Annotated in this window: 49 protein-coding genes and 2 pseudogenes (1 of these 51 running past the window's edge); 31 read left to right on the top strand and 20 right to left on the bottom strand. The window is 50.4% G+C overall.

The window, feature by feature from the left end; all coding sequences use genetic code 11:
• The 14 genes from sdhA to ACTHTU_RS10050 all read left to right on the top strand — a co-directional run.
• Positions 1-560, top strand: the end of a protein-coding gene (gene sdhA / locus ACTHTU_RS10115; protein ID WP_070632078.1) for a succinate dehydrogenase flavoprotein subunit. It extends 1,204 nt beyond the left edge of the window; the window shows 560 of its 1,764 coding nt (coding positions 1,205-1,764); the start codon falls outside the window, past its left edge; it ends in the stop codon at positions 558-560.
• Positions 561-679: 119 nt separating this feature from the next.
• Positions 680-1,387 carry a succinate dehydrogenase iron-sulfur subunit gene (locus ACTHTU_RS10110; RefSeq protein ID WP_002241462.1) on the top strand — a complete coding sequence of 236 codons (708 nt, stop codon included), beginning with the start codon at positions 680-682 and terminating at the stop codon, positions 1,385-1,387.
• Between the two features lie 3 nt (positions 1,388-1,390).
• The gene (locus ACTHTU_RS10105) at positions 1,391-1,639 is read left to right on the top strand and encodes an FAD assembly factor SdhE (protein ID WP_003678830.1); all 249 of its coding nucleotides are present in this window, start codon (positions 1,391-1,393) and stop codon (positions 1,637-1,639) included.
• 125 nt (positions 1,640-1,764) lie between these two features.
• On the top strand, positions 1,765-3,048 hold the full coding sequence (gene gltA / locus ACTHTU_RS10100) for a citrate synthase (protein ID WP_440362465.1): 1,284 nt from the start codon (positions 1,765-1,767) through the stop codon (positions 3,046-3,048).
• A 209-nt stretch (positions 3,049-3,257) separates the two neighbouring features.
• Positions 3,258-6,086 (top strand): 2-oxoglutarate dehydrogenase E1 component, encoded by a 2,829-nt coding sequence (locus ACTHTU_RS10095; protein ID WP_440362464.1) that lies wholly within the window; start codon positions 3,258-3,260, stop codon positions 6,084-6,086.
• A gap of 99 nt (positions 6,087-6,185) precedes the next feature.
• Entirely contained in the window at positions 6,186-7,367 is a 1,182-nt protein-coding gene (gene odhB, locus ACTHTU_RS10090; RefSeq protein WP_002217383.1) for a 2-oxoglutarate dehydrogenase complex dihydrolipoyllysine-residue succinyltransferase, read from the top strand.
• A gap of 259 nt (positions 7,368-7,626) precedes the next feature.
• Entirely contained in the window at positions 7,627-9,060 is a 1,434-nt protein-coding gene (gene lpdA, locus ACTHTU_RS10085; RefSeq protein ID WP_002225317.1) for a dihydrolipoyl dehydrogenase, read from the top strand.
• 124 nt (positions 9,061-9,184) lie between these two features.
• The gene (locus ACTHTU_RS10080; RefSeq protein ID WP_002225316.1) at positions 9,185-9,472 is read left to right on the top strand and encodes a hypothetical protein; all 288 of its coding nucleotides are present in this window, start codon (positions 9,185-9,187) and stop codon (positions 9,470-9,472) included.
• A 71-nt stretch (positions 9,473-9,543) separates the two neighbouring features.
• Positions 9,544-10,710, top strand: coding sequence for an ADP-forming succinate--CoA ligase subunit beta (gene sucC, locus ACTHTU_RS10075; RefSeq protein ID WP_440362463.1), 1,167 nt, complete (start codon positions 9,544-9,546; stop codon positions 10,708-10,710).
• A gap of 10 nt (positions 10,711-10,720) precedes the next feature.
• Positions 10,721-11,611, top strand: coding sequence for a succinate--CoA ligase subunit alpha (sucD, locus tag ACTHTU_RS10070; protein ID WP_002244992.1), 891 nt, complete (start codon positions 10,721-10,723; stop codon positions 11,609-11,611).
• A gap of 183 nt (positions 11,612-11,794) precedes the next feature.
• The gene (locus ACTHTU_RS10065) at positions 11,795-12,163 is read left to right on the top strand and encodes a DUF883 family protein (RefSeq protein WP_070608049.1); all 369 of its coding nucleotides are present in this window, start codon (positions 11,795-11,797) and stop codon (positions 12,161-12,163) included.
• A 110-nt stretch (positions 12,164-12,273) separates the two neighbouring features.
• Positions 12,274-12,681 carry a phage holin family protein gene (locus ACTHTU_RS10060; protein WP_049330957.1) on the top strand — a complete coding sequence of 136 codons (408 nt, stop codon included), beginning with the start codon at positions 12,274-12,276 and terminating at the stop codon, positions 12,679-12,681.
• Positions 12,662-12,928 (top strand): hypothetical protein, encoded by a 267-nt coding sequence (locus ACTHTU_RS10055; RefSeq protein ID WP_070608048.1) that lies wholly within the window; start codon positions 12,662-12,664, stop codon positions 12,926-12,928. Before ACTHTU_RS10060 ends, ACTHTU_RS10055 begins: the two co-directional genes overlap by 20 nt.
• Before the next feature lie 225 nt (positions 12,929-13,153).
• Positions 13,154-13,984: a phosphatidylserine decarboxylase gene (locus ACTHTU_RS10050; RefSeq protein WP_440362478.1), complete on the top strand. Its 831-nt coding sequence runs from the start codon at positions 13,154-13,156 to the stop codon at positions 13,982-13,984.
• Between the two features lie 84 nt (positions 13,985-14,068).
• Here the strand turns inward: ACTHTU_RS10050 and znuD are convergent, their stop codons facing one another.
• The 3 genes from znuD to ACTHTU_RS10035 all read right to left on the bottom strand — a co-directional run bounded on the left by znuD (position 14,069) and on the right by ACTHTU_RS10035 (position 18,561).
• Positions 14,069-16,357 carry a TonB-dependent zinc receptor ZnuD gene (znuD, locus tag ACTHTU_RS10045; protein WP_440362462.1) on the bottom strand — a complete coding sequence of 763 codons (2,289 nt, stop codon included), beginning with the start codon at positions 16,355-16,357 and terminating at the stop codon, positions 14,069-14,071.
• Between the two features lie 211 nt (positions 16,358-16,568).
• Positions 16,569-17,051, bottom strand: coding sequence for a cupin domain-containing protein (locus ACTHTU_RS10040; RefSeq protein WP_440362461.1), 483 nt, complete (start codon positions 17,049-17,051; stop codon positions 16,569-16,571).
• A 100-nt stretch (positions 17,052-17,151) separates the two neighbouring features.
• Positions 17,152-18,561 (bottom strand): leucyl aminopeptidase, encoded by a 1,410-nt coding sequence (locus tag ACTHTU_RS10035; RefSeq protein ID WP_440362460.1) that lies wholly within the window; start codon positions 18,559-18,561, stop codon positions 17,152-17,154.
• A gap of 158 nt (positions 18,562-18,719) precedes the next feature.
• Here ACTHTU_RS10035 and lptF point away from each other — a divergent pair, with 158 nt between their 5' ends.
• The 4 genes from lptF to hflX all read left to right on the top strand — a co-directional run bounded on the left by lptF (position 18,720) and on the right by hflX (position 23,446).
• Entirely contained in the window at positions 18,720-19,835 is a 1,116-nt protein-coding gene (gene lptF, locus ACTHTU_RS10030; protein ID WP_004519285.1) for an LPS export ABC transporter permease LptF, read from the top strand.
• Positions 19,832-20,902: an LPS export ABC transporter permease LptG gene (lptG, locus tag ACTHTU_RS10025; RefSeq protein WP_440362459.1), complete on the top strand. Its 1,071-nt coding sequence runs from the start codon at positions 19,832-19,834 to the stop codon at positions 20,900-20,902. Before lptF ends, lptG begins: the two co-directional genes overlap by 4 nt.
• Before the next feature lie 118 nt (positions 20,903-21,020).
• Complete coding sequence (locus ACTHTU_RS10020; protein ID WP_440362458.1) at positions 21,021-22,241, top strand: glycosyltransferase; 1,221 nt, start codon at positions 21,021-21,023, stop codon at positions 22,239-22,241.
• 44 nt (positions 22,242-22,285) lie between these two features.
• Positions 22,286-23,446, top strand: a complete 1,161-nt coding sequence (gene hflX / locus ACTHTU_RS10015) for a GTPase HflX (protein ID WP_440362457.1) — start codon at positions 22,286-22,288, stop codon at positions 23,444-23,446.
• A 68-nt stretch (positions 23,447-23,514) separates the two neighbouring features.
• On the opposite strand, the gene ACTHTU_RS10010 is transcribed toward hflX, so the two are convergent.
• Entirely contained in the window at positions 23,515-23,640 is a 126-nt protein-coding gene (locus ACTHTU_RS10010; protein ID WP_003678791.1) for a hypothetical protein, read from the bottom strand.
• 360 nt (positions 23,641-24,000) lie between these two features.
• Here ACTHTU_RS10010 and ACTHTU_RS10005 point away from each other — a divergent pair, with 360 nt between their 5' ends.
• On the top strand, positions 24,001-26,487 hold the full coding sequence (locus ACTHTU_RS10005; RefSeq protein ID WP_440362477.1) for a heavy metal translocating P-type ATPase: 2,487 nt from the start codon (positions 24,001-24,003) through the stop codon (positions 26,485-26,487).
• A gap of 37 nt (positions 26,488-26,524) precedes the next feature.
• Positions 26,525-26,965 (top strand): DNA polymerase III subunit chi, encoded by a 441-nt coding sequence (locus ACTHTU_RS10000; RefSeq protein WP_440362456.1) that lies wholly within the window; start codon positions 26,525-26,527, stop codon positions 26,963-26,965.
• A 78-nt stretch (positions 26,966-27,043) separates the two neighbouring features.
• On the opposite strand, the gene ACTHTU_RS09995 is transcribed toward ACTHTU_RS10000, so the two are convergent.
• Both ACTHTU_RS09995 and rph read right to left on the bottom strand, forming a co-directional pair.
• A complete protein-coding gene (locus ACTHTU_RS09995) occupies positions 27,044-28,264 on the bottom strand; it encodes an aspartate kinase (RefSeq protein ID WP_070583623.1) in 1,221 nt (406 codons plus the stop codon).
• Between the two features lie 171 nt (positions 28,265-28,435).
• The gene (gene rph, locus ACTHTU_RS09990; protein WP_003686003.1) at positions 28,436-29,164 is read right to left on the bottom strand and encodes a ribonuclease PH; all 729 of its coding nucleotides are present in this window, start codon (positions 29,162-29,164) and stop codon (positions 28,436-28,438) included.
• A gap of 137 nt (positions 29,165-29,301) precedes the next feature.
• Here rph and ACTHTU_RS09985 point away from each other — a divergent pair, with 137 nt between their 5' ends.
• Positions 29,302-30,189, top strand: a complete 888-nt coding sequence (locus ACTHTU_RS09985; RefSeq protein WP_440362455.1) for a YicC/YloC family endoribonuclease — start codon at positions 29,302-29,304, stop codon at positions 30,187-30,189.
• A 205-nt stretch (positions 30,190-30,394) separates the two neighbouring features.
• Positions 30,395-31,345, top strand: a complete 951-nt coding sequence (locus ACTHTU_RS09980) for a bile acid:sodium symporter family protein (RefSeq protein WP_107858252.1) — start codon at positions 30,395-30,397, stop codon at positions 31,343-31,345.
• 68 nt (positions 31,346-31,413) lie between these two features.
• Here ACTHTU_RS09980 and ACTHTU_RS09975 read toward each other — a convergent pair whose 3' ends face one another.
• Positions 31,414-31,959, bottom strand: coding sequence for a TIGR00645 family protein (locus tag ACTHTU_RS09975; RefSeq protein ID WP_440362454.1), 546 nt, complete (start codon positions 31,957-31,959; stop codon positions 31,414-31,416).
• A gap of 196 nt (positions 31,960-32,155) precedes the next feature.
• On the opposite strand from ACTHTU_RS09975, the pseudogene ACTHTU_RS09970 reads away from it, so the two are divergent.
• Together ACTHTU_RS09970 and ACTHTU_RS09965 are read left to right on the top strand one after the other, a co-directional pair.
• Positions 32,156-32,722: pseudogene (locus ACTHTU_RS09970) on the top strand (sulfite exporter TauE/SafE family protein); the annotation flags it as partial.
• Positions 32,709-32,879, top strand: a pseudogene (locus ACTHTU_RS09965) (IS3 family transposase); the annotation flags it as partial. The pseudogenes ACTHTU_RS09970 and ACTHTU_RS09965, both read left to right, overlap by 14 nt.
• A 24-nt stretch (positions 32,880-32,903) precedes the next feature.
• Here the strand turns inward: ACTHTU_RS09965 and copM are convergent.
• From copM to ACTHTU_RS09940, 5 genes are all read right to left on the bottom strand, one after another.
• Entirely contained in the window at positions 32,904-33,287 is a 384-nt protein-coding gene (gene copM, locus ACTHTU_RS09960) for a CopM family metallochaperone (RefSeq protein ID WP_440362453.1), read from the bottom strand.
• A 241-nt stretch (positions 33,288-33,528) separates the two neighbouring features.
• Positions 33,529-35,124, bottom strand: a complete 1,596-nt coding sequence (locus ACTHTU_RS09955; protein WP_440362452.1) for a peptide chain release factor 3 — start codon at positions 35,122-35,124, stop codon at positions 33,529-33,531.
• Between the two features lie 213 nt (positions 35,125-35,337).
• Positions 35,338-36,480 (bottom strand): NADH-dependent flavin oxidoreductase, encoded by a 1,143-nt coding sequence (locus ACTHTU_RS09950; protein ID WP_440362451.1) that lies wholly within the window; start codon positions 36,478-36,480, stop codon positions 35,338-35,340.
• Between the two features lie 118 nt (positions 36,481-36,598).
• The gene (locus tag ACTHTU_RS09945) at positions 36,599-37,663 is read right to left on the bottom strand and encodes a 2,3-butanediol dehydrogenase (RefSeq protein ID WP_003745670.1); all 1,065 of its coding nucleotides are present in this window, start codon (positions 37,661-37,663) and stop codon (positions 36,599-36,601) included.
• Between the two features lie 234 nt (positions 37,664-37,897).
• Positions 37,898-38,956 carry a histone deacetylase family protein gene (locus ACTHTU_RS09940; RefSeq protein ID WP_440362450.1) on the bottom strand — a complete coding sequence of 353 codons (1,059 nt, stop codon included), beginning with the start codon at positions 38,954-38,956 and terminating at the stop codon, positions 37,898-37,900.
• Positions 38,957-39,133: 177 nt separating this feature from the next.
• Between ACTHTU_RS09940 and yajC the strand changes: the two genes are divergently transcribed.
• The 4 genes from yajC (at position 39,134) to ACTHTU_RS09920 (ending at position 43,474) form a co-directional block, all read left to right on the top strand.
• Positions 39,134-39,400, top strand: a complete 267-nt coding sequence (gene yajC / locus ACTHTU_RS09935; protein WP_003678762.1) for a preprotein translocase subunit YajC — start codon at positions 39,134-39,136, stop codon at positions 39,398-39,400.
• Positions 39,401-39,475: 75 nt separating this feature from the next.
• Complete coding sequence (secD, locus tag ACTHTU_RS09930) at positions 39,476-41,329, top strand: protein translocase subunit SecD (RefSeq protein ID WP_440362449.1); 1,854 nt, start codon at positions 39,476-39,478, stop codon at positions 41,327-41,329.
• A 3-nt stretch (positions 41,330-41,332) separates the two neighbouring features.
• Positions 41,333-42,268, top strand: coding sequence for a protein translocase subunit SecF (secF, locus tag ACTHTU_RS09925; RefSeq protein WP_003686183.1), 936 nt, complete (start codon positions 41,333-41,335; stop codon positions 42,266-42,268).
• A 324-nt stretch (positions 42,269-42,592) separates the two neighbouring features.
• Entirely contained in the window at positions 42,593-43,474 is an 882-nt protein-coding gene (locus ACTHTU_RS09920; protein ID WP_440362448.1) for a carbohydrate kinase family protein, read from the top strand.
• An 80-nt stretch (positions 43,475-43,554) separates the two neighbouring features.
• Here the strand turns inward: ACTHTU_RS09920 and ACTHTU_RS09915 are convergent, their stop codons facing one another.
• From ACTHTU_RS09915 to rimP, 5 genes are all read right to left on the bottom strand, one after another.
• Positions 43,555-44,112 carry a nitroreductase family protein gene (locus ACTHTU_RS09915; protein WP_440362447.1) on the bottom strand — a complete coding sequence of 186 codons (558 nt, stop codon included), beginning with the start codon at positions 44,110-44,112 and terminating at the stop codon, positions 43,555-43,557.
• Between the two features lie 110 nt (positions 44,113-44,222).
• Positions 44,223-46,961 (bottom strand): calcium-binding protein, encoded by a 2,739-nt coding sequence (locus ACTHTU_RS09910; protein WP_440362446.1) that lies wholly within the window; start codon positions 46,959-46,961, stop codon positions 44,223-44,225.
• 350 nt (positions 46,962-47,311) lie between these two features.
• Complete coding sequence (infB, locus tag ACTHTU_RS09905; RefSeq protein WP_440362445.1) at positions 47,312-50,206, bottom strand: translation initiation factor IF-2; 2,895 nt, start codon at positions 50,204-50,206, stop codon at positions 47,312-47,314.
• An 11-nt stretch (positions 50,207-50,217) separates the two neighbouring features.
• On the bottom strand, positions 50,218-51,723 hold the full coding sequence (gene nusA / locus ACTHTU_RS09900) for a transcription termination factor NusA (RefSeq protein WP_049330906.1): 1,506 nt from the start codon (positions 51,721-51,723) through the stop codon (positions 50,218-50,220).
• A gap of 27 nt (positions 51,724-51,750) precedes the next feature.
• Positions 51,751-52,182, bottom strand: coding sequence for a ribosome maturation factor RimP (rimP, locus tag ACTHTU_RS09895; protein ID WP_003685973.1), 432 nt, complete (start codon positions 52,180-52,182; stop codon positions 51,751-51,753).
• A 343-nt stretch (positions 52,183-52,525) separates the two neighbouring features.
• Between rimP and serC the strand changes: the two genes are divergently transcribed.
• Positions 52,526-53,632 carry a phosphoserine transaminase gene (serC, locus tag ACTHTU_RS09890; RefSeq protein ID WP_440362444.1) on the top strand — a complete coding sequence of 369 codons (1,107 nt, stop codon included), beginning with the start codon at positions 52,526-52,528 and terminating at the stop codon, positions 53,630-53,632.
• A gap of 62 nt (positions 53,633-53,694) precedes the next feature.
• On the opposite strand, the gene ACTHTU_RS09885 is transcribed toward serC, so the two are convergent.
• From ACTHTU_RS09885 to rnhA, 3 genes are all read right to left on the bottom strand, one after another.
• Entirely contained in the window at positions 53,695-54,888 is a 1,194-nt protein-coding gene (locus ACTHTU_RS09885) for an LD-carboxypeptidase (RefSeq protein ID WP_440362443.1), read from the bottom strand.
• A 73-nt stretch (positions 54,889-54,961) separates the two neighbouring features.
• Positions 54,962-55,360: an HIT family protein gene (locus ACTHTU_RS09880; RefSeq protein ID WP_440362442.1), complete on the bottom strand. Its 399-nt coding sequence runs from the start codon at positions 55,358-55,360 to the stop codon at positions 54,962-54,964.
• 321 nt (positions 55,361-55,681) lie between these two features.
• Positions 55,682-56,119 (bottom strand): ribonuclease HI, encoded by a 438-nt coding sequence (gene rnhA, locus ACTHTU_RS09875; RefSeq protein WP_049350717.1) that lies wholly within the window; start codon positions 56,117-56,119, stop codon positions 55,682-55,684.
• Between the two features lie 119 nt (positions 56,120-56,238).
• Here rnhA and ACTHTU_RS09870 point away from each other — a divergent pair, with 119 nt between their 5' ends.
• Positions 56,239-56,628: a PH domain-containing protein gene (locus ACTHTU_RS09870; RefSeq protein ID WP_440362441.1), complete on the top strand. Its 390-nt coding sequence runs from the start codon at positions 56,239-56,241 to the stop codon at positions 56,626-56,628.
• Between the two features lie 12 nt (positions 56,629-56,640).
• Positions 56,641-57,510, top strand: coding sequence for an SAM-dependent methyltransferase TehB (gene tehB, locus ACTHTU_RS09865; protein WP_440362440.1), 870 nt, complete (start codon positions 56,641-56,643; stop codon positions 57,508-57,510).
• Positions 57,511-57,671: the final 161 nt, after the last annotated feature.

Genomic DNA, 57,671 nt, shown 5'->3' with positions numbered 1-57,671 from the left:
ACTCCCTGTTGGACTTGGTGGTATTCGGTAAAGCTGCCGGCGACAGCATGATTAAATTCATCAAAGAGCAAAGCGACTGGAAACCTCTGCCTGCTAATGCCGGTGAGTTGACTCGCCAACGTATCGAGCGTTTGGACAACCAAACCGGTGGTGAAAACGTTGATGCATTGCGTCGCGAACTGCAACGCTCTGTACAACTGCACGCCGGTGTGTTCCGTACTGATGAGATTCTGAGCAAAGGCGTTCGAGAAATCATGGCGATTGCTGAGCGCGTGAAACGTACTGAAATCAAAGACAAGAGCAAAGTGTGGAATACCGCGCGTATCGAAGCTTTGGAACTGGATAATCTGATTGAAGTAGCGAAAGCGACTTTGGTGTCTGCCGAAGCGCGTAAAGAATCGCGCGGCGCACACGCTTCAGACGACCATCCTGAGCGCGATGACGAAAACTGGATGAAACATACCCTGTATCATTCAGATACCAATACTTTGTCTTACAAACCGGTACATACCAAGCCTTTGAGCGTGGAATACATCAAACCGGCTAAACGCGTTTATTGATGAGTTTTCAGACGGCCTTTATCTTAAAGGCCGTCTGAAACCTAACCATACCCACATTGAACTGCTTGAATTCATAATACAAAATCATTGGGCAGTTTATGAGAAAAGGAACACTTCTCATGGAAAAAATGAGTTTTGAAATTTACCGTTACAACCCGGACGTTGATGCCAAGCCTTATATGCAACGTTACGAGTTGGAATTGGAACCAACGGACGTTAAACTTTTGGATGCTTTAGTGCGCCTGAAAGCGCAAGACGATACATTGTCTTTCCGCCGTTCTTGCCGCGAAGGTATTTGCGGTTCTGACGGTATGAACATCAACGGCAAAAACGGCTTGGCATGTCTGACCGATCTGCGTGGTTTGAAACAGCCGGTTAAAATCCGCCCTCTGCCAGGTCTGCCTGTTATCCGCGACCTGATTGTGGATATGACCCAATTCTTCAAACAATATCACTCCATCAAACCTTACGTTGTCAACGATAACCCTATCGATGCGGACAAAGAGCGTCTGCAAACTCAGGAAGAGCGTAAAGAGTTGGACGGTTTGTACGAATGTATTTTGTGTGCTTGCTGCTCGACTGCCTGCCCGTCATTCTGGTGGAACCCTGATAAATTCGTTGGTCCGTCTGGTTTGCTGAATGCTTACCGTTTCATTGCGGATAGCCGTGATACCATTACTAACGAGCGTTTGGATAATCTGAACGATCCATACCGTTTGTTCCGTTGCCACACCATTATGAACTGCGTAGACGTATGTCCTAAACACTTGAATCCGACCCGAGCCATCGGTAAGATTAAAGAGATTATGTTGAAACGAGCCGTTTAAGAAATGATGGTTTTTGACGATATTGCCAAACGGAAAATCCGTTTTCAAACCCGCCGGGGATTGTTGGAATTAGACTTAATCTTCGGCAGGTTTATGGAAAAAGAATTCGAGCACCTGAGTGATCAGGAGTTGTCCGAATTTTCCGAAATCCTCGAATTTCAAGACCAAGAGTTGCTTGCCTTGATTAACGGACATTCGGCGACGGACAAGAAACACCTGATTCCCATGCTTGAAAAAATCAGACAGGCATGACGTGTTATAGAGCTTGTTTGCGATGCCAATCCGAACAAGCTCTTTCCATACTGAGGCCGTCTGAAAAAAAAGGACCGTGCCGCTTGGGCGGCAACGAAAGCCCCAACTTACAAAGGAGTTTAAGAATGTTTAAATCAGTCAAGCTCACCACCCCAAATCAAGAGACCTTGGAACTGCCAGTATTGGAAGCAAGTATTGGCCATGATGTGGTTGATATCCGTACTTTGACTAAAAATACAGGTCTGTTTTCCTTCGACCCAGGATTCGTGTCAACTGCAAGTTGCGAATCCAAAATCACTTATATTGATGGCGATGAAGGTCTGTTGTATTACCGTGGTTATCCTATCGAGCAGCTGGCCGAAAAATCCGATTATTTGGAAGTTTGCTATCTGTTGATTTACGGCGAATTGCCTACCCCTGAACAGAAAAAAGAATTTGATGCCACAGTCGGTCGCCATACTATGCTGCATGAGCAGCTGACTTGGTTCTTCCGCGGTTTCCGTCGCGATGCGCATCCGATGGCGATGATGGTTGGCGTGGTTGGCGCTTTGTCTGCTTTCTACCAAGACAGCTTGGATATTGCCAATCCTGAGCACCGCAAAATTGCGATTTACCGCTTAATCTCTAAAATCCCGACAATTGCGGCAATGTGTTACCGTTATTCCAACGGTCTGCCGTTCAATTATCCAAAAAATAACCTTTCCTATGCTGAAAACTTCTTGCACATGATGTTCGCAACGCCATGTGAAGAATACAAACCTAATCCAGTATTGGCTCGCGCGCTCGACCGCATCTTTATTTTGCATGCCGACCACGAGCAAAACGCCTCTACTTCGACTGTACGTTTGGCCGGTTCTTCCGGCGCGAACCCGTTTGCCTGTATCGCAGCCGGTATCGCTTGCCTGTGGGGTGCTTCACACGGCGGCGCAAACGAAGCTGTCTTGAAAATGTTGGACGAAATTGGCGATGTATCTAATGTTGCCGAATACATGGAAGGTGTGAAACAACGCAAATACCGTCTGATGGGCTTCGGTCACCGCGTATACCGCAATATGGACCCACGAGCCAACATCATGCGCGAAACCTGTTATGAAGTCTTGAAAGAATTGGGCTTGGAAGACAGTCCTAAATTCAAGCTGGCAATGGAATTGGAACAAATTGCACTGAAAGATCCATTCTTTGTTGAGCGCAAGCTGTATCCAAACGTCGATTTCTACTCCGGTATCGTCTTGTCCGCATTGGGCATTCCAACTGAAATGTTTACCGTTATCTTCGCATTGTCGCGCAGTGTAGGTTGGATTTCTCATTGGCATGAAATGATTAGCGATCCGGCACTGAAAATCGGTCGCCCACGTCAACTGTATACCGGTGCAGAACGTCGCGATTACGTTCCGGTAGATAAACGCTAATAGACAATACATTAATATATTGTTGAAAAGTCGTTTGAAAAAATCGAATTGCCGTTTTCAATGAGGTTGGTCGTAATTAATTAAGTTGATAGCAGGTAATTTGATTTGAAATAGGGTAGAATAAAGTGTCATTTCAGACGGCCTGAATTCCGTTCGGAGAACACGGGATTCTACCCTTTGTTTATATTTTAAAGAAAAGAGCTCACGCCATGATGGACGAAAAACTCAATTTCTCTTATCTGTTTGGTTCTAATGCGCCATACATCGAGGAGTTGTATGAAAAGTTTCTGGATAATCCGGAATCTGTCGATGAAAAATGGAAACAGTACTTTACCGATTTGAGTAAACAGCCGGGCGCAGTCGCTGTCGATGTTGCCCATACACCGATTCGTGAATCATTTGCCACTTTGGCTAAAAAGAAAATTGCCGCAGCCGTCGCAGGCGGTGTGGATGAGGCAATGATGAAAAAGCAAGTCAGCGTTTTGCGACTGATTTCTGCCTATCGTATCCAAGGCGTGGGTGCAGCCCAACTTGATCCGCTCAAACGTATCCCTCCTCAAAATATCGAAGCTCTCGATCCTAAATTCCACGGTCTGTCAGATGCCGATATGGCGCTTCAGTTCAATATGGGCGAGGGCGATTTTTCCGGTCAGAGCAAACTGCCTCTGTCCCAAATCATCAGTAACCTCAAACAAACCTACTGCGGCCATATCGCGGTAGAGTACATCTACATTCCAAATACCGAAGAGCGTCGTTGGGTGCGCAATTATTTTGAAAGCGTATTGTCCACACCGCATTACAATGCCGATCAAAAACGCCGCATTTTGAAAGAAATGACTGCCGCCGAAACTCTGGAACGCTACCTGCATACCAAATATGTCGGTCAAAAACGCTTTGGTGTCGAAGGTGGCGAAAGTGCCATTGCCGGTTTGAACTATTTGATTCAAAACGCCGGTAAAGACGGCGTGGAAGAAGTCATCATCGGTATGGCACACCGTGGCCGTCTGAATGTTTTGGTTAACATTTTGGGCAAAAAACCGGCTGATCTGTTTGCCGAATTTGAAGGCCGTGCCGAAATCAAATTGCCTAGCGGCGACGTGAAATACCACATGGGCTTCAGCTCCGACATTGCTACGCCACACGGCCCGATGCACGTTTCTTTGGCATTCAACCCGTCACACTTGGAAATCGTTAACCCAGTAGTAGAAGGTTCTGCACGCGCCAAACAAAAACGTTTGGGCGAAAACGGCCGCGATAAAGTCTTGCCGGTATTGATTCACGGTGACTCCGCATTTATCGGTTTGGGTGTTAACCAAGCAACATTCAACCTGTCTAAAACACGCGGCTATACCACCGGCGGTACTGTTCACATCGTGATCAACAACCAAATCGGCTTTACCACTTCCGATACCCGCGATACCCGTTCTACTGTACACTGTACCGATATCGCGAAAATGGTTTCCGCTCCGGTTATCCACGTGAACGGCGATGACCCTGAACGCGTTTGCTTTGCTATCCAAGCCGCTTTGGATTACCGCAAAAAATTCCATAAAGACATCGTGGTCGACGTTGTCTGCTACCGTAAATGGGGCCACAACGAGGGCGATGATCCGACCCTGACCCAACCGATGATGTACAAAAAAGTATCGCAACACCCGGGTGCGCGTGCTTTGTACACCGAACAACTGATTGCCGAAGGCGTGGTAACCCAAGCTGAGGCTGACGGTTACATCCAAGCCTACCGTGATGCTTTGGACAAAGGCGAACATGTTGAACAAACAACGTTGAGCAATTTCCAACGCACACAAATCGACTGGAGCAAATACCAAGGCAAAGATTGGCGCGAAAAAATCGAAACCGGTTTGCCTGCCGCCGACATTGAGCGTCTTACTGAGAAATTCACCGCTGTACCGGAAGGCTTTGCCCTGCATCCGACTGCAAAACGTGTGATCGAAGCGCGTAAAGCCATGGCATCCGGCAAACAAGCCATCGACTGGGGTATGGCCGAAACCCTCGCATACGCAAGCCTGCTGACTAAAGGTCATGGCGTGCGTATCTCCGGTGAGGACTCCGGCCGCGGTACATTCTCACACCGTCATGCCGTTCTGCACGATCAAAAACGCGAAAAATGGGACGACGGTACTTATGTTCCTCTGCGCAACATGGGCGAAGGCTTGGGCGAGTTCCTGGTTATCGACTCTATCTTGAACGAAGAAGCCGTGATGGCGTTCGAGTACGGCTTTGCCTGCTCCGCTCCTGACAAGCTGACCATTTGGGAAGCGCAATTCGGTGACTTCGCTAACGGCGCGCAAGTAACTATCGACCAATTCCTGTCTTCAGGCGAAACCAAATGGGGTCGTTTGTGCGGTCTGACCACCATCCTGCCGCACGGCTACGATGGTCAAGGCCCTGAGCACTCTTCTGCACGCGTAGAACGTTGGTTGCAACTGTGTTCTGAGAACAATATGCAAGTCATCATGCCGTCTGAAGCGTCGCAAATGTTCCACCTCTTGCAACGTCAAGTCTTGGGTTCATACCGCAAACCGCTGGTGATTTTCATGTCCAAACGCCTGTTGCGCTTTAAAGGTGCAATGAGCCCGCTGGAAAACTTCACCGAAGGTTCGACTTTCCGTCCGGTTATCGGCGATACCGCCGAACGCGCAAGCAACGATAGCGTGAAACGCGTGGTATTGTGTGCCGGTCAGGTTTACTATGACTTGGAAGCTGGCCGTGCCGAGCGTAAACTGGAAGATGATGTTGCTATCGTCCGCGTTGAGCAGCTGTATCCGTTCCCATACGACGAGGTTAAAGCTGAACTGGCGAAATATCCGAACGCAAAATCTGTGGTTTGGGCGCAAGAAGAGCCGAAAAACCAAGGCGCGTTCTACCAAATTCGCCACCGCATCGAAGACGTTATCAGCGAAGAGCAAAAACTGTCTTATGCCGGTCGTCCAAGCAGCGCATCGCCTGCAGTGGGCTACTCAAGCAAACACATTGCTCAATTGAAACAATTGGTTGAAGACGCTTTGGCATTGTAAACCAAGTAGCATTCCGTCTGAGTCTGCTCAGGCGGAATGCCCATATGCAGAATTAAAAACACACAACAGGCCGTCTGAAAGGGCCATTGGAGACACAAAATGATTATTGATGTAAAAGTACCTATGCTGTCTGAAAGCGTATCTGAAGGCACGCTCTTGGAATGGAAGAAAAAAGTTGGCGAAGCCGTTGCCCGTGACGAAATCTTGATCGATATCGAAACTGACAAAGTGGTTTTGGAAGTACCTTCTCCACAAGCCGGCGTATTGGTTGAAATCGTAGCGCAAGACGGTGAAACCGTTGTTGCCGACCAAGTTTTGGCGCGCATCGATACCGCTGCTACTGCCGCTGCTGAAGCCCCAGCCGCCGCGCCTGCAGAAGCAGCTCCAGCCGCTGCTCCTGCTGCTGCACAAAACAACGCCGCTATGCCTGCTGCCGCCAAACTGGCTGCCGAGACCGGTGTTGACGTGAACGCATTGCAAGGTTCCGGCCGTGACGGTCGCGTATTGAAAGAAGACGTACAAAATGCCGCTGCCAAACCTGCCGCAGCCGCTGCTCCTGCTGTTGCACTTCCTGCCGGCGCACGTCCTGAAGAACGCGTACCAATGAGCCGCCTGCGTGCCCGTGTTGCAGAACGCCTCCTGGCTTCTCAACAAGAAAACGCTATTCTGACTACATTCAACGAAGTCAACATGAAACCAATCATGGACTTGCGTGCGAAGTACAAAGAAAAATTCGAGAAAGAACACGGCGTGAAATTGGGCTTTATGTCCTTCTTCGTTAAAGCCGCTGTTGCCGCCCTGAAAAAATATCCGGTTGTGAATGCTTCTGTTGACGGCAAAGACATCGTTTACCACGGCTACTTCGACATCGGTATCGCAATTGGCAGCCCACGCGGTTTGGTTGTACCAATCCTGCGCGATGCCGACCAAATGAGCATTGCCGACATCGAACAAGCAATTGTTGATTACGCGAAAAAAGCCAAAGACGGCAAAATCGCTATCGAAGATCTGACCGGTGGTACATTCAGTATTACCAACGGCGGTACTTTCGGTTCTATGATGTCTACCCCGATCATCAACCCGCCTCAATCTGCGATTTTGGGTATGCACGCCACTAAAGAGCGCGCTGTGGTTGAAAACGGTCAAGTTGTTGTCCGTCCAATGATGTATCTGGCTCTGTCTTACGACCACCGTATCATTGACGGCCGCGAAGCTGTATTGACCTTGGTAGCCATCAAAGACGCGTTGGAAGACCCAGCTCGCCTGTTATTGGATCTGTAATCGTTTCAGACGGCCTTTTATTTGTTAATGAAAAGACCGTCTGAATTTTTATTTAGATGTAGCGTAATGTAGTATCGTGCTACAATAGGCTCAACGAACGATTGAGGCCGTCTGAAACATTTGATTCGAATGAATCGACAGATATGGACTTTCAGACGGCCTTTTCTTAAAACCATCAAAACGCAGTCATTCAAAATAAAAAAGAAACGAAAAGTATCGTTTTTATTTTGAGATACTGCTAAAAGCAAAGGATGACACGATGTCTCAATATGATGTAGTAGTGATTGGTGCAGGCCCGGGCGGATACGTTGCCGCCATCCGTGCCGCGCAACTGGGTTTCAAAACCGCTTGCGTCGATGCAGGCGTTAACAAAGCAGGCAATGCCCCTGCATTGGGCGGTACTTGCTTAAACGTAGGTTGTATCCCTTCTAAAGCCCTGTTGCAATCCAGCGAACATTTCCACGCTGCGCAACACGAGTTTGCCGAACACGGTATCACTGTCGGCGACGTAAAATTCGACGCAGCCAAAATGATTGAGCGCAAAGATGCCATCGTGACCAAACTGACCGGCGGCGTGAAATTCCTGTTCCAGAAAAACAAAGTAACCAGCCTGTTCGGTACTGCTTCCTTTGCCGGTAAAAATGGCGATGCTTACCAAATCGAAGTCGATAACAAAGGCGAGAAAACCGTTATCGAAGCCAAACACGTCATCGTAGCCACCGGTTCCGTACCGCGTCCGCTGCCACAAGTCGCTATCGACAACGTGAACGTATTGGATAACGAAGGCGCATTGAACCTGACTGAAGTACCTGCCAAACTCGGCGTGATCGGTTCCGGCGTGATTGGTTTGGAAATGGGTTCCGTATGGAACCGCGTGGGTGCAGAAGTTACCATTCTTGAAGCTGCGCCGACCTTCCTGGCAGCTGCCGACCAACAAATCGCCAAAGAAGCCTTCAAATACTTCACCAAAGAGCAAGGCCTGAGCATTGAATTGGGCGTGAAAATCGGTGACATTAAGTCTGAAGGCAAAGGCGTTTCCGTTGCTTACGAAACTGCTGCCGGCGAAGCCAAAACCGAAGTATTTGACAAACTGATCGTTGCTATCGGCCGTATTCCAAACACCAAGGGCCTGAACGCCGAAGCCGTAGGCTTGGAAAAAGACGAGCGCGGCTTTATCAAAGTAGATGGCGAATGCCGTACCAACCTGCCTAACGTATGGGCAATCGGCGACGTGGTTCGCGGCCCGATGTTGGCACACAAAGCCAGCGACGAAGGCGTTGCCGTTGCCGAGCGCATTGCCGGTCAAAAACCGCATATCGACTTCAACAACGTACCGTTCGTGATTTACACCGACCCTGAAATCGCTTGGGTGGGTAAAACCGAAGAGCAGCTCAAAGCCGAAGGCGTGGAGTACAAAAAAGGTACTTCAGGTTTCGGTGCAAACGGTCGCGCATTGGCCATGGGCAAAGCCAAAGGTACGGTTAAAGTATTGGCAGATGCAAAAACCGACCGTATCTTGGGCGTACACATGATTGGCCCGGTTGTCAGCGAATTGGTTACCGAAGGCGTGACTGCGCTCGAATTCTTCGCCAGCAGCGAAGATATCGCCCGCATTATCCATGCCCACCCAACCTTGTCCGAAGTGGTTCACGAAGCTGCATTGGCGGCCGACAAACGCGCTTTGCACGGTTGATAGACATTAAGGCCGTCTGAAATTTTTCAGACGGCCTTAAGGCCTCCGATAAATTGAATGTTCCGAGAGCTTCGTTTTCTGATTTATAATTTCGTCAGGCAAACAAACAGCATTTACATTCATTATGAACAAAGAAATAGTCGGTATTTTCTTTATACCGGCGGGCATCATCAGCATGTGTATGGCCGCATTGTGGCAGATGTATGTGATGATGACCGAAACTTATACGCTCAACCGTTTCAAAGATAAAGAATTGGTTTGGCGCGTGGCATTGTTGTTTATCAGTTTCAGCCTTGCCGTTTATCTGCTCTGCCCGAATTCGCGTAAAAAAGGCATCGTCTTTTTTATTCTCGGGGGAGGCGGTGCAGCCATGTATCTGCTGGCGCGGATGTGGTTGCCCTTCAGTAAATAGTAGGGCCGTCTGAAAATATGGGATTGGCCGCAGGGCGATTCCTAAAACCCACTCACCTTAAGGAGAAATCCATGAATTTACACGAGTATCAGGCTAAAGAACTGCTGGCTAGCTACGGTTTGCCCGTACAAGGCGGTATTTTGGCACACAACGGCGAAGAAGCCGCTGCAGCTTACGATAAATTGGGCGGCAAATTCGCTGTTGTCAAAGCACAAGTACACGCCGGCGGCCGCGGTAAAGCGGGCGGCGTAAAAGTCGTTAAAAGCCGCGAAGAAGCTAAAGAAGTGGCTGAAAGCCTGATTGGCACCAACTTGGTAACTTACCAAACCGATGCCAACGGCCAACCTGTCAACAGCGTTTTGGTTTGCGAAGACATGTATCCGGTTCAAACCGAGCTGTACTTGGGCGCAGTGGTTGACCGTTCTACCCGCCGCGTTACATTCATGGCTTCTACCGAAGGCGGCGTGGAAATTGAAAAAGTTGCTGCCGAAACTCCAGAAAAAATCTTCAAAGTAACCGTTGATCCTCTGGTCGGCCTGCAACCTTGCCAAGCTCGCGAAGTTGCCTTCCAACTGGGCTTGAAAGACAAACAAATCAACGAGTTCGTCAAACTGATGACCGGCGCGTACAAAGCGTTTATCGAAAACGACTTCGCCCTGTTTGAAGTAAACCCATTGGCAGTCCGTGAAAACGGCGACTTGGCTTGCGTGGACGGCAAAATCGGTATCGACAGCAACGCGCTCTACCGCCTGCCAAAAATCGCTGAATTGCGCGACAAATCTCAAGAAAACGAACGTGAGCTGAAAGCTTCTGAATTCGACCTGAACTATGTTGCTCTGGAAGGCAACATCGGCTGTATGGTTAACGGTGCCGGTTTGGCGATGGCCACTATGGACATCATCAAACTCAAAGGCGGCCAACCTGCCAACTTCTTGGACGTTGGTGGCGGCGCAACCAAAGACCGCGTGGTTGAAGCGTTCAAACTGATTTTGGAAGACAAATCCGTTCAAGGCGTATTGATCAACATCTTCGGCGGTATCGTACGTTGCGACATGATTGCGGAAGCCATCGTGGCAGCCGTTAAAGAAATCAACGTCAACGTTCCTGTCGTTGTTCGTTTGGAAGGTAACAACGCCGAACTCGGCGCGAAAATCCTGAACGAATCAGGTCTGAAACTGACTTCTGCAGACGGCCTGAATGACGCAGCCGAAAAAATTGTTGCAGCCGTAAACGCCTAAGGAGAAAAGAATGAGCGTATTGATTAATAAAGACACCAAAGTATTGGTTCAAGGTTTCACCGGTAAAAACGGTACTTTCCACTCCGAACAAGCTCTGGCTTACGGCACTAAAGTTGTCGGCGGCGTTACCCCAGGCAAAGGTGGTCAAACCCACCTGGACCTGCCTGTATTCAACACCATGAAAGAAGCCGTTAAAGAAACCGGCGCTGACGCATCTGTAATTTACGTTCCAGCTCCGTTTGTTTTGGATTCTATCGTTGAAGCCGTTGATTCAGGCGTAGGCTTGGTCGTTGTGATTACCGAAGGCGTGCCTACTTTGGACATGCTCAAAGCCAAACGTTACTTGGAAACCAACGGCAACGGTACCCGTTTGGTCGGCCCTAACTGCCCTGGCGTGATTACTCCGGGTGAGTGCAAAATCGGTATTATGCCGGGCCACATCCACACTCCGGGCCGCATCGGTATTATTTCCCGTTCCGGTACATTGACTTACGAAGCTGTAGCACAAACCACCAAACTGGGCTTGGGTCAATCAACCTGTATCGGTATCGGCGGCGACCCGATTCCTGGTATGAACCAAATCGACGCACTGAAACTCTTCCAAGAAGACCCAGATACCGACGCCATCATCATGATTGGTGAAATCGGCGGTACTGCGGAAGAAGAAGCAGCCGAATACATCCAATCCAACGTAACCAAACCTGTTGTAGGTTACATTGCTGGTGTTACCGCTCCTAAAGGCAAACGTATGGGCCACGCCGGTGCGATTATTTCTGGCGGTAAAGGTACTGCCGAAGAAAAATTCGCCGCTTTCGAAAAAGCCGGTATCGCTTACACCCGCAGCCCTGCCGAGTTGGGCACTACCATGCTGGAAGTGTTGAAAGCAAAAGGTTTGGCATAAGACTTAAGTCTTTAAGCTGAATTGAAAAGGCCGTCTGAAGTTTTCAGACGGCCTTTTTTAATTTCATTGGGTTGTTTTCGTTATAGGAACTTAATTTAAATTAACGTTTATTTGGAAATAAATGGTTATAATACTATTAACAGATAAACAATCTGTAATCATATCAATCTATAGGAGAGTAGTATGAAAAAACATAATTTTGAAAAACGTCGTGATGCTTTGTTGGAAGATATCCGAGAAGTAATGGATGATGTGGACGAACTGTACCGCAATGGTGTTGAAGCCGGTTCGGAAGAGGGTAGTAAAATTCGCGCTAAATTGGAAGCAAAATTGGCAGAAGCCAAAGAGCGTTTTAGCAGCTTCGAAGAAGAAATTAGTGAACGATTTAAAGATGGTAAAGAGCTTTTTTCCGAATTAGAGTCAGATGCTGGTGCACGCTTGAAACGCGGTGCCAAACAAGCTGATGAAGTGGTGCATGAAAAACCATATTATGCAATGGGTTTTGCCGCATTGGCCGGTTTGGTTGTCGGTGTGTTGTTGAACCGCCGTTAATGCGAATATGTTAAGGCCGTCTGAACAGGTGTGTATATGAAATCATGGATTTCATTGCGCCGTGCAGACGGCCTCTGCCTTATGTTTTCCTGAAAAAAAGGATAGTTAAGATGGGAATTCGCCAGCGTTTTGAACATGGCAAGGCTTTGTTGAATCAGGGCGCGGATTTGCTGTTGCTGCGTTTGCAGGTATTGAGCTTGGATTTGACGCGTCAGGCGGAGAATGTGTTCCGGTTGGCGATTTGGCTGGTGTTGTCCGGCGCGCTGTTGATGGTGGGCTTGGTCGGTTTGCTGTTCGGCTTGAACCGCGTGCTGTCGGATGTGGCCGCTTTGTGGGTGTTTTTCGGCATTTTCTTTGTAAGCCTGCTGATTATTGCCGTATTGTTCCGCAAAGTATCGGCAGATTATCGGGAGCAGGGCAGTCGTGTGGCTGAAACCTTGCAGGATATTCGATCGGATATTGCGTATTTGCGCGGTGAGATAGACAAGGATACGGACGATGAAGCGACAGGAGTATGAAGAAGAGCGTGAGCTGCTGCTTTTAGAGGCTAAGCTGGTGCGGCTGCGGATTGAAGCGGAAAATTTGAAACTGCGTAAAGCGGAAGAAAGCAAAACACGACAGGGCAATCAGTTGATTAAGCTCGCAGATGTGGCGTATCAGTTGAGCCAAACGCGTTTGCTGTCTCAACGCTCTTTGTTTTCTACATCGCGCCGTCGGCATTGGATTTGGCTGGTATTGGCGGTCATACTGGGTTTGTCGAGATAATCGAGGGCAGTGGTTTGGTCAAAATGATATTTGCGGCGAGTTGTTAGCTCGTGTGAGCCGCTTGTTGAGGACGCTGCGTCATTGTGTTGCCGAAACTGAAACTTTATCTATGTTGAGTATTTTTTACAAAAGACACCGGCCGTCTGAACATTTCAGACGGCCTCAATGTTTGGAGTTTCAGATATAATGGCGGCAATTTTGAAATTATTAAATGAAGGATAGATGATGAACCGTTTGTATCCCCACCCGATTATCGCCCGTGAGGGCTGGCCGATTATCGGCGGCGGTTTGGCTTTGAGCCTGCTGGTGTCGATGTGCTGCGGCTGGTGGTCTTTGCCGTTTTGGGTGTTTACCGTATTTGCCCTGCAGTTTTTCCGCGACCCTGCGCGTGAGATTCCGCAAAATCCTGAAGCGGTGTTGAGTCCTGTTGACGGCCGTATCGTGGTGGTCGAGCGCGCACGTGATCCGTACCGTGATGTCGATGCTTTGAAAATCAGTATTTTTATGAACGTGTTCAACGTGCATTCGCAAAAATCGCCTGCCGATTGTAAGGTAACGAAAGTGGTCTATAACAAAGGCAAATTCGTGAATGCGGATTTGGACAAAGCCAGCACGGAAAATGAACGCAATGCGGTTTTGGCAACTACGGCTTCAGGTCGTGAAATTACTTTTGTTCAAGTGGCCGGTTTGGTGGCGCGCCGTATTTTGTGCTACACCCAAGCAGGTGCGAAACTGTCTCGCGGCGAACGCTATGGCTTTATCCGCTTTGGTTCGCGTGTGGATATGTATCTGCCTGTCGATGCGCAGGCGCAAGTGGCGATTGGCGATAAAGTTACCGGCGTCAGCACTGTATTGGCGCGTTTGCCGCTGACTGCGCCGCAAGCTGAATCTGAGCCTAAAGCCGCAGCTCCACAAGCCGCGCCAGTTTCACAAGCAACTCCGGCTTCTCAAGCTGCTCCGGTTGAGACAGTGGCAAACCAATCTACCGAACAACAGCAAATCGAAGCAGCGGCGGCTAAGATTCAAGCGGCTGTGCAAGATGTGTTGAAAGATTAATAGTCAGTTTTAAATGATTGGCTAAAACAAGAAAAAGGTTTTCAGACGGCCGTCTGAAAACCTTTTTTGTTTGCCTATCCGATTTTAAAACTTCACGTTCACGCCGCCGGTAAAGCTGCGGCCCATTTGCGGCGTATCAGAGAGGAAGCTGCTGTGGGCGTAAACGGATTGGTTGAGCAGGTTGTCGGCTTTGACGTACCAATTCCACTCGCCATAGCGCGTATTGCGGCGGTAGTTTGCGCCGAGGTTGAGCATATGGTGTCCGGGCGTGCGCGTTTCGTAGCGGGCGAGTTTGTTTTGGGCGAACACGCGGTAGTAGTCCAAATTGGCATCGATGCGGTCGGTCAGCGAGGCTTTCAGGTGGACGCCGAGGCGAGCAGCCGGAACACGAGGGGCGTTTTGGTCGTCCTGTGCGATGAAAGGACGGTTGCCGTAGGCATCTTCCCTGCCGGGTAGGGACGGCAGGTTTTTCAGACGGCCTCGTACATAGTCGCCGGAAACGCCGATGCGGTAGCGCGGTGTCGGTTTGAAGTAGATTTCGCCTTCCGCGCCGTAGAAGTCGGCGCCGGATTGGTTGTAGCGCACGAGCTTCATTTCGCTGTCGTCTTCGATGGATTTGGGGCCGCGTCCGTCGTTTAAGGTTTGGGCGTAGATGTAGTTGCCGAAGCGGTTGCGGTAGAGTGCCAGATTGTATTGCCAGCGGTCGCCTTCGTAGCCCAGCGCGAGTTCGATATTGTTGGAACGCTCTTTGTTGAGGTGTTTGTTGCCGACTTCGAAGGTGTTGGTGGCGACGTGTTTGCCGTGTGCGTACAGCTCTTGCGTTGACGGCAGGCGTTCCTGATGGGAGGCGGTCAGACTGAGTTTGTGATGTGGCGTGAAATACCAGTTGCCCGAAAGCGCGAACGAGCGGGCGGTTTGGCGGTGTGCGTCGAGGTCGGGCAGGGGTTGGTTGTAGTAGTTTTCCCGATCAATCAATGCTTTGTCGTATTGGATGGAGGCTTTTTGTTTTTCCACGCGTACGCCGCCTTCAAGTGAGAAGTTGTCCCAGTTTGCCTGTTCTACGCCGAAAAAGCTGTAATGGCGGACATTGTTGTCAATCAACATCGGTTGTTGGACGGTTTCGGGGAGGGCGGAAAGCGCGCTGGATTTTTGTCCCAAATATTGCACGCCCCAACTGCCCCTCAGACGGCCTATGGGTTGGTGGCGCAACTCGATACGGGCGTTGTGTGTTTTGTTGTTGAAGAAGTTTTCTACTGCATCGCCTGCTTTTTCGTCGTGGTGGTAGTCATTGCGGTTCAGATGTACGCGCAGGGCTTCAAAACCGGGGAATGGATGCTTCCATTCGGCGCGGAGTTCGTAGCGTTTGTTGCGCAGGTCTATCCACGGTTTGCCGTTGTGGGTATGGGCGTGTGCATTATCGTCGTCGTGGAAGCCGCAGCTCAAGCCCGGGTTGTCGTAATCGATGTCTTCTTCGGTCAGCAGGTGTGGATAAAGCTGCAAATAGCGTTTGTTAATCAAACTCTTCTGCCAGATGATGTCGGCGTGGCAGTCGTCGTAGAGATGACTGTGCGCAGGCAGGCCGTAGCGGTCGCGACGGTCGCTGTACGCTACGCCGATAAAGCCTTTCTCGCCCACCCAAGACAGGCCGATGCTGCCTGTTTTTGAATCGGCATGGCTGTCGGGCAGGCGTTTCAGACGGCCTTCTTCTTTTTGATAGCGCGGTACGGCGTAATCGCCCGATTTGCGGTACAAGCCTTCGGTATGCAGCACGAAGTGGTTGCCCAAGCCGATATTGATGCCTGCGGATGTCAGTTTTTCCAAATTGCCGCTGCTCAAACGCAATCCGGCTTCGCCCGATACGCCGTTTTCAGGCATTTTTTCGGGGATTTTTCCATCGGCAACATCGACCAAACCGGCCACATTGCCCGAGCTGTACAAGAGCGTAACCGGGCCGCGCAGGATTTCGACCTGTTGCGACAAGGCGCTGTCCACCATCAGGGCATGGTCGGGCGAGAAGTCCGCCATGTCGCCCGTTTCGCCGTGATGGTTCAACACTTTAATCCGTCTGCCTGTTTGACCGCGTATCACAGGCGCGGACGCGCCGCCGCCGTATTGCGAGGCATGAATGCCCGGTACGCCGTCCAAAGCATCGCCCAAGTTGACGGCTTTTTGCCGCAAAGTATCGCCGGAGATGATTTTGTCGGAGGCGGTCGAAGCGTGCAGCAGCCCCGACGTTGCACGCGGACGGCTTTTACCGACGACGGTAACCTCTTCCAAGTCAACCGACTGCTCGGTTTCATGCGCTTGGGAGAGGATGGGGGTGCTGATTAAAAGAATAGATAAAACAATGGGTTTGAGTGTGGTTTGTGTCATTTTAGTTTCTCATCATATTTCGAAAGGCTGTTATTATATAACATTTCATTATTAATATGATAAGATTTTTGAGAAAAAAGGCCGTCTGAAAACGAAGTGTGGTTTTCAGACGGCCTTTGGCTTGTATACAGGTTTAAATGAAAACGGAACAATCTATCTTCAACCTGGTTTTATTAAGGCAGAACATCATGATAGATGGTTTTTTAAAGGTTCACTTGGTTTCAGCGGCTTTAGCACCTGCGGTTTCGGCGATCAAATCCAAGAATACCAACGGCTTTTTGCCGATATTTTTGAGTGCGTGGGACTGGCCGGGGCGGGCGATGGTAATGTCTCCTGCGCCGACTTCGGTCTGTTTACCTTCGCTGTCGGTAAACAGACCTTTGCCGGATACGATGATGTAAACGTCTTCATTGCCGGTATGTTTGTGCTGACCGATGGAAGCGCCCGGCGGCAATGTGAGCCAGCCGATTTCTTTGAATGCGTCTTGATCGGCGGTTTGATGGCGCGTGAAGGCAAAGCTGCCGAGCAAGGGGCCTTGGCCTCCGGCTGCATTTTCGCGGTTCCATTCTGCTAAGTCGGCTTTTTTGTACACTTGGATGCTGCGGTCGGTGGTGGTGGTTTGTTCGGCGGCTTGAGCGTTTAGAGATGTGCCGAGCAGAAGGGCGACAGATAATGCGGCAAATAGCGGTTTCATGGCGGTTCTCCGTTTGTCAGGTTGAGTCAGATAATGCAGATTCCGTTTTCAGACGGCCTGCGGGGTTGAAACGATTAACCCCGCAGGCTTCCCCCAAGATTTATTTCACATTGCGCAGATAGTTCAGCAATAAAGGAACAGGGCGGCCGGTCGCGCCTTTTTCTCCGCCGGATTTCCATGCGGTACCTGCAATGTCGAGGTGCGCCCACGGGTAGTCTTCGGTGAAGTAAGACAGGAAGGTGGCGGCGGTAATCGTGCCTGCGCCGGGCGTGCCGATGTTGGGGATGTCGGCAAAGTTGGATTTGAGTTGGTCTTTGTAGGTCTCAAAGAGCGGCAGTTGCCATGCTTTGTCGTCCACGTTGCGGGAAGCGGCCAGCAGGCTGTCGACCAAATCTTGATTGTTGCCCATCACGCCGCTAACGTCATGACCCAAGGCAATGATGCACGCGCCGGTCAAGGTGGCGACGTCGATGACGGCTTTGGGTTTGAATTGTTCGGCATAAGTGAGCGCGTCACACAAAATCAGACGGCCTTCGGCATCGGTGTTCAATACTTCGATGGTCAAGCCTTTCATGCTTTTTACGACATCGCCCGGTTTGTTGGCCGCGCCGGAAGGCATGTTTTCGCAGGTGGCGACGACGGCGATGAGGTTGATCGGCAGTTGCAGTTTGACGGCGGCGCAGAAGGTGCTGATAACGGTTGCCGCGCCGCACATGTCGAACTTCATTTCGTCCATGTTCAGGCCGGGTTTGAGGGAAATGCCGCCGGTATCGAAGGTAATGCCTTTGCCGACCAATACCACAGGCGCGGCTTCTTTATCGGCCGCACCGAAATAGCTCAGTTCGACCAAATATGGGTTTTCGACGCTGCCTTTGGCGACAGACCAGAACGAACCCATGTTTTCTTTGATGTAGTCTTTTTCAATGATTTTGGCGTGTGCGCCCAGTTTTTCGGCTTCGGCTTTGGCGGTACGCGCGAGGAATTCCGGCGTGCATTCGTTGGGTGCGGCATTGCCCAAGTCGCGGCAGAGGCTTTGTCCGTAAACTTGCGCTTCGGCAACGCGCAGGGCTTCTTTGACGGCGGTCTCGTGTGCGCTGTGGAACACGGCTTCTGCAAATTTGGCCGGTTTGGCTTCTTTTTTGTAGCGGTCGAAACGGTAGGCGGCATTGCCGAACGCAATCGCAAACGCTTCGGCAACGGCTGCTGCTTGCGCTTCTTCAAAGGCGTGAACGTCCACATTGACCGTTTCTTGATTTTGCGCCCATTTGGCGGCTTCGGCTGCGGCTTTGTTTAATGTGGCGCGGTCGGTTTTTTCGAGGCGGGCAACGGCAATGGCTTGCAAACCGTTGTCCGTCGGGATTTTGGTGTCGGCGAAATTTTGACCTTCTTCAAGGGAAGCGAAGAGGGCGAGGGCAGTCGGGTTGCTCAGTTGTGATGCTTCGGCGCAGACAAATAATTGCGCACCTGCCTGTTGAGCCTGCAAAGTTTCGGCTTTTGTGCTAAATTTCACGTTTATTCTCCTGATTGGAACGGTTGTCGGTTGTTCAGACGGCCTGTTGACCAGCCGTCCGAACAGATGAAAATCATTGTACTCCATTTGTGTCATGCCGTCTGAAGCCTTATCAATAAATATAGGTTTCCCATAAACCGTATACCACGCTCAATCTTATGATTTACCAAAGAAACTTTATTAAAGAACTTTCCTTTACCGCCGTCGGCATCTTTGTCGTCCTCTTGGCGGTATTGGTGTCCACGCAGGCCATCAACCTGCTTGGCCGCGCAGCTGACGGGCGTGTCGCCATCGATGCCGTGTTGGCCTTAGTCGGCTTCTGGGTAATCGGCATGACCCCGCTTTTGCTGGTGTTGACCGCATTTATCAGTACGTTGACCGTATTGACCCGCTATTGGCGCGACAGCGAGATGTCGGTCTGGCTCTCTTGCGGATTGGCATTGAAACAATGGATACGCCCGGTCATGCAGTTTGCCGTGCCGTTTGCCATTTTGATTGCCGTCATGCAGCTTTGGGTGATGCCGTGGGCAGAGTTGCGCAGCCGCGAATATGCCGAAATCTTGAAGCAGAAGCAGGAATTGTCTTTGGTGGAAGCCGGCGAGTTCAATAGCTTGGGCAAGCGCAACGGCAGGGTTTATTTTGTCGAAACCTTCGATACCGAATCCGGCATCATGAAAAACCTGTTCCTGCGCGAGCAGGACAAAAACGGCAACGACAACATCGTTTTTGCCAAAGAGGGCAATTTTTCGCTGACCGACAACAAACGTACGCTTGAATTGCGCGACGGCTACCGTTACAGCGGTACGCCCGGCAAAGCCGATTACAACCGCGTTTCTTTCCAGCACCTCAGCCTGATTATCAGCACCACGCCCAAACTCATCGACCCTGTTTCACATCGCCGTACCATTCCGACTGCCCAACTGATTGGCAGCAGCAATCCCCAACACCAGGCGGAATTGATGTGGCGTATTTCCTTGACCGTTAGCGTTTTGCTGCTGTGCCTGCTTGCCGTGCCGCTTTCTTATTTCAATCCGCGCAGCGGCCACACCTACAATATCTTGATTGCCATCGGTTTGTTTTTGGTTTACCAAAACGGGCTGACCTTCCTGCGCAACGCCGTGGAAGACGGCAAAATCCATTTCTGGCTCGGACTGCTGCCTATGCACATCATCATGTTTGTGATTGCCGTCGTCCTGCTGCGTGTGCGCAGTATGCCTAGCCAACCCTTCTGGCAGGCGGTTGCCAAAAGTCTGACATTGAAAGGCGGAAAATGAACCTGATTTCACGTTACATCATCCGTCAAATGGCGGTTATGGCGGTTTACGCCCTCCTTGCCTTTCTCGCTTTGTACAGCTTTTTTGAAATCATCAACGAAGTCGGCGATCTTGGAAAAGGCAGCTATAACGGCGCAAAATTGGGGCAGTATGTTTTAATGCAGATGCCTGCGCGCGCATATGAACTGATGCCGCTTGCCGTTTTGATCGGCGGCCTGATTTCCCTCAGCCAACTGGCTTCCGGCAGCGAACTGACCGTTATCAAAGCCAGCGGCATGAGTACCAAAAAGCTGCTGTTGATTCTGTCGCAGTTCGGTTTGATTTTCGCCATTGCCACCGTCGCACTTGGCGAATGGGTCGCCCCCACGCTGAGCCAAAAAGCCGAAAACATCAAAGCCGCCGCCATCAACGGCAAAATCAGTACCGGCAATACCGGCCTTTGGCTGAAAGAAAAAAACAGCATCATCAACGTGCGCGAAATGTTGCCCGACCATACGCTTTTGGGCATCAAAATTTGGCAGCGCAACGATAAAAATGAACTGATCCAAGCGGCAGAAGCCGAATCAGCTGTTTTGAATCCCGACGGCAGCTGGCAGCTGAAAAATATCCGCCGCAGCATATTGGGCGAAGATAAAGTTGAGGCTTCCACTGCCGCCGAAGAAAACTGGCCGATTTCCGTCAAACGCAACCTGATGGATGTATTGCTCGTTAAGCCCGACCAAATGTCTGTCGGCGAATTGACTACCTACATCGACCATCTGGAAAAAAACAACCAAAATACCCAAGTCTATGCCATCGCATGGTGGCGCAAGCTGGTGTATCCCGTTGCCGCATGGGTGATGGCGCTTGTTGCCTTCGCCTTTACGCCGCAAACGACGCGCCACGGCAATATGGGCTTGAAACTTTTCGGCGGTATCTGCCTCGGTTTGCTGTTCCACTTTGCCGGACGGCTCTTTGGCTTTACCAGCCAGTTGTACGGCGTGCCGCCGTTTTTGGCCGGTGCCTTGCCGACGGTTTTGTTTGCACTGTTGGCGGTGTATCTGATACGTCGTCAGGAAAAAAGATAAGCAAAATAAACTTCAGGCCGTCTGAAAGGCAATCTTCAGACGGCCTGAGTATTTTGTGTGCAAAAAACAAAATGCTAAAGTAAAATAATACCTTTCCAAACCAATGCAGCTATTGAAAATGTCCCAAACCATCTGCTTGAATATGATTGTCAAAAATGAAGCGGCAATTATCGAAGAAACACTGGCCAACATCACCGACCACATCAAACTTGACTACTACGTCATCAGCGACACCGGCTCGACCGATGATACTGCCGGCGTGATCCGCCGCTTTTTCAATGCAAAGGGCATCGTGGGCGAGATTCATCATGATGGTTGGCAAAATTTTGCATACAACCGTAATCAGGCTTTGAAACACGCAAAAGACAAAACCGATTACGTGTTGATTTTTGATGCGGACGACCGCTTTGAAGGTAAATTGGAATTGCCCGAGCTGACCGCCGACCGCTACCGCCTTCGCATGAGAAATGCCATGGGCAGCGTGGTTTATTACCGTCCGCTGTTGTTGCGCAATGACGGAACATTCTACTGGCGCGGCGTGTTGCACGAATTTATCGAAACCGACAAACAAGATGCCAGCGAAGCCACGCTTCATGGCGACTATACGGTTCTCAGCGGCCGTTTCGGCGCACGCAGCAATATGGCGAACAAATACCTGCTTGACGCCGTTTCTTTGGAAAAAGCGTTTTACAGTCCTGAAGATGAAGACCTGAAACCGCGTTACGCCTTTTATGCGGCGCGTTCTTATTGGGATTCTGATATGCCCGAGCGTGCGAGCGAATGGTTTAAAAAACGTATCGAGTTGGGCGGTTGGATCGAGGAAGTAACGGTTTCTTACCAACAGCTGGGCGAGTGCTACAAATTAATGGGCAAACGCGATGAAGCCTTGGCGACTTGGTTGGCAGGCTACGATTACAACCCGCACCGTGCCGAGTGTCTCTACCTTGCGCAAACCATGCTGCGTCAGGAAGGGAAATACCGCATTTCCCATGCGATCGGTCTGATGGCGAAACGCATTCCGTTCCCAACAGACGATATTCTTTTTGTCCAAAGCAATGTTTATCAGTTGGACATCGACTATGAATTGTCGGTTACCGCCTATGCGGCCGGCGATTTGCGCCAAGGCTATGAATCTTGCCGCCACTTGCTCTTGCTGAATGTACGCGAGGCATTGACCACGGTGACCATGCAAAATATGTGGCTCTACCGCGAACACGCGCAAACTGAAACGCGCGAAGTGTTGGAGCAGTTGGTGGCCGTAATGCAGCCTTATGCCGCGCAAGGTGGACGTTTGGCAGAAGTGACCGAATATTTCGCCGATATTTTGAAAAACCGTTAATCAGGACTTTGACTCAGCCGTCAGGCCGTCTGAAAGGAAATTTTTTGAGCAAGCGCAATCTGTTTTCCGTCGATAAATCTTTGGAGCAGCCCGAACGCGTCCTCTTAGTCGGCGTGATGCTGACGGCGGACTATTCCGGCGCAAACGAAACGCGCGAGCGCGGCTTTCAGACGGCCTTGACCGAAGCGGCAGAATTGGTGAGCGCGGCCGGCGGCGATTTGGTTTCTATCGAAACTTCACGCCGCGATAAACCGCATCCGGCTTTGTTTGTCGGTACGGGCAAGGCGGAAGAGTTGGCGGCAGTGGTCAAGCAGCATGATGTCGGGCTGGTCGTGTTCAACCACGAACTCACGCCGACACAAGAGCGAAATCTGGAAAAAGAGCTTCAATGCCGCGTCCTCGACAGAGTGGGTTTGATTTTGGCGATTTTTGCCAAACGCGCCCAGTCGCAGGAAGGTAAGTTGCAGGTGGAGCTGGCTCAGCTGAACCATTTGAGCGGACGGCTGGTGCGCGGTTATGGACACCTGCAAAGCCAAAAGGGCGGCATCGGCTTGAAAGGGCCGGGCGAAACCCAGCTGGAAACCGACCGCCGTTTAATCGGACAAAAAATCACGGCATTGAAAAAACAGCTTGCCGATGTCCGCAAACAACGCGCCACGCGCCGCAAATCGCGAATGAGCGGCCGTCTGAAAACCTTTGCCATTGTCGGCTATACCAACGCCGGAAAATCCAGCCTGTTCAACCGTTTGACCAAAGCAGACGTATTGGCGAAAGACCAGTTGTTCGCCACTTTGGATACCACTGCGCGACGGCTTTTCCTGTCGCATGAGGCGAGTGTGATTTTGACCGATACCGTCGGCTTCGTCCGCGATTTGCCGCACAAGCTGGTGTCGGCGTTTTCCGCCACCTTGGAAGAGACGGCGATGGCGGATGTGCTACTGCACGTCGTTGATGCGTCCAATCCCGATTTTGAACGGCAGATGGACGATGTCAACGAAGTCTTGGAAGAAATCGGCGCGCATGAAATTCCGCAATTGGTGGTGTACAACAAAGTTGATTTGCTGCCGTCGGGTGTGCGTGAAGCAGGCATTTTGCGCGACAATTCCGGACATGCCGTCGGCGTGAATGTTTCCGTCGCCGAAAGTTTGGGCTTGGATGGTTTGCGCGAAGCGATGATTGAATTGGCCGTACAGCCAAGTGATTGATAGTATGGAATGAAACAAGGCCGTCTGAATATTCAGACGGCCTTACCGTAAAATTTTAAATCCGAGGATTATGCCGACAGAGGGCTTTTCTTTTTGAACACGCTTTCGTAAAGCATCCAAGCGGCGAGGCTCAGGTATACGGTGCTGGATAAAATGCCGATAACGGCAAAGATAGGCATAAGGCGATCAATCATGGTGAGGTTTCCCAATAAGTTAGTTTTATAAGTAAATGTGTGTTTTTTATTTCCGTCTTCGCGGAATGCCTAAAGTATGCTGCTTAAATGGATTGAGGTCAATAAAAAATATATTTGAATTTTTAAAAAAGTTCCATTTTTACATTAAAATAATTGGAAGTTTTTAAAGATAAACGGTATTTATATATTACCGTTCATCATCTGATAAACGGTCAATACTTTGTTTTCCATATTTTTTATAAAATTCGACAGTCTATTAATTCAAAAGTAAATGAAATGAGGCGGAAAAACGCTTTTTGCTAAAATGTAACACCCTGAAACGATTGTTTCAGGCCGTCTGAAAAATAAATCGAACACATGATGACATCTTCCACACATCCCCAAAAAAACTGTTTCCATTGCGGACTTGAAGTCCCGGAACATCTGCATCTGACGGTTCGTTTTGAAGACGAAGAACACGAAACTTGCTGCGCCGGTTGCCAAGCGGTGGCGCAGAGTATTATTGATGCAGGTTTGGGCAATTATTACAAACAGCGTACTGCAGACGCGGAAAAATCTGAATTGCCACCACCGGAAGTGTTGTCGCAATTAAAGCTATATGATTTGCCCGAAGTGCAGGCTGATTTTGTCGAGGTTGGCGCAGGGGATGAGCGCGAGGCGGTGTTGATGCTGGGCGGCATTACCTGCGCCGCGTGTGTGTGGCTGATTGAACAGCAGTTGTTGCGTATGAAGGGCGTGGTGCGCGTGGATTTGAATTACAGTACCCACCGCTGCCGCGTGGTGTGGGACAGCGCCCACATTGAATTGTCGGACATTTTGCTGAAAATCCGCCAAACCGGTTATACCGCCGCGCCTTATGACGCGCAAAAAATCGAAGTGCAGGCTCAGAAAGAGCGCAAACAGTTTATCGTCAGATTGGCTGTGGCCGGTCTGGGTATGATGCAGACGATGATGTTTGCCCTGCCGACTTATTTTTACGGCGGCGACATCGAGCCGCTTTATTTGGAAATCCTGCATTGGGGCGGCTTTTTGATGGTATTGCCCGTTGTGTTTTACAGCGCGTTGCCGTTTTACCGCGGCGCATGGCGTGACTGGAAAAACCGCCGTGTCGGCATGGATACGCCGATAGCCATTGCCATTGTGATGACCTTTATCGCCGGTATTTACAGCCTGGCTACCAACGCAGGGCAGGGCATGTATTTTGAATCCATCGCCATGCTGCTGTTTTTCTTGTTGGGCGGACGTTTTATGGAACAGATTGCCCGACGCAAAGCCGGCGATGCGGCGGAGCGGTTGGTCAAACTGGTTCCGGCATTCTGCCACCGTTTGCCGTCTTATCCTGAAAGCGATGCCATCGAGGAAGCCGCAGTCGTCCGCCTTAATATCGGCGATACGATTGTTGTGAAACCCGGCGAAGTCATTCCGGTGGATGGTACGGTTTTATCCGGTGAGAGCGAAGTTAACGAAGCCATGTTGACCGGTGAAAGCCTGCCCATCGTGAAAAGGCCGTCTGAAAAAGTAACCGCCGGCACGCTCAACACCAGCAGCCCTTTAATCATCCGCACCGACCATACCGGCGGCAACACGCGCCTGTCCCATATCGTCAAACTGCTCGACCGTGCGCTGGCGCAAAAACCGCGTGCCGCCGAGTTGGCCGAAAAATACGCGTCCAGTTTTGTGTTTAGCGAGCTCTTGCTTGCTATTCCCGTTTTTATCGGCTGGGCGTGGTATGCCGATGCGCACACCGCCTTGTGGATTACCGTTGCCCTGCTGGTCATTACCTGCCCGTGTGCCTTGTCGCTTGCCACACCGACCGCGCTGGCCGCTTCGACCGGTGCGCTTGCCAAAGACGGCATTCTCATCAGCGGCAAACAAAGCCTGGAAACGCTTGCCCGAATTGACGATGTTGTGTTCGATAAAACCGGTACGCTGACCAAAGGGCAGCTTTCCGTCAGCCGTATGTTGTCCGCAGGTCGTCTGAACGAAGCCCAAGCCCTTGCTATCGCCCAAGCATTGGAGCAGCAATCCGAACACCCCATCGCCCGTGCCATTTTGAACCATACGCTTTCAGACGGCCCTGTATCCGAGCTTGATGTGAAAGTGCAGCAACGGGTCAACCGTATCGGACACGGCGTCAGCGCGCAAATCGAATTTGATGGCGAAACCCAAGTTTGGGCTTTGGGCAAAGCGGCGTTTGTTTCGGAAATTGCCGGTAATCTGCCCGAAGCCTTTGCCCATATCGACCACACAGGCGGCATTATTTTCTTGGGCAATCAAAGCGGTTTTCAGACGGCCTTTTTGCTGGAAGACCAAATCAAAGACAGCGCCGTTGAAATGTTGCAAAACCTGAAACAACACGGCATCCGTCTGCACCTTTTAAGCGGCGACCGTCAAGCTGCCGTAGCCCAAGTCGCGCAAGAGCTGGGTTTGGACGCTTATTGCGCCGAAGCCACGCCTGAAGACAAGCTGGCTTATGTGGAAAATTTGCAAAAACAAGGACGTAAAGTCATGATGATCGGCGACGGTATCAACGATGCCCCCGTACTTGCCCAAGCCGACGTATCGGCCGCCGTAGCCACGAGTGCCGATGTGGCGCGAGACGGTGCGGATGTGATTTTGCTCAATGATGATTTGAACGTTTTACCCGTGATGATGGAACAGGCACGCCGCACCCATCAAATCATCCGCCAAAACCTGACTTGGGCGAGCGCATACAATCTGGTTGCCGTTCCGCTGGCCGTGTTTGGTTACGTTACCCCGTGGATCGCCGCGCTCGGCATGAGTTTCAGCTCGCTACTGGTATTGGGCAATGCCTTGAGATTGTTGAAAACCAAAAAGGCTGTCTGAAAACGGCAAATCCATTGCTCAAACGAAAGAATACGCCATGCCTAAAGCCACTTTTTATACACACGTCGCCCAGCCGGCCGCCTTTTCCTGCCGCCTGATTGCGCGCGCCATACGCGATGGCGGGCAGATTTTGGTGTGGTCGGATTCTGCTGCGGCAGTGCAGCAACTCGACATTGATTTGTGGCAGCAGATTCCCGAAAGCTTTATTCCGCATGAAGTCTGGCTGCCTACCGACCCCATGCCGTCTGAAACGCCGGTATTGCTTGCATTTGGAAATGCATTACCGAATATTCCGCAGGATTGCACGGTTTTGAACCTGTCTGCCGATTTCTGGAGCCAAGCCCCGGCCATTCCAAACCGTATCCTTGAAATTGTGGGCAACAGCTTAGAAGATTTGGCCGAAGCCCGAGACCGTTTCCGAGCTTATCGTCAGAGCGGATTTGAGATTGAGCATTTTTCGAGAGAAGGGAAGGATTGAGGGTTGAAACAGCAAGGTTTTAATAAAAAAGGCCGTCTGAAATAATAAAGTTTCAGACGGCCTTTTGATTGGCTGGAATTAGTTGCCTAAGTCGAATGCTTTATGCAGAACGCGGGTGGCCAGTTCCATGTATTTTTCGTCAATCAGGACGGATACTTTGATTTCGGAAGTTGAAATCATTTGGATGTTGATGCCTTCTTCTGCGAGGGTGCGGAAGATTTTGGCAGCTACGCCGACGTGTGAACGCATGCCCAAGCCGACTGCGGAGACTTTGCATACGGTGTCGTCGCCGTCGATGTAAGCGGCGCCGATGCTGTCTTGGCGTTGTTGCAGGAGTTCGATGGTTTGTTTGTAGTCGCCGCGTGGAACGGTGAAGGAGAAGTCGGTTGTGCCTTCACTGCCGACATTTTGGATGATCATGTCGACTTCGATGTTGGCATCGGCAACTGCGCCGAGGATTTGGTAGGCAACGCCGGGTTTGTCAGGTACGCCGCGTACGTTGATGCGTGCTTGGTTTTTGTCGAATGCGATACCGGTTACGGCTGCTCTTTCCATGTTGTCGTCCTCTTCAAAGGTAATCAGGGTGCCGTTGCCGCCATCTTGCAGGCTGCTGAGTACGCGCAGGCGCACTTTGTATTTTCCGGCGAATTCTACGGAGCGGATTTGTAAAACTTTTGAGCCGAGACTGGCCAATTCGATCATTTCTTCAAAAGTGATCGTATCCATGCGGCGCGCTTCGGGTACGACGCGCGGGTCGGTGGTGTAAACGCCGTCCACGTCGGTGTAAATTTGGCATTCGTCGGCTTTGAGGGCTGCGGCGATGGCAACGGCGGAAGTGTCCGAACCGCCACGGCCGAGGGTTGAGATATTGCCTTCGCTGCTGATGCCTTGGAAACCGGCTACGATAACGACTTTACCGGCGGCCAAATCGGCACGCATTCTTTCGTCGTCGATATTTTCGATGCGGGCTTTGGTGTGGGAAGTGTCGGTTTGGAGGGCGACTTGCCAGCCGGTGTAGCTTTTGGCGTCAATGCCAATGTCTTTCAGGGCCATGGCCAGTAGGCCGATGGTTACTTGTTCGCCGGTGGCAAGGACGACGTCCAGCTCGCGCGGATCGGGATGCTCTTGCATTTCGTGCGCCAGTGCGACCAGTCGGTTGGTTTCGCCGCTCATGGCGGATACGACGACTACGATGTCGTGTCCTTCGGCGCGGGCTTTGGCGACACGTTTGGCTACGTTTTTGATGCGTTCGGGCGAGCCTACTGATGTGCCGCCGTATTTATGTACGATTAACGCCATGTTTCGTGCTTTCTTGTGGGGGTTGTCGGGCAGCTTGGTTTGCTGGAAAAAGGGTTATTATTACTATTTTTTACATGAAATTCAAGGATGGGACGCGCTTTTTTGAGTAAATACGCATAAAGGGGTTTGGTTAAAAAAGGCCGTCTGAAAGTTTTCAGACGGCCTTGCTGATTATCGGGCCAAAAGGGCGGCCTGCTGGTGTTGAACCAATTCGGCAATGCCTTTATGCGCCAAGGCAATCAGTTTGCCCAATTCTTCGATGCTAAACGGCGCGCCTTCGGCCGTACCTTGGATTTCGATGATTTTGCCGGAAGCGGTCATGATGATGTTAACGTCGCTGTCGCAGCCTGAATCTTCGGGATAGTCCAAGTCTAAAAGCGGTACACCGCCCACCACGCCGGCGGAAACGGCGGCAACGGCTTCACGGATAGGGTTTTCGCTGATAAGGCCGTCTGAAAGGAGTTTGTCCACGGCGATTTGCAGGGCAACGTAGGCACCGGTAATGGAGGCGGTACGCGTGCCGCCGTCGGCTTGGATAACGTCGCAGTCAATCAGGATTTGGCGTTCGCCGAGTTTTTCCATATCGACGACGGCGCGTAGCGAGCGGCCGATTAGGCGTTGGATTTCTTGTGTGCGGCCTGACTGTTTGCCCGCGGCGGCCTCGCGGCGCATACGGGAGGCGGTGGAAGCCGGCAACATGCCGTATTCGGCAGTCACCCAGCCTTGTTCTTTACCGCGTAGGAAAGGGGGAACGTTTTCATCGATGGAGGCAGTGCAAATCACTTTGGTGTTGCCACACTCGATAAGGCAGGAGCCGTCGGCGTGTGGCAGGAAATTGGGCGTAATTTTGATGTTGCGCAGGCTGTCGGCGGCGCGGCCGGTGCGGGTGTAGTCGCTCATGATGGTCCTTTGGGGGAATAAAAAATAGGTTGCCTTGGATTATAGAGGAATTTGGCATCAAAGGCCGTCTGAAAATCGGCGGTCGGGTGTGTTATAGTGTCCATACTTTCACTCGTATTTGGAAACGGAGTAAAACCATGGCTACAAGACGAACTATTCAAATCCACAGCATGACCGGCTTTGCTAATGCCGCAGGCGAATGCGGCGGCAAGCGGATTAATTTGGAAATCCGCGCGGTCAACCATCGTTATTTGGATGTCCAATTCCGTATGCCGGAAGAGTTGCGCTATTTGGAAGGCGCGTTGCGCGAGCAGATTGCCGCGGCTGTGGCTCGCGGTAAACTGGAATGCCGTGTTCAGCTGCAAGATGCGGCTTCTGGCGGTCAGACTTTGGAAGTCAATCAGGATTTGGTCTCACAGCTGGCGCATTTGAACAAAGAATGGCGCAAGGAACACAATTTCGGCAAGCTGAGCGTGGCCGACGTTTTGCGTTTCCCCGGCGTTTTAGCAGGCCAGGGCGAAGACTCCGAGGCTTTGGCGAAAGGTGTCAAAGATTTATTGACCGGCGCGTTGAAAGAGTTTACTGCCGCCCGCAAACGCGAAGGTAAAAAACTGGGCGAACATTTGCTGCAACGTCTGGACGGCATGGAAGAGATTGTAGACGCTTTGAACGAATTGTTCCCAAGCCTGCTGCAGGCGCATATGGACAAAGTCAAAGCCCGTTTGGCAGAAGCCGTCGGTAATATCGACAACGACCGCTTGCAACAGGAATTTGCTTTATTTATCCAAAAATCTGATGTGGATGAAGAATTCAGCCGTTTGCGCACCCATATCGCCGAAGTACGCCGTATCGTTACCGAAGGCAAGGGCAGCGCAGGCAAACGTTTAGACTTCTTGATGCAAGAGTTGAACCGTGAAGCCAATACTTTGGGCAGCAAAGCCATCGCTGCCGAATGTACGCAAGCGTCGGTTGAACTGAAAGTCTTAATCGAGCAAATGCGCGAACAGGTTCAAAATATCGAATAAATCGATCATGAACAGATAAAACAAGGTCGTCTGAAAAGTTTCAGACGGCCTTTGTGTTGATATAGGGTGGAATCGTTGTGGTGTGTTTTTAAACATTATTGGATGGCGGATTTCCTGTTTTGTCACTGTAATTGCACACAAGAGTTAATATGTGTTAAATTATGGCAATTATTGTCATGATAAAAACATACACAGGAGAAAAATCATGAACTTTTTGACCGCTATCAGTCGGCAAATGACCCGCTTCACCGCCCTGATTATCGTCCTTGCCTCCATCATCGCCTTTATCGAACCTGCCACTTTTTCGTGGGTAAAAGGCGATACGCAAGTCGTCGTACTCGGTATTATCATGCTGGGTATGGGCATGACTTTGGGCAAAGAAGATTATCAAATTTTGGCGCAACGTCCGCTCGATATTTTCATCGGCGCAATCGCCCAATATACGATTATGCCGCTGCTTGCCATCGGTATTGCCAGAGCCTTTGACCTTTCGCCCGGATTGACGCTGGGTTTGGTTTTGGTCGGTACCTGCCCGGGCGGTGTTTCGTCCAATATTATGAGTTTTTTGGCTAAAGGCGATGTTGCCTTTTCGGTCGGCATGACCACTGTTTCCACCGTCCTCGCGCCTGTGATGACGCCATTGTGGATGACTTATCTTGTTGGTCAAACCGTCGAAATGGACGGCTGGGGTATGTTCAAATTTATGCTGCTCGTTACCCTGTTGCCTGTCGTTATCGGTTCTGTCGCCAATATATTGCTGCATAAAAAACATTGGTTTGAAGACGTGCGCGCGATTATGCCGGCCGTTGCCGTTGTCGCGTTTGCCTGTATCGTCGGCGGCGTTGCTGCCGTTCACGGCCACCGCTTTGCTGAATCCGCTTTTGTTATGGTACTCGCCATCGCTGCCCACAACATCGGCGGCTACATCCTCGGCTATTACAGTGGCGCGCTGACCGGCATGAATACCGCCAAAAAACGCACCCTTGCCATCGAAGTCGGCGTACAAAATGCCGGACTTGCGACCGGTTTGAGTGCTAAATTTTTCCCCGGTAATGCCGAGTCCGCCGTTGCCGCCGCTGTTGCCTGCGTTTGGCACTCCGTATCGGGAACGGTTTTGGGCAATTTGTTTGCCTGGTGGGACAAGCGTAAACAATAAGCTGTAAACATTGCCAGATAACAAAAGGCCGTCTGAAACACTTCAGACGGCCTTTTGATTGCCTTTTATCAATGCGCTTTATGCGTCGTGCTGTACACGATTTTGTCTGTTAAAGCCATGGCGAGGGCGGAAATTAGGAAGCAGATGTGGGTAATACATTGCCACATGATTTGTTTTTCCGACAGATTGGCGGCGTTGAGGAAGGTTTGCAGCAGGTGGATGGAGGAAATGCTGATGATGGACATTGACAGCTTAACCTTCAAAACCGAAGCATTGACATGACTGAGCCATTCGGGCTGGTCGGGATGTTCTTCAACGTGCAGGCGGGAAACGAAGGTCTCATAGCCGCCGACAATGACCATGGTCAGCAGGTTGGCAATCATCACGACATCAATCAGGTTCAATACGGCGATCATGATGGTGTTTTCATCCATGATGCTGAAATTGGATACCAAGTGCCACAAGGATTTGAGGAACTTACAGGCATAAATGACTTGGGCGATAATCAAGCCTATATAAATCGGCAGTTGCAGCCAGCGGCTGGCGAAAATGAAATGCGCGAAGATGTCCATTCGATCGTGGGCTGTGCGTTTGGTTGGAGTGGAATGTTCCATAAAATGTGTTGTGTGTGGGAAAGATAAGGGGCGGCATTTTAATGGAAAAGTTTTTAAGCTGCAATTTGAGTGGCTGAATTTAAAAAGAAAGGCCGTCTGAAAACAGAATATCGTTCCTTGTTTTTCAGACGGCCTTGTAGGTTGTCAGAACAGGTAAACACGCGCAAAATCGCTTTGCTTTTTAGAGATGGACATTATGTTTGCAGATTCGTTTTTTTATTATCTGGTGTTGGTCGGCTTTGCCGCCGGGCTGATGGATGCGGCGGTTGGCGGCGGCGGACTGTTGCAGATTCCCGGATTGTTCAACCTATTGCCAAATACCATGCCTGTGGCCTCGGTGATGGGTGTCAATAAATTTGCTTCCTGCTGTGGCACGTTGACCGCGACGGGGCAATATCTGCGCCGAATTCCCGTGCCGTGGAAAATGCTGCTGCCTGCCGCGGCGTTAGCATTTGCCGCTTCATATTTGGGCGCGAAAACGGTGGTGTATTTCCCCGTGCAATACATGAAACCGGCAATGCTGGTCATCATGATTGCCATGTGCCTGTACACTTTTTTGAAAAAAGACTTGGGGCAGACGGTGCGCACTGAAAAGCTGACGCGCCGCGAAACTTTATGGGGATTATTTTTCGGCGCGTTAATCGGGTTTTACGACGGCGTGTTCGGGCCGGGAACGGGCAGCTTATTGGCTTTTGTGTTTGTCCGCTTTTACGGCTATGATTTTTTAGCGGCCAACGCCTCGGCAAAGGTCATCAATTGGACGATTAAAAATGGAATGTTATTACGGTAAATGATTTGAGACGTTCTAACAACTGGAAAAAACGATTCATGAGTACATTCATTATTACAACCATGAGCGCATTCAGGGGAAACTAAAAGGACTGAGCTCTGTGAATTACAGAACTCAGTCCTTGAACTAAATCAGTCTAACTTTTGGGGTCAGATCATTTTACGGAGCTTTTTTTGTTGTGTACTTTAAGCCATTTTTGCATTTGTTCAATTTCCGCTTGTTGTGCGTTAATAATATCCTCAGCAAGCTTACGCATCTCAGGATTTTTTCCGTATTTTAATTCAACTTCCGCCATTTTTACTGCGCCAATATGGTGTGGCAACATACCTGCTGCAAAAGCAACATCAGGATCTTTATATTGCGCAGCTGCCATCATGTCTTGATTCATTTGATTCATACCTTGCATTAATTCTTGTTGCATTGCAGAACCTGTCGACATTGGCATATTCATGTGTGCTTGATGCGGTTGTTCATTAGCTTGGGCATAATTTGAAATTGCAACAGCGCTAAGTGTGATAAAAGTCATAAGTTTTTTCATGTTTTTCTCCTATGTGATAACTGAAGGAGCACAAATTATAAACTTTTACCTAAGGTTAAAGTCAACATTTATTCCGAAAATGTTTGGTGAGGTGCTAAAAGCTAAAATAAGAAAATATTTGAGCTGCGCTACGGATTTATGTCGCTGCTGTGCCTGACCATTGGAAAGTTTGCTTGGGATTTATTGGGTTGATATCGAATGAAAAAAAGGCCGTCTGAAAGTTTCAGACGGCCTTTGCGTTTTACAGTTTAACCGAATGCTCGCGTGTTTCGTGGAACACGATATCCGGCCAGCGTTCTTGCGTCAGGTTCAGGTTGACGCGGTTAGGCGCGAGGTATGCGAGGTTGCCGCCTGCGTCTATCGAAAGGTTGCCTGCGTTGGCTTTTTCAAATTCCGCCAGCTTTTTCTTGTCTTCGCACGATACCCAGCGTGCCGACCAGATGGATGCGCTGTCGAACACGGCTTCTACGCCGTATTCGTTGGCCAGTCGCGAGGTAACGACTTCAAACTGCAACACGCCGACAGCACCTAAAATCAAATCTGCACCGCTCATCGGTTTGAAAACCTGTACCGCGCCTTCTTCGCCAAGCTGTTGCAAGCCTTTTTGCAGTTGTTTGATTTTCAGTGGGTTTTTGATACGAACGCTGCGGAACAGTTCGGGTGCGAAGAATGGGATGCCGGTAAACGCCAGTTGTTCGCCTTCGGAGAAGCTGTCGCCGATTTGGATGTTGCCGTGGTTTGGGATACCGATAATGTCGCCGGCGTAGGCTTCTTCCACCAGCTCACGGTCGTGCGACATGAAGGTTACTACGCTGGAGGCGGAAATTTCACGGTTGATACGCAGATGTTTCATCTTCATGCCGCGCTCGAATTTACCGGAGCAGACGCGCAAGAAGGCGATACGGTCGCGGTGTTTCGGGTCCATATTGGCTTGGATTTTGAAGATAAATCCGGAGAACTTCGGCTCGTCCGGCTCGACCATGCGTACGGTCGCGTCGCGCGGTTTCGGCGCAGGAGCCCATTCAATCAATGAATTGAGGATTTCCTGAATACCGAAGTTGTTAATTGCCGAACCGAAGAACACGGGCGTGAGTTCACCGGCGAGGAATTCGTCAAGGTTGAACTTGTTAGAAGCCGCCTGCACCAATTCGATTTCGTCGCGCAACTGTTGGATTTCCAATGGAAAGCGTTGTTCCAATTCAGGATTGTCGATGCCTTTGATGATGTCGAACTCGTGCGGCAGACGTTCGCCGCCGGCGTCGAAGAGATAGATTTCGTCGTTCAGGATGTGGTACACGCCTTTGAAGTTTTTGCCCATGCCGATCGGCCAAGTAACGGGCGCGCAGCGGATTTGCAGGATGTTTTCCACTTCGTCCAGCAATTCCAGAGAGTCGCGCACTTCGCGGTCGTATTTGTTCATGAACGTTACAATCGGCGTATTACGTAGGCGGCAGACGTTCAAGAGTTTGATGGTTTGCGCTTCCACACCTTTTGCCGCGTCAATCACCATCAAGGCGCTGTCAACGGCGGTCAATACGCGGTAGGTATCTTCGGAGAAGTCTTGGTGTCCCGGCGTGTCCAAGAGGTTGACGGTATGGCCTTTGTAGTCGAACTGCATCACGGATGAGGCTACGGAAATGCCGCGCTGCTTCTCGATGTCCATCCAGTCGGAGGTGGCGAATTTGCCGGTTTTCTTGCCTTTTACTGTACCCGCGCTCTGAATCGCACCTGAAAACAGCAAGAGTTTTTCAGTCAGCGTGGTTTTACCCGCGTCGGGGTGGGAGATGATGGCAAACGTGCGGCGGCGGCGCACTTGGTCGAGGATTTCTTGGGACATGGTTTTCTTTGCAAAAAGTTTCAGGCCGCTTTTTCAGACGGCCTGAAGGATATGGGTGTTGGAAAACAGGCTAAAATAAGGGCGTGTGCAACACGCCCTGCAATAGATTGAAAGATGCGGAATTGTACAAAAAAATGCTTGATAATTCAATGTTTGTACCCAAACAAAGGCCGTCTGAAAAGTTTCAGACGGCCTTTGGTTATGAATCGATGATTAAATATCCATCGGTTTCCATTCTGCGCCTTTTACCGGCGGCAGCCATGATTGCGTACCGCTGGAGGCAAATCCCCACAAGGTGTCGGGGAGACCGTAATGGTCGGCACGCGTCGGATCGAGTTGCGTTTCGATTTCATCTTCGCGGCCTTCACGGATTTGCGTGGCGATGTGCGGATTAATCATCACGGTTTTGCCCAATGCGATAAATTCTGCCCAGCCGGTTTCATAGGCGGCCAAAATTTGGTCGGCGGTAAACAGGTTGCCCACGCCGATAAGCGGCAGTTTGCCGTTGATGCGTTCGTGGATAAACTGCATACGGGTTTGGGCGGTATCGCCGCCGCGACGGATTTTTTTATCAAATTCCCACAGGGAAACGTGCAGATATTGCAGCGGTTTTTGTACCAATGCGTCAATCAGTGCGCCGGTTTCGGTCATGGTTAAGCCGTCGTCGCCCGGTTCTTCAGGGGAGAAGCGGTAGCCGATGATGAAGTCGTTGCGCTGGTGTTTTTCACGGACGGCAACCACGGCATCGATCACGGCAAGCGGGAAGCGCATTCTGTTTTCCAAGCTGCCGCCCCATTGGTCGTTGCGGCGGTTGCTTTGGGCAGAGTAAAACTGTTGGATCAGATAGCCGTTCGCGCCGTGGATTTCCACGCCGTCAAAACCGGCACGAAGCGCCAAATCGGCGGCTTGCGCATAAGAGGCGATGAGTGCTTCGACTTCTTCTGCGGTCGCTTCGCGTGCGTGTTCGGCTTCGCTGGCGGAAGCGCTGATTTTGTCGAGACCGTCCAAAAGGTCATCAACGGCTTTGGAACCGCCGTGATGGATTTGCAAAATCGCTTTTGCGCCTTGTTGTTGCAGGATTTGTGCGGTTTCTTTCAGGCTGTCGAGGCAGTGTTCGCCTGTGGCTTCAGGTTGGCCGTGAAAGGCTTTGCCGTCTTTTTGAACCAAAGTGGCGGCAGTGATAAACATGCCCATATCGCCTGCGCGGTTGTTGAGGAAGGTACGCTCTTGGTCGCTGATCAAACCGTCGGCTTGTGAGCCGAAATGGGTCATGGGGGCGACGACAAGGCGGTTTTTGATGGTTACGCCGTTATTGAGGGTGTATGTTTGGAAGAGTGGGGCGTATTTTGGATTCATGAGATTTTGCTCTTGATAAGTGAATGGTTGGCAGAGGATTGGGCCATTCGGGAAATTATCAAGTACACAGGCCGTCTGAAAAATTTCAGACGGCCTGTTTATTCTTTAAGCCTTAGGATTAAAGATTAGGATTGACAATGATTTTTACTGCGGATTCGTTGTTGTGGATCAAGCGCTCGAAGCCTTCGGAAATCAGTTCGTCCAGTTTGATGCGTTGGGTGATGAAAGGCTCAAGGTTGATTTTGCCTTCTTCAACCAATTTGATGGTTTCTGCATGGTCGTTGCAGTAGGCGATGGTGCCGCGCACGTCCAGCTCTTTCATCACAACGCTGTGGACGTTGATGGTAGCGGGGTGGCTCCAAATGGATACGATGACGACTTTCGCAGTCGGACGGCACGCTTCGACCATGGTGTCCAGCACTTTGTTGACGCTGGTGCATTCGAATGCAACGTCTACGCCTTCGCCGTTGGTCAGTTTTTTCACTTCTTCAACGACATCGACTTCGGACGGGTCGAGGATGTAGTCGGCCACGCCGGCTTCGCGTGCTTTGTCTTTGCGTGCTTTGCTCAATTCGGTGATGATGACTTTGATGCCTTTGGCTTTCAATACGGCAGCCAACAGCAAACCGATTGGACCTGCACCGCCGACCAATGCGACGTCGCCTTCTTTCGCGCCACTGCGTACATAAGCATGGTGGCCGACAGACAGAGGCTCAATCAAAGCAGCTTGGTCCAATGGGATTTTGTCGGAAATAGGGTGTACCCAACGGCGTTTAACGGCGATTTTTTCAGACAAGCCGCCACCGCAACCGCCCAAGCCGATGAAGTTCATGTCTTTGGAGAGGTGGTAGTTGCTGCCTTCGCCGGTCGGTACGTCGTCGCGGATGATGTAGGGTTCGACAACAACGTGTTGACCGACTTTGATGTCATCCACGCCTTCACCTACGGCATAAACCACGCCGGAGAACTCGTGACCCATGGTTACAGGGGCTGACTCGCCGGAGATTGGATGCGGATGGCCGCAAGGCGGAATGAAAATCGGGCCTTCCATGAATTCGTGCAGGTCGGTACCGCAGATACCGCACCAAGCAACATTGATGCCGACAGTACCCGGAGCTACGGTTGGCTCGGGAATGTCTTCGATGCGGATGTCGCCTTTGTTGTAAAAACGTGCTGCTTTCATTGTAACGCTCCTTTTTTTAAGTGGAGGCCGTCTGAAAAAGACGGTCAATTGGGGAAAGGGAAGCAGTGTGGCGTGTGAAATGTTTTTATTGATATGTTTTATGTTTGTTATTTTACTACTGATAATATGAAAATGGTTTGTCTTTGCTCAAATTAAAGTTTGTAAATGAAAAAAAAGGCCGTCTGAAACGGATAATATATTTTCAGACGGCCTGGGGGCAATAGTTTGAATGCGTTATGGTGTAGGATTGTTACTTTTGCCGCGCTTCAGATGTTTTTGGTAGGCGATGACGTAATCGGCCTTGCTTAAGCCCGCCAATACGCGGATGTGGGCAGCGGCGGATTTGGACATGGATGCCAAAGTATAGCCGCCTTCCAGTACGGAAACGACACGTCCTTGACAGCTTGCCGTTGCTTGGACGATTTTGTGCGTCAGCCAGGCAAAGTCGGCTTCATGCAGGTTCAGACGGCCTGTTTCGTCTTGTTTGTGCCCGTCAAAACCTGCCGAAAGCAACACCAACTCGGGACGGAAAGCCGTGAGCTTGGGCAGCCATTGTTCGCGGATGGTCGTGCGGAAGATACGGCTGCCTGTACCTGGTTTGAGGGGCGTATGCAGCATATTCTTATTGCCGGCGTATTGTTCCGCTTGAGGGAAGGGAAAGATGTCGGTTTCAAACAGGTTGAAAAACATCACGCGCGGATCGTCTCGGAGAATCTCCGCCGTACCGTCGCCGAAGTGGGCGTCGAAATCAATGACGGCGATTCGTTGCAAGCGGTATTGGGCAATGGCGTGCATCACACCGGCGGCGGTGTTGTTGACGAGGCAGAATCCGCTGGCGCTGTTGCTGTGGGCATGGTGGCCTGGCGGGCGGATGGCGCAAAAAGCATGCCAGGCTTTTTTGTTCATCACCATATCGACTGCTTTGACAACGGCTCCGGCCGCAAAACGGGCGGCTTGAAGGGAGTCGTGGCAGATGACCGTATCGTCATCGATGCGGTGGATTTTGCCGGGTAGCGGCTGGGCGGCCTCCAATTCGTGCAGATAGTTGCGCGAGTGGACCAATGCCAGTTGTGCATCTTTGATTTCGGGTGCTTCAGCGGTTTGCAGATGACGCCAAATGCCTTCCGTTTTTAAGGCGGCTTGAATGGCGCTGATGCGTTCTGGCTTGTCGGGGTGGTTGGTGCCCGGCTGGTGCTGCAGAAATATCGGATGGGAAATCCATACGGTGCGGGCATTTTTGCCAAGTAGTCGACGCAGCAGGGTACGCACGCGCCAAATGATTTTTTTAAGCATGGAAAGTGTGTATCGAACGAGTCGCACGGACTGCTAAATATGGTTAATAAATACGGAAATGCTTGGAAATTTTTCAGACGGCCTTTAGAATAGCTCAATTTTACAGTCCGACCAACTGCGTTTTGGACTGTATGCAGTTTTTTACTTTATCTTAAAACTCAAAAGAACGGATATATTATGAATCAAGCTGTGGCTCAATTTGCCCCTTTACTGTTGATTATGGTGGTGTTTTACTTCCTGATTATGCGTCCTCAACAAAAGAAATTCAAAGCACATCAAGCTATGCTGGCTGCTTTGAAAGTAGGCGATAAAGTCGTTTTGGCTGCAGGTTTCAAAGGCCGCGTGACCAAAGTCGGCGAGCAATTCTACACTGTCGACATCGGCCAAGGTGCGAGAATCGAAGTAGAAGTGGAACGCAACGCGATTGCCGCGAAAGCCGAATAATCCGTTTTTTTGCGAAAAGCCGCCTCATTTTCCGAGTGCGGCTGTTTGCCTTTATAAATAAAGCAAAGGTTTACCATGAACCGTTATCCTTTATGGAAATACCTGCTGATTGCGTTCACGATTGTGGTTGCGGCTGTTTACTCGCTGCCCAACCTTTTCGGTGAAACGCCTGCCGTACAGGTATCGACCAACCGACAAGCCATTGTTATCAATGAGCAAACCCAGTCTAAAGTGTCTTCTGCGTTACAAAGCGCAGGTATTCAGACTGATGGTATGTTCATTGTCGATAATTCGCTGAAAGTGCGTTTTAAAGATACTGAAACGCAATTAAAAGCGCGTGATGTCATCGAAAACACTTTGGGCGAAGGCTATATTACCGCGCTCAACCTTTTGGCGGACAGTCCTGAGTGGATGGCGAAAATTAAAGCCAATCCGATGTTCTTGGGTCTGGACTTGCGCGGCGGTGTGCATTTCACCATGCAGGTGGACATGAAAGCCGCGATGCAGAAAACGTTTGAACGTTACGCCGGCGACATCCGCCGCGAATTGCGTCGCGAAAAAATCCGTACCGGTACGGTGCATCAGGCTGAAAATGGTCTGACTGTGCCTCTGCAAGATGCTGCCGATGTACAAAAGGCTTTGCCTCAGTTGCAAAAGATGTTCCCTGAAGCCACTTTGCTTGCAGACGGCAACAATATCGTGCTGACTCTGTCTGAAGAGGCGATCAATAAAGTACGTTCTGATGCGGTAAAACAAAACATCAACACTTTGCACAATCGTGTGAATGAATTGGGTGTGGCAGAACCGGTTATCCAGCAATCCGGTCTTGACCGCATCGTTGTACAGCTGCCGGGTGTACAAGATACTGCCAAAGCCAAAGACATTATCGGTCGTACCGCGACTTTGGAAGTTCGCATGGTGGAAGACGATCCGATTAAACTACAGGAAGCCTTGAACGGTAATGTACCGACTGGTTATGAGTTGCTGTCAAGCGGTGGCGATCGTCCGGAAACTATTTTGGTCAACAAACAAGTTGAACTGACCGGTGACAACATCAACGACGCGCAACCTAGCTTTGACCAAATGGGTGCGCCTGCCGTGAGCCTGAGCTTGGACAGCGCAGGTGGCAGCATTTTTGGCGAATTGACTTCGGCCAATGTGGGTAAACGTATGGCTATGGTGTTGATCGACCAAGGTAAATCCGAAGTCGTGACCGCGCCTGTCATCCGCTCCGCCATTACCGGTGGTCGTGTAGAAATTTCCGGCAGCATGACAACTGCCGAAGCCAACGATACTTCATTGTTGCTGCGTGCCGGCTCGCTGGCTGCGCCTATGCAAATTGTTGAAGAACGTACCATCGGTCCGTCTTTGGGTAAAGAAAACATTGAAAAAGGTTTCAATTCCACTTTGTGGGGCTTTGCCGCTGTTGCTGCGTTTATGGTGGTTTACTACCGCCTGATGGGTTTCTTCTCTACCATCGCTTTGAGTACCAATATCTTGTTCTTGGTAGGTATTTTGTCTGCCATGCAGGCAACGCTGACCTTGCCGGGTATTGCCGCCTTGGCTTTGACCTTGGGTATGGCGATTGACTCCAACGTGTTGATTAATGAACGTATCCGTGAGGAACTGCGTGCCGGTGTCGCACCGCAGCAGGCCATCAACCTCGGTTTCCAACACGCTTGGGCAACCATTGTCGACTCTAACTTGACCTCCCTGATTGCCGGTATCGCTTTGTTGGTATTCGGTTCCGGCCCGGTACGCGGTTTTGCCGTTGTGCACTGTATCGGTATTCTGACTTCGATGTATTCATCCGTGGTCGTGTTCCGTGCTTTGGTCAACTTGTGGTACGGCCGTCGCCGCAAATTGCAAAATATTTCCATCGGTTCGGTATGGAAGCCGAAAGCTGAAATGGCAGAAGGCAAGGAGTAAAACATGGAATTATTTAAAATCAAACGCGATATTCCGTTTATGAGCTACGGCAAACTGACGACTTTTATTTCGTTGGTTACGTTTATCGCCGCCGTGTTCTTTTTGGTAACCAAAGGCCTGAATTTCTCCGTCGAATTTACCGGCGGTACGGTGATGGAAGTCCAATATCAGCAGGGCGTGGATGTGAATAAAACACGCGAACGCCTCGATACGCTGAAAATGGGTGATGTACAGGTTCAGGCATTGGGTACGAACAAGCACATCATGATTCGCCTGCCGAACAAAGAAGGCGTAACGTCTGCCCAGCTGTCCAACCAAGTAATGGATTTGCTGAAAAAAGATAATCCTGACGTTACCTTGCGCCAAGTTGAATTCATCGGCCCTCAGGTTGGTGAAGAATTGGTTACCAATGGGTTGATGGCATTAGGCTTCGTAGTGGCAGGTATCATTATTTACTTGTCCATGCGTTTTGAGTGGCGTTTTGCAGTATCCGCGATTATTGCGAATATGCACGATATCGTGATTATTCTCGGCTGTTTCGCCTTCTTCCAATGGGAATTCTCATTGACTGTCTTGGCAGGTATTTTGGCAGTTTTGGGTTATTCCGTGAACGAATCTGTGGTTGTGTTTGACCGTATTCGTGAAAACTTCCGTAAGCCGCATATGCGCGGCCACACTGTGCCGGAGGTCATCGACAACGCGATTACCGCAACCATGAGCCGTACCATCATTACCCACGGTTCGACCGAGGCAATGGTTGTTTCTATGCTGGTGTTCGGCGGTGCAGCCTTGCACGGTTTCTCTATGGCGCTGACCATCGGTATTGTGTTCGGTATTTACTCTTCCGTATTGGTTGCCAGCCCGCTCTTGCTGATGTTTGGCTTGAGTCGTGAGAACATTGCCAAAGAAGTGAAGAAAAAAGAAGAAGTTGTAGTTTAATCGCTGCAATGCTGCGATAAAGGCCGTCTGAAAATTGATTGAATCAGTTTTCAGACGGCCTTTTGTATTTAAATTTCAGAATATTTTGTTTTAATGAAATGAGAGGGGATAAATGTGAAAGAAAAAGAAAAAATAGGAACAATATAATTTTGTGATGAATCAAGTTTATTGTCTGATATGCCCTTAATTGCTTGTCAGTCCCAATATTTTAAAACATAATACTTTTGCCCCCGATGCTGGAGTTTTACTACAAGTACATGATTTGCAAAAAATCTGTCGGGTGTGCAGACCCTGCCAATCAACCTCAAATAAGGAAGGTTAAGAATGAAAGTAACCAGTTTCGGCGAAGTGCTGTGGGACGATTTTCCAAACGGAAAGGTATTGGGTGGTGCACCCCTGAATGTTACCGTTCGTTTGCAGTCTTTGGGTATCGATACTGCCATTATCAGCCGTCGCGGCGATGATGCCGATGGCGAAGAATTGCTACGCCAGATTCAAAGCAAAAACGTCAACACTGATTATTTGCAGGTTTGTCACGAATGTGCGACCAGCTTGGTGAAAGTACACTTGGACAAGTGTGGCAGCGCGTCTTATGAGATTGTTTATCCTTGCGCGTGGGACAGGATTGCGGTTGATGATGCGGCAATCAAACGTGTGGCAGAATCCGATGCTTTCGTTTTTGGCAGCTTGGCAACCCGTGATGAAGTTTCGCGTAAAAGCTTGGTAGTTTTGCTGAAAGAAGCCAAATTCAAAATTTTTGACGTTAATCTGCGCAAGCCGCATTACGATATTGCCCGCTTGCTGGAGACCATGAAACAGTCCGATATGGTCAAACTCAACGATGATGAGTTGTATGAATTGGCTGCGGCTTACGGCTCTCCTTATCACAGTATCGAGCAAAATATCGGCTACCTCGTTGAGCTGACCGGCGTCAAAATTCTTTGCGTGACTTTGGGCAGCCATGGTGCGGTTTTGTATAAGGATGGCGAGTTATACCGTCATTGCGGTTTCCGCGTCAAAGTGGTGGATACCGTCGGCTCCGGCGACAGCTTTCTTGGCGGTTTGACTTACAAACTGTTGAACAATGCGCCTCCTCAAGAAGCCATTGCTTTTGCTTGTGCGCTGGGTGCATTGGTGGCTTCACGTCATGGTGCGACGGCGGATATTTCTTTGGAAGAAGTTGAAGCGTTTATGAATCCGGCTTGATGCTTCGATAATAAATATAAAAAGGCCGTCTGAAAAACCATTAAATCAGGTTTTTCAGACGGCCTGAGTGTTTTCAGGCGTTACCAATAAGTTGTAAAACACTCCAAGTTGGTATTTTTCGGGCCGCCGCCTTCTTCGGTTGGCGAACCAATCATCATCAGGCCGATGATTTTGTCTTTGTCGGAACACTCAAATGCTTCGCGCAACAATGGGCTGTTGACCCACATGCCCGTAATCCAAACGTTGTCGAAGCCTTGAGCAGAAGCAGCCAGTTGCAAAGCATATGCGGCACATCCGGCAGTCAGCATTTGCTCCCATTCGGGTTTGGGTTTTGCCACTTCACGGTTCGGCACGAATGTAACGCCGATAATCATAGGCGCCATGTTGCCGACACGTTCGGCTTTTTTCATGGCGTCATCGCCGAAGTTGAGTTCGGTAACGGTCTTGCTCAACAGCTCGCGGAAACGTTGCAAGCCGGCCTCGCTTTGAATCACAGTAAAGCGGAAAGGGCGCATATTGCCGTGATCAGGAACTTGTGTTGCCGCTTGCAGCATTTGTTCCAGTTGCTCGGCATTGGGCGCCGGAGCAGTCAGTTTTTTGGAAGAGCGACGTGTGGTTAGGAGATTTAAGGCATCCATTTTTATTCTTTCTTGTGAATTCGAATGAGAATAATTATATAGCAGAACGATAAATAAATCAGCAAAGGGCTAAGGCCGTCTGAATTAAGGTTTCAGACGGCCTTTGAGTTTTACAGGATACCGTTGTTTTGTGTATTTTCAGTCATCAGTGCTTTGCTGATTTCGTCGGCGGTGTAGCTCTTACCGTTTCCGAATACAAAGCTGTCGACATTATTGTTGGCAATGTCATGGATGGTCAGGGTGTCGCCTGTATCTTTGATGGTTAAGACCCAATCATCGCCGGTTTTCAACTGTAAATCTTTCAGCGTCAGCCCTTCTTTGAAAAGGACTTGGGTATCGCTGCCACCATACGGATTAAAGGTATCATTGCCGCTGTTTCTACCAAACATGATAACGGTGTTTTCGGCACCCGGGTCGGTAATGGTATCGTTACCACCAGCCGTATCAACAATGTTGATGCCTCGGCCCAAAGTAATGGTTTCATCGCTGCGGTTGCCCCTGTATTCGACAACAGAAGTGTAACGCGACAAATCTAAATCGCTGTTGTCGCTGTCGGCGTGGATGGTGTGGTTGAAGTTGTTGTACACATCACGGTTGAGTTCTTCAACAGGTTGGCTGGTGTATTGGACGATGTTTGTGTTACCGATCATGTGCGGGATAGACAGTTTGAAGTGGTTGATTAGCTCGCCGGTGCTGTATGAGGTATTGCCGTCAAACTGAAACTCGGAAATCGCACCATAAATACCGCTTTGGTTTTTGATGGTTAAAACATCGTCTGTGCCTTTAATGCGGATATGCCAAGTATCGCCATCCAGCAGGGGATTGGATACAAATTGGTTGCTGTCGGGCAGGTCGGCAATCCTGGTTTTGTCGTAACCTTTTTCAACGGTAATTTCAAGGTCGTCAAGGGTAATGCCGCCGGTAAATTTCACGACGTTGGCGTTGAGCGTGTGCAGGCCGGCCTCGCTGTCAAAACCGAAGTTGTAGTCAAAAATGGTGTCGTGGCCGTAACCTTTGCCGAAAACATAGGTATCGTTGTGTTCGCCACCTTCCAGATAATCATTGCCTGCGCCGCCGTCAAGCAGGTCGGTACCTACATGGGCATAGAGTTTGTCATTGCCGTTGCCACCATAAAGTTTATCGTCGGAATCCGGCTCAGTGCTGTAATAGGTTGCACTGTGTTCGCGCAAGATGTCATCGCCATCGTGGCCGTAGAGGGTGTCATGGCCGTCGTTGCCGCCGTCGATTTCATTGTCGGCTGCATTACCATGCAAAGTGTCATCGCCGTCAGTACCGGCAAATTTAATGGTTTCGGCTTTCTGCGCTTGGAAGGCTTGTTGGAACTGCGCGGCAGTGTAGGTTTGATCGTTGAACTGGAAACGGTCGATGGAAATGCTGCCATCTGCGCCAATTTGGTTTTGAATCAGGGCTGAACCTTGCTCCGAAGTAATTTCCCAGCTTTGGCTGCCGTCGTCGTTATGAATGGTCTTCAGGTTGAGCTTGGCATTGTTCAGGCCGTCTGAAAACTTGAGGGTATTGATGCCTTGGTTATCGATAATGGTATCGTTGTCGCCGTAGATATAGGTATCGTTTCCGGCACCGCCTTTCAGAATGTCTTTGCCGTTGCCGCCCAGCAAAATGTCGTCGCCTGCGTCACCGTTGATGACATCGTTACCGTCGCCGCCATCTAGATAGTCGTTGCCGTCGCCGCCGTTGAGGTTGTCGTTGCCACCCATGCCGTAAACGGTATCATCACCGCGTCCGCTGTTGAGGCGGTTGCGGCCTTCGTTACCGGTCAGGATGTTATTGCTGTTGTTGCCGGCGGCAAAAATATTGGCCGAGCCGGTCAGGGTAACATTTTCGACGTGGGTAGCGGCGGTGTGGGAAATGCTGCTGAATACGGTATCTTCGCCGCCGCCAGCTTGTTCAATCACCACGTCTTTTACATCATCAACGTAGTAAGTGTCATTGCCATCCCCGCCTTCCATAATGTCGGCATCGGTTTTGCCATCGATTATATCATCGCCGGATGTGCCGATCAGGTAGTCATTGTCGTCGCTGCCATCGATGGTTTGACCGCTTTCGGTATGCTCAGTCAGAGAAATATCAAAATATTTGGCAAAGTTGTTTACATCCAGTTTTTGAGTGCCAATGATGAAGTGGGAGACTGCCGGTGTTGTACCGTTTTGAGTGTATTGGTTTTTGATGGTTAAAACGGCGTTGCTGTTTTTTACGGCAATCAGCCAGTCGTAACCGCCGGTCTCGTTGTTTTGGACTTCAACGGTTAAATCGTTAAGGCTCAGGTCGGTATGAAAGCGGATGCTGTTGTGGCCTTGATTATCGATGATGGTGTCTTGCTCGCTTTTTGCAGAGAAAAGGTAGGTATCGTCGCCTTCGCCACCTTCAAGCACATCGTTGCCTGCTTCGCCGTTGAGGATGTCATTGCCTGTTTCGCCGAAAAGAAAGTCGTTGCCTTCGCCGCCATTGATGACATCGTCGCCACCGCCGCCGTAAACGATGTCGTCACCGCGCCCGCTGTTGAGGCGGTTGCGGCCTTCATTGCCGATGAGGATGTTGTTGCTGTTGTTGCCTGCGCCGAAGATGTTGGCTGTACCGGTCAAAACAAGGTTTTTAACGTGGTTTGGAAGGGTATAGCTGACGTTGCTGCAAACCGTATCATCGCCGCCATTTGGGTTTTCAATGATTGTATCGTCACTGAGGGTTACATAATAAACGTCATCTTCCGACGTTCCTATCGTTACTTGTTCAAGGACGGAAGGTTGTAATTGCTCTAAATGTCGTAATTCAAATTGCGCATTGGGGGTGCGCATTGCTTTTTCGATTGTCATGATATTTTCTTTAGATATTGATGAGAGTAACAAGGAAGTAAACGTATCCGGCATATGGCCGGTATTGCTTAATTTGTATTGTGTTTAGGCTGTATATACTAGTGCTGAAATTTGATAAAAACAACAGAAACGTTAAGATATGACAATATATAGAGAGCTTTATCAGGCTTTGTCTGCCGTCTATTCCTTTGCTAAATGGCTTTGCCTTGTATGTCTGTTTTGTTTCTTATATACCACACATCAATTTTCATAGTTTCAAACTATGAATGGTTGTAAAAAGGCCGTCTGAAAAAAAGAAGCAGGTTTCGCATTGCAAAACCTGCTTCTGATTTTTCAGACGGCCTGTCTGATTACAGAGTACGGGCAACTTCGACGATGTCGAAACATTCGAGTTGGTCGCCTTCCATAATCTCGTTATAGCCTTTAAGCATCAGACCGCACTCGAAGCCCATGCGGACTTCTTTGACGTCGTCTTTGTAGCGTTTCAAAGAAGACAGCTCACCGGTATGGATAACCACGTTGTTGCGGATGAGGCGGACATGGGAATCGCGTTTGACCACACCGTCGGTAACCATACAGCCTGCAATGTTGCCGACTTTGGAAACGGAGATGACCTGACGGATTTCGACTGTACCGGTTACTTGCTCTTTCTCTTCCGGAGAGAGCATACCGCTCATGGCGGCTTTCACATCATCGATGGCATCGTAAATGATGTTGTAGTAACGGATTTCCACGTTTTCATTCTCAGCCAGTTTGCGTGCGGAAGCATCTGCACGGACGTTAAAGCCGATGATGAATGCGCCGGAAGCGATGGCCAAGTTGACATCAGATTCGGTAATGCCGCCAACGCCGCTGTGCAACACGTTCACTTTCACTTCGTCAGTGGACAGTTTTTTCAGGCTGCCCGCCAAAGCTTCGTAAGAACCTTGTACGTCTGCTTTGATGATGACAGACAAGGATTGGGCTTGGTTTTCGCCCATGTTGTTGAACATGTTTTCCAGTTTTGCGGCCTGTTGTTTGGCCAAGCGCACGTCGCGGTATTTGCCTTGACGGAAGAGGGCGATTTCGCGCGCTTTTTTCTCGTCGGCCAATACCATTGCATCTTCGCCTGCGTTCGGTACGTCGGACAAGCCGAGGATTTCGACAGGGATAGACGGACCGGCTTCATTGATGGCTTTGCCGTTTTCGTCAACCATTGCACGGATTTTACCGAATGCAGTACCGGCCAGCAGCATATCGCCTTTTTTCAGTGTACCGCTTTGAACCAGCAATGTGGCAACTGCGCCGCGGCCTTTGTCCAAACGTGCCTCAACGATGATACCTTTGGCAGGTGCATCGACTTGGGCAGTCAGTTCCAAAACTTCAGCTTCGAGCAAGACGGCTTCGAGCAATGCATCGATGTTCAGGCCTTTTTTAGCAGAAACGTCGATGAACTGTACATCGCCGCCCCATTCATCAGGCACGACTTCGTGCGCAGTCAGCTCTTGGCGGATACGCTCTGGGTTGGCAGCTTCTTTATCGATTTTGTTGACGGCAACCACAATTGGTACGCCGGCGGCTTTAGCGTGGGCAATTGCCTCGATGGTTTGCGGCATCACACCGTCGTCGGCTGCAACCACAAGAATTACGATATCGGTTGCTTTCGCACCGCGCGCACGCATTGCGGTAAACGCTTCGTGACCCGGAGTATCCAAGAAGGTAATCACGCCGCGAGGGGTTTCAACGTGGTATGCACCGATGTGTTGGGTAATGCCACCCGCTTCGCCTTGTACCACCTTGGCACGGCGGATGTAGTCCAGCAGGGAAGTTTTACCGTGGTCAACGTGACCCATCACGGTAACAACCGGAGGACGCGGCAATGCTTCGGCTTCTACTGTTTCAATGCCTTCATCCAGGAATGCTTCAGGGTCGTCGGCTGCGGCAGGTTTACCGATGTGGCCGAGTTCTTCCACGACAATCAGGGCAGTGTCTTGGTCGATGGATTGGTTGATGGTTACCATCATGCCCATTTTCATCAGGGCTTTAACCACTTCGACACCTTTAACGGCCATTTTGTGTGCCAAGTCGGCAACGGTAATGGTTTCAGGCACTAAAACTTCGTGTACGACAGGTTCGGTCGGCGCTTGGAAGGCGTGTTGGTTTGGCTCAAGTTTGAGTTTTTTGCCTTTTTTGCCGCCGCGTACGCGCTCGTCGTCGCCAGTGCGTGTATTGTTGCGGTCGCGACCACCTTTGCCGCCTTTGCCTTTAGCATTGCGGCCTTGAGTGTCTTCATCACGCTCACGACGGTCTTCTTTTTTACTGCGCGCGTTGTGTTCGGATTTGCCTTCGCCGGATGCTGCTTTAGCTTTCTCGGCAGGTTTACTGCGTTCGCCTGATTTGGCTTCTTTAGTAGGTTTTGAGTCTTTCTCGGCCTGTTGTTTTATGGCTTCACGGCGTGCTTGACGCTCTTGTTTTTCTTTCAACAAGGCTTCTTGATGCGCACGCAGGGCGGCGGCACGACGGGCTTCTTCATCGCGTTGAGCCTGTTCTTCCACGCTGACGACAGGTTGCGGTACGGCAGGAGCGGCAGGTTTAGCTGCCTTTTTCGCTTCTTTGCCTTTGCCGCCTTTGTCTTGTTTGGCTTTGGCAGGTTTCTTGGCTTCGGCTGGTTTTTCAGCTTCAACGGATTTTTCAGACGGCTTGTTGTCTGCTTTAGCTTCAACTTTTACTTCGGTCTTGGCTTCTACAGCTTCAACCGGTTTGGCTTCTTCTTTTTTAGCTTCGGCAGGTTTGCCTTCCGCTTTTGGTGCGGCTTTGGCAGCTTTCAGTCTGGCTGCTTCGGCCTCTGCTTTGGCGCGGGCTTCGGCTTTTGCGGCAGCTTCTGCTTCAGCTTTGGCTTTTTCTTCGGCAGCTTGGGCGGCTGCTTTTTCTGCTTCGGCTTTTTGGTTTTCCGCTGCTACTTTGGCTTTGGCTTCCGCTGCCAATTCTTCGGAAGAAGGAATGGTAACGGCACGGCTGCGGCGGCGTGTTTCCACTTTTACGCCGTCAACGGTGCTGACTTCGGTTTTTTTGCGGCGGATGCTGATGGTGCCGCTGTTGCTGCCGTTTTTCTTTTGCAGGTAAGCAGTCAACAGTTGTTTGTCGTCAGTGGTTATGCTGTCATTGCCGCTGTTTTTGTTGACCCCGGCTTCTTTCAATTGTTTAAGCAAATCATCGACGGGGCGGTTTAGTTCGGCGGCAAATTGCGCTACGGTTGTATTACTCATTCAGTACCCCCTTAGTTATTTTCTTCAGTAAACCAGTGTTCGCGTGCAGCCAAAATCACTTTTTTGGCTTCTTCTTCGTCAACACCGGTAATTTCGACCAATTCGTCAACAGACAATTCGGCCAGATCATCGCGTTGGGTAACGCCGGCTTCGGCCAGTTTGCGCAACATATCGGAATCTACGCCGTCCAAATTGCGCATGTCTTCAGACACTTCGCCCAGTTTTTCTTCTGCGGCGATGGTAATGGTCAGGATCGCGTCGCGTGCGCGGTTGCGCAGGGTTTCAACGATTTCTTCGTCAAAGCCGTCAATGGCGAGCAATTCTGCCGCTGGAACATAAGCAACTTCTTCCAAAGTGGCAAAGCCTTCTTCCACCAAAATATCGGCGGTTTCGTCGTCGATGTTCAAGTGGGTGGTGAAGAGGTTGCGGATAACGGCGTCTTCAGCGGCATTGCGCTCATCGGCTTCTTCAACGGTCATGATGTTCAGCTGCCAGCCGGTCAGGATGGAAGCCAGGCGGACGTTTTGACCGCCGCGGCCGATGGCCAGCGCCAGTTGGTTTTCATCAACAATTACGTCAACAGCGTGTTTGTCTTCATCAATCACGATGCGGCTCACTTCGGCAGGAGACAGTGCATTCATCACGAATTGGGCAGGCTCAGGAGACCACAATACGATGTCGATGCGTTCGCCGGACAATTCGTTGCTCACAGCGTTAACACGGGAACCGCGCACGCCGATACAAGTACCTTGCGGGTCGATGCGTTGGTCGTTGGCTTTAACGGCAACTTTGGCGCGTTGGCCGGGGTCGCGTGCTACTTCGCGGATTTCCAACAGGCCGTCTGCAATTTCAGGCACTTCGTTGGCGTAGAGTTTGGCCAAGAAGTCGCCGCTGGTACGGCTCAAAATGACTTGTTTGCGGCCGGTATTGCCGATTTCGTCCACACGCAGGAAGAGGGCGCGGATGCGGTCGCCGCTGCGGAAGTTTTCGCGCGGAATCATTTCTTCGCGCGGAATCAGTGCGTCAAGTTTGCCTGCGACAACTTCAACGATGATGCCGTGGCGCTCAACGCGTTTTACCGTACCGGAAACGATGTCTTCTTTAGAAGCGAGGAACTCGTTCAGGTTTTGCTCGCGCTCCGCATCACGGATGCGTTGCAGAATGATTTGTTTGGCAGTTTGAGCTGCTTGGCGGCCGAAGCCTTCGTTTGGCAGCTGCTCTTCGTAGTATTCGCCGATTTGGATGGTAGTGCCGGGAATTTCTTCTTGGATTTCCTCGATGGTTTTTTCTACGTCGGGGTAGGTGTAGTCTTCATCGGCAACAATCAGCCAGCGGCGGAAGGTTTGGTATTCGCCGGTGTCGCGGTCGATTTCGACGCGCACGTCCATGTGCTCGCGGTCGGCTTTTTTCTTGGCAGCAGTAGAGAGGGCGAATTCAAGGGCTTTGAATACGACTTCCGTTTCAACGTTTTTTTCACTTGCCAGCGCTTCGGCCAGCTGTAACATTTCGCGACTCATTTTCTAGAATCTCCAAGTAATCGGTTTTTAAAATTTAAATTCGGGGCGCAAACGGGCTTTGTCGATGTTGCTCAATTCGATTTGGGCAGTTTTGCCGTCGAAAGAGACGGTAACAATGTCGTTTTCGCAAGATTCGATGCGGCCGATGAAGTTTTTCTGACCATCAATCGGCAGGCGTGTTTTGATTTTGGCGTTCTGGCCGGCAAAGCGCACGAAGTCGGCGGCTTTTTTCAGCGGACGGTCAAGGCCCGGGCTGGAGATTTCCAAACGTTTGTAGTCGATGTCTTCAACCATAAACACGCGGCTCAGATGGTTGCTGACAGTGGCGCAGTCTTCGACGGTGATGCCGCCTTCTTTATCGATGAAAACGCGTAAATCGCCTTGTGCGGTCAGTTCGAAATCGACCAGCTCGTAGCCCAAGCCGGGCAGGGTTTTATCAAGAATGCTTTGAATATCCATGCTTCTCCAGAAGTACATAAACAAAAAAATGGCCGCGCGGCCATTTTTCGTGTGATTTGAAAAATTGGCCTATTATAACTGTTTTCAAGATAAAAGAAAAGTGTTGATTTGGCGTGGATTTTTTGAAGTGATTGCTTAAATGTAAAGTGTGGGGTCGATGCCGTCTGAAAAGGGAATTGTTGACAAGTTTTGGTGTGGTGTTTCTTAAATTATTTTGTAAAACAAAGAATTGGTATTGCTTTGTTTTCAGACGGCCTTGTATTTCCTGATTTTTCGTGCTTGCACAATGTGCAAGGCGGTTCTACAATTTCTTCATACCCACCGAATAAGAAAGAAGGCCGCCATGTCCGCACACCCGATTTACAATTTTTCCGCAGGTCCTGCCGTATTGCCGGAAGCGGTATTGCGTACCGCGCAACAGGAAATGCTCGACTACAACGGCACGGGTTTCCCCGTGATGGCGATGAGCCACCGTTCGGATATGTTTTTGAGTATTCTGCATCATGCCGAACAAGACTTGCGCCAGCTTTTGAATATTCCGTCCAACTATAAAATCCTGTTTTTACAGGGTGGCGCGACCACGCAATTTAATATGGTAGCCATGAATTTGGCGCACGGTTTTGCGACTGCCGACGCGGTGGTAACGGGCAACTGGAGCCGTATTGCCTATGAGCAGATGAGCCGTTTGAGCAATGCCGAAATCCGTTTGGCTGCGCATGGCGGCGAACAATATGCCTATAAAAACCTGCCTGCGGTGGAGGATTGGGATGTCAACCCGAATTCTGCGTTTGTTCATTTTGCGATTAATGAAACCGTAAACGGCTTGCAGTATCAAAACGTCCCCAAACTTTCAGCCGGCCTGCCGCCGCTGGTGTGCGATATGTCGAGCGAGATTTTGTCTCGTGAGTTTAATGTGTCCGATTACGGCTTGATTTATGCCGGCGCGCAAAAAAATATCGGCCCTGCCGGTGCAACCGTGGTCATTATCCGCGAGGATTTACTGGAGCGTTGTCCGAACGATATTCCCGATGTGTTCAATTACCGCTCTCACATCAACCGCGACGGTATGTACAACACGCCTTCCACTTATGCGATTTATATGTCGGGCTTGGTGTTCCGCTGGCTGCAAACTCAGGGCGGTGTGAAAAAAATTGAAGCGGTCAATCGAATAAAGGCGCAAACCTTGTATGAGACGATAGACGGCAGCGGCGGTTTTTACATCAACGATATCCATCCTGATGCGCGATCCAAAATGAATGTGGTCTTCAAAACCGCAAGCGAAGACTTGGACCGCCGCTTTGTGTTGGAAGCCGAGTTGCAGGGCTTGTGCCTGCTTAAGGGTTATAAAACCGTCGGTGGTATGCGTGCCAGCATTTACAATGCGATGCTGCTTGAAGGTGTGAATGTGTTGGCCGACTTTATGAAAGATTTTCAACGGCGTTATGGTTAAGACTTAAGATCAAAAGGCCGTCTGAAACTGGGTTTCAGACGGCCTTTTGATTTGAACAAGCCTTATTCGGTGACTTCTTCAGTGATGCTGTCGCGGTAGATAGTGCTGTCGTAAGTCGGAACAGGAGGCGGCAGCAGGCTGTCGAGCGTTAGCGCGGACGGGTTCAGCGTAGGATAGCCGCTGAAGGTGACGGAATAACCGCCGTTGCCGGTATTGCGGACTTTGGCATGCGCGCCCAACGGGAAAGTGGTTTTGTTGGTGATGTGGCCGAATGGGAAGCCGGTCAACACAGGAATCTTGGCGGTGCGCGAAATGTGGTTGACGACGGCGGAGAAATCGTAGCTGGAGTCGTACACGTCGCGGATGGTGCCCATGCGGAAATCGCCGAAGATGATGGCGCGTTGTTTTTGCAAAACACCTGACAGATAAAGCGTATTGAGCATGCGCTCGATGCGGTAGGGTTGCTCGCTGACGTCTTCGATAAAGAGGATGCCGCCTTGAATATCGGGCATGTAAGGCGTACCGGCGAGGGAGGCGAGAACGCTGAGGTTGCCGCCCCATAATGTGCCTTCGACGTTGACATCGGCGCGTTGGATGGTCGGAACATCAACGATGTTGACGTTGTTGGTCGTGCCGCGGATGAACGAATCCATGGTAAAGACGCTGGGGTCTGCTTTGCCGAATTCGCTGTACACCATCGGGCCTGCAAAGCTCATCATATTGCCTTTGGCCAACAGGGCGAGTTGGACGGCGCACACGTCGCTGAAACCGAAGAACAATGTACCGCGTTCGCGCATTCTGGCGCCGAGTGAGGAAAAGTCGATTTGCGGCAGGATGCGTGCCGCGCCGTAGCCGCCGCGCAGGCCCATCAAGACTTTGGGCGTTTCGACGCGGCCGCTGGCAACGTCTTGGAAGTCGGCGGCGCGTTGGGCGTCGCTGCCGGCAAAGCGTTGGTAACGGCGGCTGCCTGCCTGTTGGTTGGTTACGGTAAAGCCTGCGTTGTAGAGGCGGGTCAGGCCGGTGGTCACGCGGTTGGGGTCTTCGGCGAAGCCTGACGGCGCAACAACGCGCAGGAGGTTGTCGCCGGAACGTGGCGGATGGGGTTGCTTAGGTTGCACGGTTTTGGCTTTCGCGGTGGTAGAAGTGGTTTTGGTTTGCGGCGTGGTGGTCGTGCCTGTGCCGCAGGCTTGCAACAATCCTGCACCTGCCGCGGCAGAGCAGGTACGCAAGAAATGGCGGCGCGTGGTGGAGTTCATTGAGGTTTTCCTTTCGTTATATGTTCAGACGGCCTGAACTTGGCGTGTCGGACCTTACAGGCCGTCTGAAAGTTTAAGCGATTAAGTTTTTGATTTGTTCCGGCCAATTTTCAGGCAAGGTCATACCGTGTTCGCGTACGGGCGCGGCCCAAATCGGCGCAGGAAAGTTGGCGTCGTTTTCAAAGCGGGCGATGACGTGCCAATGCAGATGGGGCACAACATTGCCGAGGCTGGCCAGATTGATTTTGGCCGGGCTGAAGACTTGGCGCATTGCAGCTTCAACCTGATACACCATTTCCATGATTTCGTTGCGTTCGGCAGGGGAAAGGTCGGTCATCTCGGAAACATGGTTATTCCAAATAACGCGGCAGAATGCCGGTGTACCGGCTTCGTTGTGGACGGCGATAACGCGCAGATTGGGCGTTTGCAGCAAAATGTCTTCGTTGTCGGCAGTGCAGATGGGGCAGGTCATGGTTTTCTCTTTTTCAGTCTGAATAGGAATCGGGTGATTGCCATCAGGATTTTTAGAATGAGGTAAATAGCAGTCAGCGTGATGAATGTGAACAGCCACGGTTCAGGTATAAACCACCAAAATAAATAGGAGGGCGTGATTCAGTCGGCACATTCTTCGGCACTCTTAACGTGATCACACAATCCAAATTTAAAAAAATTATTGACATCATGAAAGGGCGAATAGGCGAACATAAGCGCTATTGGCGTCACACAAACCAATGCAATGACGGCAATCCAAAATAACGGCTTGAGATGTTTGAGTGCAGTCATGGACGCAGTGTTATGCAAATTTTGCTGCGCCTCGGTTGGCAAGCTCGTCGGCTTTTTCGTTTTCAGGGTGTCCGGCATGGCCTTTTACCCACGTCCAGCGGACATCGTGCTGTTGAACCAGGCTATCCAGCTCTTTCCATAAATCGTCGTTTTTGACCGGTTTTTTGGCGGCGGTTTTCCAGCCGTTTTTTTTCCAGCCGTGTATCCAGCTTTCCATGCCGTTTTTGACGTATTGCGAGTCGGTGCAGATGACGACTTGGCAGCGGCGTTTTAGAGATTTCAGTCCTTCGATGACGGCGGTCAGCTCCATGCGGTTGTTGGTGGTTTCGGCTTCGCCGCCGAACAATTCTTTTTCATGTGTGCCGTAGCGCATAAATACCCCCCAGCCGCCTGCACCGGGGTTGCCTTTGCATGCGCCGTCTGTGTAGAGGTAAACGGGTTTATCCATGGGCATGTCTTTGTCGAATAAGGCGGTATCATAACATAAGGCCGTCTGAAATATCGGCAAATACGGTTTGCGCGTGTAAAATACCCTGCACTTATCACTCGTATAGAAAGCAGGCAGATATGGGATTGTTCAGCGGCCTTTTGGGCAATGCTTCGCAAAAAGACGCCGATGCGGTGGAACGCGATTTGGCGAATATCCTGATTGATGGCGAACAGGTAAAAATGGCATTCAGCCTGGTGCGCGATTTGATTGTGTTTACCGAATATCGGCTGGTGTTGGTGGACAAGCAGGGTTTGACCGGCAAGAAAGTGTCTTACCGTTCGATTCCGTATCGTTCCGTATCGCGCTTTTCGGTGGAAATCTCGGGTCATTTCGATTTGGATGCCGAGCTGAAGATTTGGGTTTCTTCCAGCGAAGTGCCGACTGAAACCTTGCAGTTTAAAAGCGACAAGAGCGTGATTGCCATTCAAAAAGCCTTGGCAGAAGCTGTGTTGAAACCGTCAAAATAGAAAGGAAATATGATGAGCGAACAGCAAGAATTGTTTTGTTACAAACAGATGCCGGTGTGGACGGCGGACGAGATTCCCGAAGCTTTGTTGTCCAAACACAATACCGCCGCCGGTACTTGGGGCTGCCTCAATGTCCTCCAAGGCCGTCTGAATTTCAACGAAGTGGACGAGGCGGGCAATATTACGGCCACGCACGAGCTGACGCCTGAAAGCGATGATTGGATTATCCATCCGCAAGCATGGCACTTTATCGCGCCGCAAACGCAAGATACGGAAATCCAACTGTCGTTTTACTGCGAGGCGGCGGACTATTTCAATAAGAAATACGGCATGAGCGCGACACATTCGGCCGTCCGCGCTGCCGAAAGCATCGTACCTGTCGGCAAGGTTTTGGATATGGGCTGCGGTCAGGGGCGCAATGCGCTGTATTTAGGTTTGAAAGGTTTTGACGTTACCGCTGTCGATAATAATCCGAACGCGGTTCAAAACGTGGAAGAGCTGGCGCATATCGAAGAGTTGAATGTCCGCGCGTTTGAATACGACCTCAACGCCGCTAATATTCAGGAAAACTTTGATTATATGGTGGCGACCGTGGTGTTTATGTTCTTGATGCCGCGTTACGTTCCTGACGTGATTGCCAATATGAAGGAACACACCAACCCTGGCGGCTACAACTTGATCGTGTCTGCGATGGATACGGAAGATTTCCCTTGCCCGATGCCGTTCCCGTTCAAGTTTGGAGAGGGTGAACTGCGCGAATACTATAAAGATTGGGAATTGGTGGAATACAAGGAAGAGCTGGGCTCGATGCACGCGAAAGACGAATTCGGCAATCCGATTCAGTTTAAATTCGTCACCATGCTGGCGAAGAAACCGCAATAAAGGTTTTGCCGTCAAAAGGCCGTCTGAATTCAGTTTTCAGACGGCCTGAGACCTTTGCAAAATTCCTTTCCCCCAACAGCCGAAATCCAAACATAGGTTTTCGTCTATTTCCGCTCCTAATTACTCCTGATTTTACCCAAATATCCCCTTAATTCCCCTTG

It is taken from the genome of Neisseria sp. P0020.S005, from assembly GCF_051957055.1.
Classification (GTDB): Bacteria; Pseudomonadota; Gammaproteobacteria; order Burkholderiales; family Neisseriaceae; genus Neisseria; species Neisseria subflava_A.
This window is presented reverse-complemented; position numbering and strand designations above follow the sequence as displayed.

What these genes read in the sequence shown, in the direction of transcription:
- serC (WP_440362444.1), top strand. Translation starts at nt 52,526, where the DNA reads ATGTCCGCACACCCGATTTACAATTTTTCCGCAGGTCCTGCCGTATTG.
- yajC (WP_003678762.1), top strand. Translation starts at nt 39,134, where the DNA reads ATGAATCAAGCTGTGGCTCAATTTGCCCCTTTACTGTTGATTATGGTG.
- lptG (WP_440362459.1), top strand. Translation starts at nt 19,832, where the DNA reads ATGAACCTGATTTCACGTTACATCATCCGTCAAATGGCGGTTATGGCG.
- ACTHTU_RS09975 (WP_440362454.1), bottom strand. Translation starts at nt 31,959, where the DNA reads ATGGAACATTCCACTCCAACCAAACGCACAGCCCACGATCGAATGGAC.
- ACTHTU_RS09885 (WP_440362443.1), bottom strand. Translation starts at nt 54,888, where the DNA reads ATGAACTCCACCACGCGCCGCCATTTCTTGCGTACCTGCTCTGCCGCG.
- ACTHTU_RS10095 (WP_440362464.1), top strand. Translation starts at nt 3,258, where the DNA reads ATGATGGACGAAAAACTCAATTTCTCTTATCTGTTTGGTTCTAATGCG.
- ACTHTU_RS09940 (WP_440362450.1), bottom strand. Translation starts at nt 38,956, where the DNA reads ATGCTTAAAAAAATCATTTGGCGCGTGCGTACCCTGCTGCGTCGACTA.
- ACTHTU_RS09955 (WP_440362452.1), bottom strand. Translation starts at nt 35,124, where the DNA reads ATGTCCCAAGAAATCCTCGACCAAGTGCGCCGCCGCCGCACGTTTGCC.
- sucD (WP_002244992.1), top strand. Translation starts at nt 10,721, where the DNA reads ATGAGCGTATTGATTAATAAAGACACCAAAGTATTGGTTCAAGGTTTC.
- ACTHTU_RS09980 (WP_107858252.1), top strand. Translation starts at nt 30,395, where the DNA reads ATGAACTTTTTGACCGCTATCAGTCGGCAAATGACCCGCTTCACCGCC.
- lpdA (WP_002225317.1), top strand. Translation starts at nt 7,627, where the DNA reads ATGTCTCAATATGATGTAGTAGTGATTGGTGCAGGCCCGGGCGGATAC.
- rph (WP_003686003.1), bottom strand. Translation starts at nt 29,164, where the DNA reads ATGAGCGACTACACCCGCACCGGCCGCGCCGCCGACAGCCTGCGCAAC.
- znuD (WP_440362462.1), bottom strand. Translation starts at nt 16,357, where the DNA reads ATGACACAAACCACACTCAAACCCATTGTTTTATCTATTCTTTTAATC.
- ACTHTU_RS10000 (WP_440362456.1), top strand. Translation starts at nt 26,525, where the DNA reads ATGCCTAAAGCCACTTTTTATACACACGTCGCCCAGCCGGCCGCCTTT.
- copM (WP_440362453.1), bottom strand. Translation starts at nt 33,287, where the DNA reads ATGAAAAAACTTATGACTTTTATCACACTTAGCGCTGTTGCAATTTCA.
- tehB (WP_440362440.1), top strand. Translation starts at nt 56,641, where the DNA reads ATGAGCGAACAGCAAGAATTGTTTTGTTACAAACAGATGCCGGTGTGG.
- secD (WP_440362449.1), top strand. Translation starts at nt 39,476, where the DNA reads ATGAACCGTTATCCTTTATGGAAATACCTGCTGATTGCGTTCACGATT.
- sucC (WP_440362463.1), top strand. Translation starts at nt 9,544, where the DNA reads ATGAATTTACACGAGTATCAGGCTAAAGAACTGCTGGCTAGCTACGGT.
- ACTHTU_RS09910 (WP_440362446.1), bottom strand. Translation starts at nt 46,961, where the DNA reads ATGACAATCGAAAAAGCAATGCGCACCCCCAATGCGCAATTTGAATTA.
- ACTHTU_RS09920 (WP_440362448.1), top strand. Translation starts at nt 42,593, where the DNA reads ATGAAAGTAACCAGTTTCGGCGAAGTGCTGTGGGACGATTTTCCAAAC.
- ACTHTU_RS10105 (WP_003678830.1), top strand. Translation starts at nt 1,391, where the DNA reads ATGATGGTTTTTGACGATATTGCCAAACGGAAAATCCGTTTTCAAACC.
- ACTHTU_RS10065 (WP_070608049.1), top strand. Translation starts at nt 11,795, where the DNA reads ATGAAAAAACATAATTTTGAAAAACGTCGTGATGCTTTGTTGGAAGAT.
- rnhA (WP_049350717.1), bottom strand. Translation starts at nt 56,119, where the DNA reads ATGGATAAACCCGTTTACCTCTACACAGACGGCGCATGCAAAGGCAAC.
- ACTHTU_RS09945 (WP_003745670.1), bottom strand. Translation starts at nt 37,663, where the DNA reads ATGAAAGCAGCACGTTTTTACAACAAAGGCGACATCCGCATCGAAGAC.
- infB (WP_440362445.1), bottom strand. Translation starts at nt 50,206, where the DNA reads ATGAGTAATACAACCGTAGCGCAATTTGCCGCCGAACTAAACCGCCCC.
- ACTHTU_RS09915 (WP_440362447.1), bottom strand. Translation starts at nt 44,112, where the DNA reads ATGGATGCCTTAAATCTCCTAACCACACGTCGCTCTTCCAAAAAACTG.
- gltA (WP_440362465.1), top strand. Translation starts at nt 1,765, where the DNA reads ATGTTTAAATCAGTCAAGCTCACCACCCCAAATCAAGAGACCTTGGAA.
- ACTHTU_RS10010 (WP_003678791.1), bottom strand. Translation starts at nt 23,640, where the DNA reads ATGATTGATCGCCTTATGCCTATCTTTGCCGTTATCGGCATTTTATCC.
- ACTHTU_RS10040 (WP_440362461.1), bottom strand. Translation starts at nt 17,051, where the DNA reads ATGAAACCGCTATTTGCCGCATTATCTGTCGCCCTTCTGCTCGGCACA.
- ACTHTU_RS09880 (WP_440362442.1), bottom strand. Translation starts at nt 55,360, where the DNA reads ATGACCTGCCCCATCTGCACTGCCGACAACGAAGACATTTTGCTGCAA.
- nusA (WP_049330906.1), bottom strand. Translation starts at nt 51,723, where the DNA reads ATGAGTCGCGAAATGTTACAGCTGGCCGAAGCGCTGGCAAGTGAAAAA.
- ACTHTU_RS09995 (WP_070583623.1), bottom strand. Translation starts at nt 28,264, where the DNA reads ATGGCGTTAATCGTACATAAATACGGCGGCACATCAGTAGGCTCGCCC.
- ACTHTU_RS09950 (WP_440362451.1), bottom strand. Translation starts at nt 36,480, where the DNA reads ATGAATCCAAAATACGCCCCACTCTTCCAAACATACACCCTCAATAAC.
- lptF (WP_004519285.1), top strand. Translation starts at nt 18,720, where the DNA reads ATGATTTACCAAAGAAACTTTATTAAAGAACTTTCCTTTACCGCCGTC.
- ACTHTU_RS10020 (WP_440362458.1), top strand. Translation starts at nt 21,021, where the DNA reads ATGTCCCAAACCATCTGCTTGAATATGATTGTCAAAAATGAAGCGGCA.
- ACTHTU_RS10060 (WP_049330957.1), top strand. Translation starts at nt 12,274, where the DNA reads ATGGGAATTCGCCAGCGTTTTGAACATGGCAAGGCTTTGTTGAATCAG.
- ACTHTU_RS10110 (WP_002241462.1), top strand. Translation starts at nt 680, where the DNA reads ATGGAAAAAATGAGTTTTGAAATTTACCGTTACAACCCGGACGTTGAT.
- ACTHTU_RS09985 (WP_440362455.1), top strand. Translation starts at nt 29,302, where the DNA reads ATGGCTACAAGACGAACTATTCAAATCCACAGCATGACCGGCTTTGCT.
- ACTHTU_RS10050 (WP_440362478.1), top strand. Translation starts at nt 13,154, where the DNA reads ATGAACCGTTTGTATCCCCACCCGATTATCGCCCGTGAGGGCTGGCCG.
- ACTHTU_RS09870 (WP_440362441.1), top strand. Translation starts at nt 56,239, where the DNA reads ATGGGATTGTTCAGCGGCCTTTTGGGCAATGCTTCGCAAAAAGACGCC.
- rimP (WP_003685973.1), bottom strand. Translation starts at nt 52,182, where the DNA reads ATGGATATTCAAAGCATTCTTGATAAAACCCTGCCCGGCTTGGGCTAC.
- odhB (WP_002217383.1), top strand. Translation starts at nt 6,186, where the DNA reads ATGATTATTGATGTAAAAGTACCTATGCTGTCTGAAAGCGTATCTGAA.
- ACTHTU_RS10080 (WP_002225316.1), top strand. Translation starts at nt 9,185, where the DNA reads ATGAACAAAGAAATAGTCGGTATTTTCTTTATACCGGCGGGCATCATC.
- ACTHTU_RS10055 (WP_070608048.1), top strand. Translation starts at nt 12,662, where the DNA reads ATGAAGCGACAGGAGTATGAAGAAGAGCGTGAGCTGCTGCTTTTAGAG.
- secF (WP_003686183.1), top strand. Translation starts at nt 41,333, where the DNA reads ATGGAATTATTTAAAATCAAACGCGATATTCCGTTTATGAGCTACGGC.
- ACTHTU_RS10005 (WP_440362477.1), top strand. Translation starts at nt 24,001, where the DNA reads ATGACATCTTCCACACATCCCCAAAAAAACTGTTTCCATTGCGGACTT.